This window comes from Streptomyces sp. NPDC001750 (genome assembly GCF_042892615.1).
GTDB lineage: Bacteria > Actinomycetota > Actinomycetes > Streptomycetales > Streptomycetaceae > Streptomyces.
In genome coordinates this window covers 115,343-173,013 of record NZ_JBIAUE010000011.1, presented here as the reverse complement: position 1 = coordinate 173,013, position 57,671 = coordinate 115,343, and the positions used below count along the sequence as shown (strand labels likewise).

General features: G+C 71.0%; 45 protein-coding genes and 1 pseudogene (1 of these 46 cut by a window edge). 24 read left to right on the top strand and 22 right to left on the bottom strand.

Annotated features, from left to right (window positions below; all coding sequences use genetic code 11):
- The 4 genes from ACFYY6_RS19195 to ACFYY6_RS19180 form a co-directional block, all read right to left on the bottom strand.
- Positions 1–774: the 5' end (the start) of an amidohydrolase gene (locus ACFYY6_RS19195; RefSeq protein ID WP_351517018.1), read on the bottom strand. It extends 939 nt beyond the left edge of the window; only the first 774 of its 1,713 coding nucleotides appear in the window; it begins with the start codon at positions 772–774; the stop codon falls past the left edge of the window.
- Positions 775–968: 194 nt separating this feature from the next.
- On the bottom strand, positions 969–1,487 hold the full coding sequence (locus ACFYY6_RS19190; protein WP_351517017.1) for a DUF3592 domain-containing protein: 519 nt from the start codon (positions 1,485–1,487) through the stop codon (positions 969–971).
- Positions 1,488–1,712: 225 nt separating this feature from the next.
- Positions 1,713–2,267, bottom strand: coding sequence for a TetR/AcrR family transcriptional regulator (locus tag ACFYY6_RS19185; protein ID WP_389194316.1), 555 nt, complete (start codon positions 2,265–2,267; stop codon positions 1,713–1,715).
- Positions 2,260–3,096, bottom strand: a complete 837-nt coding sequence (locus ACFYY6_RS19180) for an alpha/beta fold hydrolase (protein WP_389194313.1) — start codon at positions 3,094–3,096, stop codon at positions 2,260–2,262. Before ACFYY6_RS19180 ends, ACFYY6_RS19185 begins: the two co-directional genes overlap by 8 nt.
- 795 nt (positions 3,097–3,891) lie before the next feature.
- Between ACFYY6_RS19180 and ACFYY6_RS19175 the strand changes: the two genes are divergently transcribed.
- Together ACFYY6_RS19175 and ACFYY6_RS19170 are read left to right on the top strand one after the other, a co-directional pair.
- Positions 3,892–5,340, top strand: coding sequence for an MFS transporter (locus ACFYY6_RS19175; RefSeq protein ID WP_389194310.1), 1,449 nt, complete (start codon positions 3,892–3,894; stop codon positions 5,338–5,340).
- Positions 5,337–5,741, top strand: coding sequence for a cupin (locus ACFYY6_RS19170; protein WP_389194307.1), 405 nt, complete (start codon positions 5,337–5,339; stop codon positions 5,739–5,741). Before ACFYY6_RS19175 ends, ACFYY6_RS19170 begins: the two co-directional genes overlap by 4 nt.
- Before the next feature lie 63 nt (positions 5,742–5,804).
- Here ACFYY6_RS19170 and ACFYY6_RS19165 read toward each other — a convergent pair whose 3' ends face one another.
- Positions 5,805–6,794: a helix-turn-helix domain-containing protein gene (locus ACFYY6_RS19165; RefSeq protein WP_351517010.1), complete on the bottom strand. Its 990-nt coding sequence runs from the start codon at positions 6,792–6,794 to the stop codon at positions 5,805–5,807.
- Between the two features lie 172 nt (positions 6,795–6,966).
- Here ACFYY6_RS19165 and ACFYY6_RS19160 point away from each other — a divergent pair, with 172 nt between their 5' ends.
- Entirely contained in the window at positions 6,967–7,359 is a 393-nt protein-coding gene (locus ACFYY6_RS19160) for a hypothetical protein (protein WP_389194304.1), read from the top strand.
- Between the two features lie 273 nt (positions 7,360–7,632).
- Positions 7,633–7,770 (top strand): hypothetical protein, encoded by a 138-nt coding sequence (locus tag ACFYY6_RS19155; protein ID WP_351517008.1) that lies wholly within the window; start codon positions 7,633–7,635, stop codon positions 7,768–7,770.
- 258 nt (positions 7,771–8,028) lie between these two features.
- On the opposite strand, the gene ACFYY6_RS19150 is transcribed toward ACFYY6_RS19155, so the two are convergent.
- Positions 8,029–11,469 carry a S8 family serine peptidase gene (locus ACFYY6_RS19150; RefSeq protein WP_389194301.1) on the bottom strand — a complete coding sequence of 1,147 codons (3,441 nt, stop codon included), beginning with the start codon at positions 11,467–11,469 and terminating at the stop codon, positions 8,029–8,031.
- Between the two features lie 234 nt (positions 11,470–11,703).
- Here ACFYY6_RS19150 and ACFYY6_RS19145 point away from each other — a divergent pair, with 234 nt between their 5' ends.
- Positions 11,704–12,255: a SigE family RNA polymerase sigma factor gene (locus ACFYY6_RS19145; protein WP_360108349.1), complete on the top strand. Its 552-nt coding sequence runs from the start codon at positions 11,704–11,706 to the stop codon at positions 12,253–12,255.
- Positions 12,252–13,061 (top strand): hypothetical protein, encoded by an 810-nt coding sequence (locus ACFYY6_RS19140; protein WP_351517002.1) that lies wholly within the window; start codon positions 12,252–12,254, stop codon positions 13,059–13,061. Before ACFYY6_RS19145 ends, ACFYY6_RS19140 begins: the two co-directional genes overlap by 4 nt.
- 145 nt (positions 13,062–13,206) lie before the next feature.
- Here ACFYY6_RS19140 and ACFYY6_RS19135 read toward each other — a convergent pair whose 3' ends face one another.
- A complete protein-coding gene (locus ACFYY6_RS19135; RefSeq protein ID WP_351624446.1) occupies positions 13,207–13,767 on the bottom strand; it encodes a hypothetical protein in 561 nt (186 codons plus the stop codon).
- Positions 13,768–13,850: 83 nt separating this feature from the next.
- On the opposite strand from ACFYY6_RS19135, the gene ACFYY6_RS19130 reads away from it, so the two are divergent.
- Both ACFYY6_RS19130 and ACFYY6_RS19125 read left to right on the top strand, forming a co-directional pair.
- Positions 13,851–14,492: a nucleotidyltransferase domain-containing protein gene (locus ACFYY6_RS19130; RefSeq protein ID WP_389194298.1), complete on the top strand. Its 642-nt coding sequence runs from the start codon at positions 13,851–13,853 to the stop codon at positions 14,490–14,492.
- Between the two features lie 852 nt (positions 14,493–15,344).
- Positions 15,345–15,974, top strand: coding sequence for a LysE family translocator (locus ACFYY6_RS19125; RefSeq protein WP_389194295.1), 630 nt, complete (start codon positions 15,345–15,347; stop codon positions 15,972–15,974).
- A 134-nt stretch (positions 15,975–16,108) separates the two neighbouring features.
- Here the strand turns inward: ACFYY6_RS19125 and ACFYY6_RS19120 are convergent, their stop codons facing one another.
- A complete protein-coding gene (locus ACFYY6_RS19120) occupies positions 16,109–17,101 on the bottom strand; it encodes a LacI family DNA-binding transcriptional regulator (protein WP_389194292.1) in 993 nt (330 codons plus the stop codon).
- A 126-nt stretch (positions 17,102–17,227) separates the two neighbouring features.
- Here ACFYY6_RS19120 and ACFYY6_RS19115 point away from each other — a divergent pair, with 126 nt between their 5' ends.
- Entirely contained in the window at positions 17,228–19,105 is a 1,878-nt protein-coding gene (locus ACFYY6_RS19115; protein ID WP_389194289.1) for an amidohydrolase, read from the top strand.
- 184 nt (positions 19,106–19,289) lie between these two features.
- On the opposite strand, the gene ACFYY6_RS19110 is transcribed toward ACFYY6_RS19115, so the two are convergent.
- The 3 genes from ACFYY6_RS19110 to ACFYY6_RS19100 form a co-directional block, all read right to left on the bottom strand.
- Complete coding sequence (locus ACFYY6_RS19110) at positions 19,290–19,946, bottom strand: HAD family hydrolase (RefSeq protein WP_351516996.1); 657 nt, start codon at positions 19,944–19,946, stop codon at positions 19,290–19,292.
- Positions 19,943–20,350, bottom strand: a complete 408-nt coding sequence (locus ACFYY6_RS19105; protein ID WP_389194286.1) for a hypothetical protein — start codon at positions 20,348–20,350, stop codon at positions 19,943–19,945. The genes ACFYY6_RS19110 and ACFYY6_RS19105 overlap by 4 nt, the downstream gene beginning before the upstream one ends.
- Positions 20,351–20,702: 352 nt before the next feature.
- The gene (locus ACFYY6_RS19100) at positions 20,703–21,464 is read right to left on the bottom strand and encodes a DeoR/GlpR family DNA-binding transcription regulator (protein WP_351516993.1); all 762 of its coding nucleotides are present in this window, start codon (positions 21,462–21,464) and stop codon (positions 20,703–20,705) included.
- Between the two features lie 409 nt (positions 21,465–21,873).
- Here ACFYY6_RS19100 and ACFYY6_RS19095 point away from each other — a divergent pair, with 409 nt between their 5' ends.
- The 7 genes from ACFYY6_RS19095 (at position 21,874) to ACFYY6_RS19065 (ending at position 34,043) form a co-directional block, all read left to right on the top strand.
- A complete protein-coding gene (locus ACFYY6_RS19095; RefSeq protein WP_351516992.1) occupies positions 21,874–23,406 on the top strand; it encodes an amino acid permease in 1,533 nt (510 codons plus the stop codon).
- Positions 23,403–24,836, top strand: coding sequence for an FGGY family carbohydrate kinase (locus tag ACFYY6_RS19090; protein WP_389194283.1), 1,434 nt, complete (start codon positions 23,403–23,405; stop codon positions 24,834–24,836). The genes ACFYY6_RS19095 and ACFYY6_RS19090 overlap by 4 nt, the downstream gene beginning before the upstream one ends.
- Positions 24,833–26,269, top strand: a complete 1,437-nt coding sequence (locus tag ACFYY6_RS19085) for an NAD(P)/FAD-dependent oxidoreductase (protein WP_389194280.1) — start codon at positions 24,833–24,835, stop codon at positions 26,267–26,269. The genes ACFYY6_RS19090 and ACFYY6_RS19085 overlap by 4 nt, the downstream gene beginning before the upstream one ends.
- A complete protein-coding gene (locus ACFYY6_RS19080; protein ID WP_351516987.1) occupies positions 26,266–27,516 on the top strand; it encodes an FAD-dependent oxidoreductase in 1,251 nt (416 codons plus the stop codon). Before ACFYY6_RS19085 ends, ACFYY6_RS19080 begins: the two co-directional genes overlap by 4 nt.
- Positions 27,517–28,351: 835 nt before the next feature.
- The gene (locus tag ACFYY6_RS19075) at positions 28,352–32,674 is read left to right on the top strand and encodes a hypothetical protein (RefSeq protein WP_389194278.1); all 4,323 of its coding nucleotides are present in this window, start codon (positions 28,352–28,354) and stop codon (positions 32,672–32,674) included.
- A complete protein-coding gene (locus ACFYY6_RS19070) occupies positions 32,675–33,592 on the top strand; it encodes a hypothetical protein (RefSeq protein ID WP_389194276.1) in 918 nt (305 codons plus the stop codon).
- A gap of 1 nt (position 33,593) precedes the next feature.
- Positions 33,594–34,043, top strand: coding sequence for a hypothetical protein (locus tag ACFYY6_RS19065; RefSeq protein WP_389194273.1), 450 nt, complete (start codon positions 33,594–33,596; stop codon positions 34,041–34,043).
- A 299-nt stretch (positions 34,044–34,342) separates the two neighbouring features.
- Here ACFYY6_RS19065 and ACFYY6_RS19060 read toward each other — a convergent pair whose 3' ends face one another.
- The 3 genes from ACFYY6_RS19060 to ACFYY6_RS19050 all read right to left on the bottom strand — a co-directional run bounded on the left by ACFYY6_RS19060 (position 34,343) and on the right by ACFYY6_RS19050 (position 37,451).
- Entirely contained in the window at positions 34,343–35,980 is a 1,638-nt protein-coding gene (locus ACFYY6_RS19060; protein WP_351521839.1) for an alpha/beta hydrolase, read from the bottom strand.
- A gap of 294 nt (positions 35,981–36,274) precedes the next feature.
- Positions 36,275–36,838: a DUF6985 domain-containing protein gene (locus tag ACFYY6_RS19055; RefSeq protein WP_389194270.1), complete on the bottom strand. Its 564-nt coding sequence runs from the start codon at positions 36,836–36,838 to the stop codon at positions 36,275–36,277.
- Positions 36,839–36,908: 70 nt separating this feature from the next.
- Positions 36,909–37,451 carry a GNAT family protein gene (locus ACFYY6_RS19050; RefSeq protein ID WP_351521842.1) on the bottom strand — a complete coding sequence of 181 codons (543 nt, stop codon included), beginning with the start codon at positions 37,449–37,451 and terminating at the stop codon, positions 36,909–36,911.
- Positions 37,452–38,170: 719 nt separating this feature from the next.
- Here ACFYY6_RS19050 and ACFYY6_RS19045 point away from each other — a divergent pair.
- Positions 38,171–39,145 (top strand): LuxR C-terminal-related transcriptional regulator, encoded by a 975-nt coding sequence (locus ACFYY6_RS19045; RefSeq protein ID WP_351521844.1) that lies wholly within the window; start codon positions 38,171–38,173, stop codon positions 39,143–39,145.
- 331 nt (positions 39,146–39,476) lie between these two features.
- Here the strand turns inward: ACFYY6_RS19045 and ACFYY6_RS19040 are convergent, their stop codons facing one another.
- From ACFYY6_RS19040 to ACFYY6_RS19030, 3 genes and pseudogenes are all read right to left on the bottom strand, one after another.
- Entirely contained in the window at positions 39,477–40,697 is a 1,221-nt protein-coding gene (locus ACFYY6_RS19040; protein ID WP_351521845.1) for a hypothetical protein, read from the bottom strand.
- Positions 40,698–41,083: 386 nt separating this feature from the next.
- Positions 41,084–41,318: pseudogene (locus ACFYY6_RS19035) on the bottom strand (NUDIX domain-containing protein); the annotation flags it as partial.
- Positions 41,319–41,383: 65 nt separating this feature from the next.
- Positions 41,384–42,253: an endonuclease/exonuclease/phosphatase family protein gene (locus ACFYY6_RS19030; protein WP_351624532.1), complete on the bottom strand. Its 870-nt coding sequence runs from the start codon at positions 42,251–42,253 to the stop codon at positions 41,384–41,386.
- Between the two features lie 402 nt (positions 42,254–42,655).
- Here ACFYY6_RS19030 and ACFYY6_RS19025 point away from each other — a divergent pair, with 402 nt between their 5' ends.
- From ACFYY6_RS19025 to ACFYY6_RS19010, 4 genes are all read left to right on the top strand, one after another.
- Positions 42,656–43,162, top strand: coding sequence for a hypothetical protein (locus ACFYY6_RS19025; RefSeq protein WP_351521847.1), 507 nt, complete (start codon positions 42,656–42,658; stop codon positions 43,160–43,162).
- Positions 43,163–43,665: 503 nt separating this feature from the next.
- Positions 43,666–44,229, top strand: a complete 564-nt coding sequence (locus tag ACFYY6_RS19020) for a sigma-70 family RNA polymerase sigma factor (protein WP_351624421.1) — start codon at positions 43,666–43,668, stop codon at positions 44,227–44,229.
- The gene (locus ACFYY6_RS19015; RefSeq protein WP_351521850.1) at positions 44,226–45,374 is read left to right on the top strand and encodes a CU044_5270 family protein; all 1,149 of its coding nucleotides are present in this window, start codon (positions 44,226–44,228) and stop codon (positions 45,372–45,374) included. Before ACFYY6_RS19020 ends, ACFYY6_RS19015 begins: the two co-directional genes overlap by 4 nt.
- A 208-nt stretch (positions 45,375–45,582) precedes the next feature.
- On the top strand, positions 45,583–46,020 hold the full coding sequence (locus ACFYY6_RS19010; protein ID WP_351521851.1) for a hypothetical protein: 438 nt from the start codon (positions 45,583–45,585) through the stop codon (positions 46,018–46,020).
- Between the two features lie 433 nt (positions 46,021–46,453).
- Here ACFYY6_RS19010 and ACFYY6_RS19005 read toward each other — a convergent pair whose 3' ends face one another.
- The 3 genes from ACFYY6_RS19005 to rhaI are packed head-to-tail and all read right to left on the bottom strand — an operon-like array spanning position 46,454 to position 51,076.
- Positions 46,454–47,878, bottom strand: coding sequence for a rhamnulokinase family protein (locus tag ACFYY6_RS19005; protein ID WP_386607804.1), 1,425 nt, complete (start codon positions 47,876–47,878; stop codon positions 46,454–46,456).
- On the bottom strand, positions 47,875–49,911 hold the full coding sequence (locus ACFYY6_RS19000) for a bifunctional aldolase/short-chain dehydrogenase (RefSeq protein ID WP_389194265.1): 2,037 nt from the start codon (positions 49,909–49,911) through the stop codon (positions 47,875–47,877). Before ACFYY6_RS19000 ends, ACFYY6_RS19005 begins: the two co-directional genes overlap by 4 nt.
- A 1-nt stretch (position 49,912) precedes the next feature.
- Positions 49,913–51,076, bottom strand: a complete 1,164-nt coding sequence (gene rhaI, locus ACFYY6_RS18995; RefSeq protein ID WP_388651842.1) for an L-rhamnose isomerase — start codon at positions 51,074–51,076, stop codon at positions 49,913–49,915.
- A gap of 81 nt (positions 51,077–51,157) precedes the next feature.
- Between rhaI and ACFYY6_RS18990 the strand changes: the two genes are divergently transcribed.
- The 3 genes from ACFYY6_RS18990 (at position 51,158) to ACFYY6_RS18980 (ending at position 56,662) form a co-directional block, all read left to right on the top strand.
- Complete coding sequence (locus ACFYY6_RS18990) at positions 51,158–52,198, top strand: LacI family DNA-binding transcriptional regulator (protein ID WP_351521856.1); 1,041 nt, start codon at positions 51,158–51,160, stop codon at positions 52,196–52,198.
- Between the two features lie 734 nt (positions 52,199–52,932).
- A complete protein-coding gene (locus ACFYY6_RS18985; protein WP_351624411.1) occupies positions 52,933–54,273 on the top strand; it encodes an MFS transporter in 1,341 nt (446 codons plus the stop codon).
- Positions 54,274–54,331: 58 nt separating this feature from the next.
- Complete coding sequence (locus ACFYY6_RS18980; protein WP_389194261.1) at positions 54,332–56,662, top strand: family 78 glycoside hydrolase catalytic domain; 2,331 nt, start codon at positions 54,332–54,334, stop codon at positions 56,660–56,662.
- A gap of 38 nt (positions 56,663–56,700) precedes the next feature.
- Here the strand turns inward: ACFYY6_RS18980 and ACFYY6_RS18975 are convergent, their stop codons facing one another.
- The gene (locus ACFYY6_RS18975; RefSeq protein ID WP_351521859.1) at positions 56,701–57,189 is read right to left on the bottom strand and encodes a hypothetical protein; all 489 of its coding nucleotides are present in this window, start codon (positions 57,187–57,189) and stop codon (positions 56,701–56,703) included.
- A gap of 57 nt (positions 57,190–57,246) precedes the next feature.
- Positions 57,247–57,636: a hypothetical protein gene (locus ACFYY6_RS18970; protein WP_351521860.1), complete on the bottom strand. Its 390-nt coding sequence runs from the start codon at positions 57,634–57,636 to the stop codon at positions 57,247–57,249.
- Positions 57,637–57,671: the final 35 nt, after the last annotated feature.

The following is a 57,671-nucleotide window of genomic DNA, read 5'->3' as shown; positions in this document are numbered from 1 at the left end:
GACGTCCAGGGTCTCCGCGCCGAGCGCGCCCCGCATGATGCCGTCGCCGCCGGGGCCGAGCCCGGGCTCGGTGAAGCTGGTCACGCCGAGCCGGGCCAGCGTGGCGAGTGCCGACCTGACCGCGTCGGTCCGCTCCTGCCGGCTGAGCGGCGGCAGCGCGTTCTGGACAAGGGCCTGGGCCCCCTCGTGCAGCATCCCGGTCGGCTCCCCGGACTCGTCCACGACGATGGCCCCGCCGGGCGGTGCGACGGTGTGCCGGTCGATCCCGATGAGCTCCAGAGCCTTGGAGTTGACCCAGGTGGCGTGCCCGGAGAAGGAGTACAGGACGACCGGGTGGTCCGGGCTCACGGCGTCGAGGTCGCGTCGCGAGGGCTGCCGCGACGGATCGGCGACGCACTCGTCGAGGTAGCCGGTGTCCCAGCCGTGCCCCGTGATCCACTGCCCGTCCGGCACTCGCCCGACGGCCTCCCGCACCGCCCCGGCCACGTCCGCGAGCGAGGACACGGCGGGATGGCCGAGGTCGAGCGAGAGCGGGGGCGTCGCCATGCCGAACGCGCACGCGTGCAGATGGGAATCGTTGATGCCGGGAAGCAGCGTCGCCCCCCGGAGGTCGACGACGCGGGTGCCGGGCCCGACGAGCGGCGCGACATCGTCCCGCCCACCGACGGCGGTGATGATTCCACCGGTCACAGCCAGGGCCGAGGCGACGGAGAACTCCGCATCGACCGTGACCACCCGCCCGCCGAGAAACACCAGGTCCGCATACGTGCCCACAGAAGGTCCTTTCGAAGAACGGGCGCCCCACGGCTGCCCGCGAACGGTCTCCCGAGGACTATGACCGCGTGCCCGCCCCCCGCACATCGGTCATCCCACCGATACGCGCTCTCGCGGGGGCGGGCCGACGGCCGGCCTTCGTACGGCCGCCTTCGTGGACGGTCCGACGGCACCGCTCGGGGCAGGCGGCAGCGTCAGCCCATCGACGACCGCTCGCGCACCGCCCGCCTCATGGCGCGAAGCCCTTCCCGGCCGAGCACGAACACCAGCAGCGGCATGAGGATCACGAGCGCGAGCCCGAGCAAAGTCAGCATGCCGTACCCCACCCTGTCGCTCGTCACGGAGTGGGTGCTCGCCGTCTCGGGACGTCCAGGCTCGTAGTGGACACGGACCGTGTCACCGACGTCCGCGTCGCCGCCTTCCCAGAACCGATAGGACGTCCCGTCGGCCGTGGTGAAACGAACCTCGATCCTCTTGGCGCGGCCCCCCTGGGGCTCGGCCACATGATCCGTGGCCAGGACGACCCCGTCGACCGACCGCCCACGCGCGGCGACCGCGGAGGCGTCGTCCAGCCCGTCGAGTCCTCCGCGGACGAACCCGTACCCGAGAACGGTGAACAACACCGCCAGCATCGTCACGGCCACCCCGACCGCGACCTTCCCGGCGACGCGCGCCCCCGCGCCGAACCGGCGTGGCCACCACTGCCTGTTCACCGTCTCCCACCCGTCCCACGAGCCATGGTCTCCCCCTGTCGGACCTCGTACCGGGCGGCCTGCGCCGCGCGTCCCTCTGAGGTGTCCTCCCCGCCGAACAGAGCTCTACCCGGGAAATCTCGTGCTCCCGGAGACCGGCTGTCCCGACGTGACCTCAAGGGGACGCCTTCGGCGTCGAGGAAGGCCGGGACCCGTCCGAGGCCGCGACGATCGAGGCCGAGGGGGTCAACGAGGCGAGCGCAGGCCCGTGATGACCATGTGGATCAGCAGGTCGTAACTCTCGTCCAGCTTCTCGGGGAGCCCGAAGGCGCCTTCGCTCTCCAGGGTCGCGAAGCCGTGAACGACGGCGCGCAGGCACCGGGTCGCGTGGATCGCCGCGGAGTCCTCCATGCCGTAGGCCCGCAGGGTGGCCAGCACGATCTTGATCAGCCGTGTGCCGGCCTCGGCGGTCCGTGGCTCGGGGCTCTGGACGAGTGCCGCGTACCGGTGCGGGTGCGCCGAAGCGTAGTCGCGCCAGGCCGACATGAGTGCGCGGATCGCCTCGTCGGCGGAGCGTCCGAGCACGGCTTCGCCGACCTGGTCGGCGATCTCGTTGATGATGCGTGCCGACAGGAGGTCACGCAGCTCGGCGAGGTTGCGTACGTGCTTGTAGAGAGACGGGGTGGCCACACCCGTCCGGCCGGCGACCGCCGACAGGGTCAGGGCCGTGGGAGAGCCCTCGTCGATGATCCGTAGCGCGACATCGACCACTGCGTCCGCGGAGAGCGCGGCCCTAGCCACGGGCGCCGACCTTGAGGAAGGCCAGGACGGCCGCGGCGACTTCGGCGGGGAACTGGACGTGGGCGTAGTGGCCCGCGCCCTCGATCATTTCGAGGCGGCCGAGTCCCGCGGGCATCCCCGCCACGATGCCTTCGCCCTCGGCCCGGGGGTCGGCCCAGTCGGGGTCGAGCGTGCCACCGATGACCAGAGCGGGGCACTGGATGTCGGCGAGCACCGCACCCGCGTCCGCGGGTGCGGACATCCCCATCCTGCTGACGACCGCCATCCGGCCCGGCCTGCGCAGGTCGGCGTCGAGCGCGGCGACATGGTCCGCGAAGCCGGCGGGCCGGAGGCCCGGACAGGCATGGTCGAGGTAGCGCTTCCACAGCCCGACGCTGCGCAGGAGCCCGGTACCCATGAGCAGCGCCATGCCCTTGCGGTAGCGGGCGTGGGACACCAGAGCACCCAGGTCGATCTTCTGCGCGCGGGTGAACGGGCTGATCTCGACGATGGCGCTGACCAGTTCGGGCTCCCGCGCCGCCGCGATGGTGGCGGCGCCACCGGCGAACGAGTGGCCCACGATGACGGCGGGGCCGCCCAGGTGCCGGACGAGAGCGAGCAGGTCGCCCGCCACATCGGTGCGGGTGTAGGAGGTCCAGCCGGTGCTGGACTCGCCGTGTCCGCGCAGGTCGGTGTTGGCGACGCGGAATCCGGCGTCGGCGAGACGCGCGGCCACCTCGCGGTAGGCCGCCCTGTTGTCACCCATGCCGTGGGCGAGCACGATCAACGGGCCCTCGCCCGTCACGTCGTACGCGATCTGTCCGTCGCCGGTCTTCAGGAATTCAGTCATGCCGTCCTCCACAGGAGCTAATGCCTATAACCAGAAAGCTAATGTCATTAGCCTCCTCTGTCAAACATCGATCCCGCGCTCGCGGGGAGCCGCCCCCTGGCGGGCGGGTCTGGCTGTGTGCAGCGGGCCGCCCGCGCGGGGGCAACGGCCCTTGCCGAGGCGCCCGCTTGTGTTCCGTTGGCGTCGAAGTGGCCTTCTTCGGACCGTCGTCGGGAGAGGGATTCCCGACTTGTGCCGCCGTCGTGGCCCGTTCGGTGGGCGGCGGATCGGGCCGGGCCTGCGCGGGTCGGGCGGGTCCCGGCCGGGGTATTCCGTCGCCTGATGCCTGATGCCTGATGCCTGATGCCTGATGCCTGATGCCCGGTGTCGGGTGTGCCGGGCGTGCGGGCTCCGCCGGTCGCCGATTCGGCGGTGAGTATCGCCGATCCTTTCGGTCCGGCAGGCATGACATACCCCACACCTTAGGAAGTCCAATTTTCAACATGTTTGCCAGTAGCGTCTTTCATGTCCCATTTGCGGCCGGGTATATCGCCGGGTCGCTGTCGCACGATTTGCGGGCGACCGGGACGAAGCAGGCGGGCGGCGGCACCTTCGTCCCCGTTCCGGCCGGCAGCGCCCGCTGCCATTCCTGGGTCGCGGGCGTGTCGGCCTCGAAGTTCCTTACGCGGTCGGCGGGTCGTGGTCGATGGGTGTAGGAGTCCAGTCCCCCGCCGGGCGCGACGTGATCTGGTGCCGACCGCCGCGAACTGCCCTCCGGGGGTCGACAGGAGAAGCCTCTGACGCTATTTTCCTTACATGTATAAAAATCCGAGAGGGGGCCCAGGAGCAGTGCTCGCGGCAGCAGCCGTGGGTCAGTTCGTCGTCGCCCTGGACATGTCGGTGGTCAACGTCGCATTGCCCGCGATCCGCTCCGGGCTGGGATTCGCACCGCTCGACCTGTCGTGGGTCGTGCACGTGTACGCGCTCACGTTCGGCGGGTTTCTGCTGCTGGGGGGCCGCGCCTGCGACCTGTACGGCCGACGCCGCCTGTTCGTCCTGGGCCTGGCCGTCTTCGGGCTGTGCTCGCTGGCGGGCGGGCTGGCCCAGGAGCCCTGGCATCTGATCAGCGCCCGTGCCGGGCAGGGTCTGGGCGCCGCCGCGGCCGCGCCCGCCGGGCTGGCGATGCTCACCAACGCCTTCTCCGAGGGCCCCCGGCGCGTTCGCGCGCTCGGAGTGTGGAGCGCGGTGAACGCCGCGGGTGGCGCGCTCGGTGTACTGGCGGGCGGGCTGCTGACCCAGTACGCGGGTTGGCGCTGGGTCATGCTGATCAACCTGCCCATCGTGGCGGCGGCTCTCGCGCTGGTCTCCGTGGGTATGCCCGCCGGAACACAACAGGTTCGGCGCGAGCGGTTGGACGCATGGGGCGCCGTCCTGGCGACCGGCGGAGCAGGGCTGCTGGTGTTCGGTGTCGTCCGCACCGACACCCTGGGGTGGGGCTCCCCGTCCACGGTGGTGACCCTCGCTGCCGCGGCCGTGCTGCTGGCCGCCTTCGTCCTCGCCGAGACCCGGACCCCGGCACCGCTGTTGCGTCTCGGTCTGCTGCGCAGCCGGTGGGTCGCCGGTGCGAACGTGCTGGTGTTCCTGGCCGCCGCCGGACAGTTCACGGCCTTCTATTTCGTGTCCCTCTATATGCAGCAGGTCCTGAGCATGAGCGCCGCAGCCACCGGCGCCGCTTTCCTGCCCTTCTCCATCGGCCTGATCGCGGGCACCGTCGTCGCGACCCGCGTCACCGCGAGACGCACCCCCCGCGCACCCCTGGTGCCCGGTGCCCTGCTGGCCGCGACGGGCCTGGCCTGGTTCGCCCTCATCAGCCCTGACGGCAACTTCCTCACCGACGTGCTCGGCCCGTCCCTCGTCACCAGCATCGGGGCCGGACTGGTCCTGGCCCCGGTCGCTGCCGCCGCCACCAGCGGCGTCGCCCCGCGCGAGGCCGGCATGGCCTCCGGACTCATGAACAGCTCCCGCCAACTCGGCGGCTGCATCGGCTTGGCCGCCCTGGCCACCGTCGCCGCACACCGCACCGGTACGGCAACCGCCCCCGCGGCGCTCAACGACGGCTACGCGCTGGGCCTGGCCGTCGCCGCCGCCCTCTTCGTCCTCGCGGCGGTCGTGGCGATCGGCGTACTGCCCCGCCACCGCACCGAGACGTCCGACCCGCGCACCACCGCACCCGCAGAGAATCAGCTGGAAGGAACACCTTCATGACGACGACACCCATCTCATTCGTCGACCTGTTCGCCTCGGCGCTGCACATCCACCCCGACGGCGAAGTCCGAGCCGCCGAACGGCGGATGACGGGCAGCGACTCCGGCGCCTGGCAGATCGCGACGTTCCACGTGGAGACTGACGCCGACGTCCACGCCGACCACTGGGAGATGCACCCGCAGGCCGAGGAGGCGGTGTGCTGTCTGACCGGCGGCGTCCGCGTCCACTTCCGCCCCGACGGGCCCGACGGCATCGGGGACATGGCGCAGTTGCGGGCAGGCACCGCCGTGATCGTCCCCCGCGGCCGTTGGCACCGTCTGGAACTGGACGCCCCCAGCGACCTGATGTCGATCACCCTTCGCCACGGCACCCGCCTCGAAAAGCGCACCGACACCCGCTGAGCGGGGTGTGGCCCGGCGGCTCCGCCGTCGGGCCACCACACCACGACGGCGCTCGGACAGCCCTCAGCGCGCGGGCCGCTGCCGTCCGAGCAGTGTGTCGCCTTCCGCGCTGCGCCGGTAGCGGACGACATGCCGGTCGCGTTCACGCAGTACCAGGCCGGATCGGTGCAGCACTCCCAGATGGTACGAGACCGTGGCGGGGGCCAGGTTGTTCCGTGCCGCCAGTTCGCCGGTGGTGCGTGCGGCGTCCAGGTCGTTCAGAAGGGCGGCCCGGCTCTGTCCGAGCAGCCGCCCCATCGCAGGGGTGCGGGGGCGGTCGAGCACGGAGCCCAGGCCGGCCGCAGGGTAGAGCAGGACGAAGTCGCCGGTGGTTTCCAACTGCACGCCGATGTCCGAGCCGTGCGCGGTCGGCGTCAGCACCAACTCCTTGTCGGTCAGCTGGATCGTCTCCTCGTACGCTCCTTTGCGTACGTCGAGCCGACAGCCCGACCAACCGGCGTGCGGATGCAGCGTGTCGAGGAGATGCCCGATCCCGTGTCCGGCCATCTCGCGGGAACGCGCGGCGATGTCCGCCTCCAGGACGGTGCGCATCCCGGTCCACTCGTCGGCGACGACGTCCTTCCAGAACTGCCGCATGCCGTTGGCGACCCGTCGGCCGAACTCTCCCGCATCGAGCGCCGACCGCAGGGACGCGGGCATCCGGCCGTTGCCGAAACGTACCGTGGCGACCTGGTGGACGGCGGCCTCCTGAGGCGTCGCGTCCATCATGGCCAACTGCTCGGCGAACGTATGCCCCGCAGGCCCGAAGGACGGCTTCGGCGTGAGCAGGTCCGGCATGTAGGTGAGCCCGCCCGCCCCGTCGGGCTGGCACTGTGCGATGAGGGCGACGTCGGGGTTGCGCAGCGCCCACCGTGCCGCGGCCCCCGGATCACCGAGGAGCGGATGACGGCGCCCGGCCGCCGTGAGCCGCAGCCACATCACCACTTCGTACGCGGGAGACGGCGAGAGCCGGACCCTGCTCAGACTTCCCGCGTCGAGAAGCACAGAGATCACACCTTCGGAGCGTAGGTGCGCCCGCCTCATTCGAAGCGGTTCGAATCACTAACAGGCTTGCTTTGAACGGTAGTTGTCTTGATGCAAGGCGCCCGTGAACGGCGGGCGCACGGACCGTCCGGCCGAGACCACTCGTGCCGTCCGACGAAGCAGGGGGAATTCAGTGAAGCGCTTGCAGCAACTCTCCGTGGTCCTGGCAGGCGGTGTCGCGGCACTGGCCACCACAGTGATCCCCGCGCACGCCTCCGACCAGTGGCATCAGATCCCCGGCCGCACGGGCCTGCCGTACCACCAGGCGACCGGCTACATGTACGACAGGGACAATCGGGTCGAGGGATGGGGTCGCGTCGACTGGAACGGAACCACGGTCGAGGTCCACGCCGGAGCCAAGCTCCTGGCAGGCAGTCAGGGGGAGTGCGCCGTCACGGTCATCTACTACGACGTCCAGATCAACGGCACCTGGAAGTCGGACACCCGCTCTCCCGCCGACGTGAGGTTCCGAACCTGCGTCGGCGACAAGGCCGGAGGGGTCAACACCCTCCTCTGCTCTCCGTGGTCCTGGTAGCGGACCGGCAGGCCGGCCGGGTCGGGCAGATCTGATCACGGTGTCGACGCCGACATCGAAGATCCCTTCCGGCCGGTACGAGGATCCGCACGTCCCCGGAGTCAGGGGCCACCACGTCGGCTGTTCGGTACCGCGCCCATCCACCGGGGGCGCGGTGCCGCGGAGCCGGGAGCAGAACCGCCGAAACCCGCCCTGCGCCTGCCACGCCATCGATCCCGTAGCCTGACCGGAACGGCACGGCAGCGTGACCACCGATAGGAGGGGAGCACCACGATGGACCCCCTGCTCGCATGTATCGGCTCTGTCGTGAAGGCGGTCGGCTCGCTGGCCCGGAACCTGCTCGTCCTCTTCGGCCGGCCCGTCGGTGCGAAGAAGGCCGACGAGCGGGACGGGATCAAGGCCGGTTCCTGACCCGGTCCCGTACCAGGCCCCAACGCGTCCGCGGGAGCCCGCCCCGGCATGGTCCGGTGCGGGCTCCCGGGCGTCCGCCGCCCTCGGCCTCGGACGAGGTCACGCACGGCCGCCCCGCGCTGCTCGGGCAGCCCGAGCGGACGAGCAGCACGTCGCCGGACGGTTCGCGGTTCCCGGGAAGCCGCCCCGGCGGCATCAGGTGCCCGCCGGGGCGGCTCGGGGAGCGGAAGGAACGCGGTCCGGGGCGTTCCGCCGCGGTCAGGGGGCCAGACGGTAGGCGCGCAGGACGGTCTGTTCCACGGTGCCGCCGTCGGCGTCCCGCGCCTTGGCCCTCAGGGAGACGAAGGAACCGGAGCCCGGGGTGATGGTGACGCGATGACCGGTGGCGCCGTCCGAGGTGACCGGGGCGTCCTGCCACGTCACGCCGTCGTCGAAGGAGACCTGCACGGTGAGGCGCTCGGTCCTGGGCGCCGCGGCGCCGGCCTGCCGTTCCACCCGCGCGGTCAGCGTGTGCTTGACGCGGGCGGTCCGGTTGCCGGCGTCGACGGGGGCGATGAAACGTACGACGTCCAGCGGCAGTGCCTCGGTGCGCACCGCACCGCCGGGGCCGGGTGCGACCGCAGCGGAGCGGAAGGTCCACACCGTCTTCACCGTCGTCGACAGTGACGCCCACGGCTCCTTGCGGGTGGCGCGGGCGGTCAGCCGGTAGGTGGCCGCGTCCCGGGGGACGGCGAAGGTGGCCCTGGGGGAATTGCTGGAGCCGAGCCTCTGTCCGTCCTTCGTCAGGGTGATGTCCACGGTGTCCTCCAGCCAGTCGGGCATCGGGCCGCCGTAGTGCCCGGGGGCCGCGTCGCTGAACAGCTGCGGTTCCGCGCCGATGGTGCCGTCACTGGCGCGGCCGATCGACGGCGCGCCGTTCTTGACGGGAGCCAGGCCCGGGCCGATGACGGCGGCGTTCCACCGGTCGACGCAGGTGCTGCCGGCGGTGCACGAGACGGTGCCGACCTGTGTGACGGGCAGTGGCAGGTACTCGCCGCCCTCGCCGACCTGCTGGCTGAAGTACGTCTCGCGCTGCTGGCCGCGCACGGTCATGTACTCGGTGCGTACCGCGGGCAGCGCGAAGTCCGGTTCGACGATGCTCATCCCGCCCAGACCGGATTCGGTGGGCCAGCTGGACGTGCTGCCGGCGGTACCGGGACCCTGCGCGTAGTAGTCGTTCCTGACGGCGGCCAGATCCTCGCGGGCGAGGCGGAACGCCGGGTCGGGGAGCGAGCCCGTGGTGAGCAGCAGCAGGTCGTAACGGTCGGGCAGACGTCCCTTCGGGGCCTGCGCGCCGTGCTGGATGCTGCGGACGGAGAAGCCGAGCGTGCCGCCGGAAACCCGTTCGCCCGGTATGACGTAGAGCCGTCCGGGCCTGCCGAGCAGGGCGCTCTGGTCCGCGCACGTGCTGTCCCCGGGGAGGCGGTAGCAGTATCCGGCCGACAGCGAGTAGGGCTGTGCGCCGGGGTCCGGGACGGCGACGGTGATCGGCTTGCCCTGCCGGGCGTCCACCGTGAACGCGGCGTCGCCGCGTACGTCCAGCTCGGGCTGGAGGAACAAGGTCGACGTCGGTGCGGCTTCCCCGGCTCCCGGGGTGACCAGGGTGCCGCCGAGGTTGTAGCGGCCCTCCGGCACGCGGGCGGTGACCGTGCCGCCGTCGAAGGTGAGGCCGAACGTCCGGCCGTCGGCGAGGTTCGTCAACCGTACGGAGGAGAAGCCCTGTTCGCGTGAGCCCGGGCCGAGGGGCGCGCCGTCGCGGTCGACGGCCTTCACCGTGACCTGGCGGTGGACGGCCTCCTTGGTGACCGCGAAGGCCGGTCCGGTCACGACGGTGCCGCTCCCGGCGGTCGCGGTCAGCCGCCCGCTGAAGGAGGTCCCGGCCGCCGCGGCGCCCGGGTCGATGGTGACCGTGGTCCGGGCGGTGCCCCCGGCAGGCACGGTCAGAACGGCCGGCGACACGGTGAACAGACCCTTGGGCCCCGGCTCGCCGGCCCGGCCGGTGGTGCCGGCGGACACCGTGAGGGAGACCTCCGCCGTGCCGGTGTTGTGGTACGTGACGGTTCGGGTGACCGGTTCGGTGGCCTCGGGGTCGGTGAAGTACACGCCGGTGTCCTCGGCCGCGGCGAACACGCTCTGGGCGGTGGCCCGCGCCACGTCCAGGCGTCCGGCACCCTGCTCGTACGCGCCCTGCCCGGCGATCGGCTTCGCCGAGGAGGTCAGTGCGGCCTTGAGCTGCGGTCCCTTCCAGTCCGGGTGGGCCTGGGCGAGCAGCGCGGCGGCGCCGGCGACGTGCGGCGCGGCCATCGAGGTGCCCGACAGGGCGGTGTAGTGGTCGTTGACCGGGTTGTCGCCGTCGGTGCCTGCCGCGCGGGCCGCCACGATGCCGATGCCCGGCGCCGTCAGATCGGGCTTGACCGCGTGATCGCCCAGGCGCGGTCCCTGGCTCGACAGGTCGGCGAGCGCGTCGTCGCGGTCGACGGCGCCCACGGTCAGCGCGGCGTCGGCCGTACCGGGCGTGCCGACCGTGCCGGGGCGTCCGCGGTTGCCGGCCGCCGCGACGAACAGCGTGCCGTGGTCGGCGGAGAGTTTGTCGACGGCCTGCGAGAGGGGGTCGGTCCCGTCGGTGGCGGCGCCGGACAGGCTGATGTTGACGATGGGCGCCCGCGCCGCGGCCCACTCCATGCCCTGGAGGACCCACGATTCCTGCCCGCCGCCGTTGTCGTCCAGCACCTTGCCGACCAGCAGTTCGGCGTCGGGGGCCATGCCCCGGTAGCGGCCGTCGGACGCGGCGCCGTCCCCGGCGACCGTGGAGGCCACGTGCGTGCCGTGACCGTCACCGTCGCCGACCGCGCCGCCGACGGCACCGTCGCCCCGCGTGAAGTCCGCCGACTCGGCGATCGAGCCGGAGAAGTCGGGGTGCGTCGAGTCGATGCCGGTGTCCAGCACCGCGACCTTCACGCCCTTTCCGGTCCAGCCGGACTTCCACGCCTGCACCGCACCGACCTGGGCCGTGCTGCGATCCAGGGCGGCGCCGACCTTGCCGTCGAGCCACACCTTGGCCACGCCCGGGGCGAGGGCGGCCGCCGACCGGCGCTTCCACGCGGCGGGTCCCCACTGCTCCCAGAGCTGCGACACCCGCTTCTTGTCGGCCCGCAGCGCGGTGCCGTGCACGCTCGCCAGGGCGCGTACGGCCGCTGCCCCGGCCGGTGGCCGCGGAGCCGCCTTCCCGGCGACCGCCTCGTCGTACATGACGATCAGCGGCAACCGGGGGCTGTGGGCGTCGTCGTACCCCTGGGCCACGAGTCCCGTGATGTCGAACAGCCGCGGGTCCAGGAACCCGGCGCGCAGCGGCGCCACCGCGTCCTGCGGCACCAGCGACACCGAACCCCCGGCGCCCCGCTGGGTGAACGTCATCTCCTCGCGCCCGGGGCCGGGCCGTACGGCGACCACGGACACCGTGCCGTCGGCGCCGACCCGGGCGGTGACCTCGTCGCCCGTGATGAGCGTCGTCCTCACCACGGAGCCCGCCCCGGAGCCCGCCCCGGACGCCGCGGCCGTGCGCGGCGGGGCCGCCCCGGCGGGCGGCACGGCCGCCGTACCGATCAGCAGTGCGCCCAGCACGACGGCGGTCGGCGGGCCTGCTGTACGTATGCCTCGCATACGTGTCCTCTCGATCGCGCGGCCCCGCGGGAGCGTCCGCCCGCATCGCACGGATGGACGCTCCGGACGCGGGCGCCGCCTTCTCCCATGTCTCGACAGGAACGACGGAGCGGACGGAGCGTGGGGATGTCACGGATCGTCAGAAAAAATAATCCGGAGAGATCTCACGGCCCGTGACATCCCCGGGCCCGGTCCGCTCCGTCGAAGGGGACAGAGACGAACGGAGGGCACGCATTGCGTACCGGTGACCTGGAGGAATTCCGCGGCTTCGCCCAGGAGCAGCTGGTGCACCTGCGCCGCACCGCTTACCTGATGTGCGGTGACTGGCACCACGCCGAGGACATCACGCAGACAGCACTGGCGAAGCTGTACTCGGTGTGGGGACGGCGGCGCCAGATACGGAACCTGGAGGCGTACGCCCATCGCGTACTGACCCGGTCCTGCGTCGACCACATGCGGCGGCGCTGGCGTCGCGAACAGCCCTCCTGCGTACTGCCCGACCGCGCCGAGCCCTGCGCGGACCCGGCGCTGGGACTTCAGGTACGCGCCGCACTGGCCGTCCTGCCGCCGCGGCAGCGGGCGGTGGTGGTGCTGCGTTACTGGGCCGATCTGGACATCGCCGCGACCGCCGCGGCGATGGGCTGCTCCGTCGGCACGGTCAAGAGCCACACCGCGCGGGCGCTGGACCGCCTGCGTTCCCTCCTGGGGGACGACGCGGACGCCGACACGTTCGGGGTGTTCGCCCCTCCAGCCGATTCCATCCGAAGGAAGGCCGCACTGCGATGAACAACCACGATGTCAAGACCCTTCTGGAGGCCGGGCTCCGTGACGAGCCGCCACTGCGGACCAGCGTGGACGCGGTGGTCGCGGCCGGACGGCGCGGCCGTGCCCGCCGCCGCGGAGCACTGGCCGGGGCCGGTCTGACCGCAGGGGCGGCCGTGGCCGCCCTGGCCCTGGTCACGCCCGGCGCGGACCCGGGCACGACCCCGTCGGCCGCCGACCCGCTCGTCGGCCCGCTGGTGCCCGCCGCGGCCGACAGCGCGGCGCCGCAGACCGTGCGGCCCGACTCCTTCGGGTCGGGAACCGAGCACACGACCCGGTGGAGCAGCGAGCGGCTCGCCGGCACCCTGGTCAAGCTGCTCCCGCCGGGGAAGGCGACCGTCCAGGAGGGAGACTTCCCCGGCCGGACCTACCGTGTGCGGTGGGACAGTGGCACCGGCCCGGTGGAGTTCGTCGGCGGAGCGGAATACACGGCCAAGGCCCCGCAGGTGCCGCTCTGCGCGAGCATCACGATGCCGAAGGTGGCACCGCGGCCCGGCGCACCGGCTCCGCGCGACACCGCCCCGGCGAGCGACTGCCAGGTGGTCCGACTCGCCGACGGCGCACGGGCGGAGACCGTGACGCTGCGGTTGCCCGGGGACGGGCGGCAGTCCTGGTACGTCCGGGTGCTCCGCAAGGACGGCCGGACGGTGACCCTTCAGCAGTGGGCCGGCCGGACGGACACGAAGGACGCGAGCGGCACGCGGTCCCAGCCGCGGCCGGACACCGCCGCGATGCTGAGGATCGCGAACGATCCCGCCTGGAAGTTCTGACCCGCGGCGGTCCCCGCCCCGGCCGCCCGACGCGGACCGGGGCCGGGCGGGACTCGCGGCCGGTGTCCGCTCATCACTCCGGGCACGGCCACCTCCGCGTCCCGGCCCGCCTACGGCCATCGGCCCGGCCTCGCAGGCGGGGCCGCTACCCCGGGAACGGGGCGACCGCCCGCCCGCCGGCCAGCGCGTCGAGCCGTCCGGCCGCGTCGTCGTCGAGGAAGAAGAGCGTCATGGCCTGGCCGTTGGGCCGGACGTGGAAGCGCCGGCCCCCGTGTTCCAGTTCGTCCATGAGGTAGCCGACCACCATCAGGTCGGCCCAGTCGTCCCTGACCTCGATGGGCCAGTTGACCCGCCGGTCGCCGGACGTGTACTCGATCCACGCCTCCTTTGCGCCGAGGTCGACATGGTCCCGCAGGTCGGACAGGGCGTCCGGCCGGCCGGCCATCCGGCACAGCTGCCGGGCGATCGCCACGTACGAGCCCCGGCCGCGCACGCACTCGGTGTCGAAGTGCCACGCCCGGTCGCAGAACCACCGCCCCCACGGTTCGGCCTCGACCTCGCAGCCCAGTGCGAACAGCACCAGGTCGAACGGCTTGCGCTCGTACTCCTCCCGCGGCCACGAGTACAGCAACTCGTCCACGGTCCGGTCGGCCGCGAGCGGCAGCCCCAGTTCCGCCAGTCTGTCCAGCTGTTCTTCAAGACGCATGGCCGGGATCGTAACCGCCCCCTCGGACAACGCCCCCAACGCCGGGGGACCGGCTGCGCACCCGTGCTCAGTATGTTGGTCCCATGACTGATTCCGTACCGCCCGGCGGCGTTGCTCCTGATGCGGACGAACTGGATGCCCGGTGGGCGGATGCCTGGCGGCCGGAGCAGGTCGCGGAGCGGTTGGGCGGGATGGGTACGCCTTGGTGCGTCGTGGCGGGGTGGGCGTTGGATCTGTTCCGCGGAGAGCAGTCCCGGCCCCATGGCGATCTGGAGATCGCGGTGCCCGAGGCGGGGTTCGCGGAGGTTCGGGACCGCTTCCCCGAGTACGTGTTCGACGCGGTGGGCTCGGGACGGGTCTGGGCGGGAGCAGGCGCCGAGGCGCTCGCGGCCACGCACCAGACCTGGCTTCGGGATCCGGAGAGCGGTCAGTTCCTGCTCGATGTCTTCCGCGAGCCGCACGAGGGCGGCACGTGGATCTGCCGGCGGGACGAGAGCCTGCGGCTGCCGTACGACGCGATCACCGAGTGGTCCGCGGACGGCATCCCCTACCTGGTACCGGAGCTGGTGCTGTTGTTCAAGGCGAAGCAGGCACGGCCCAAGGACCATGAGGACTTCGACGGGGTCCTGCCGCTGTTGAGCCGGGCGCGGCGCGACGCTCTCGGCGGGTGGCTGACGCGCGTGCATCCCGGACATCCCTGGCTGGCGGAACTGGCGAGGCGGTGACGCGTGACCGGAGCGCGGTTCGCCGCGAAGCCACCGCCCTCGTCGCCGACATCGACGAACGAGGGTGAACGACCGCGCCGTCGGCAGGTGAGCCGTCTTCAGGCGAAGTGTTCCGCTGCCGGCCAAAACCGTCGCGGCTCCGAGGACATGGGCGACCGGATCGTCGGATGCAGCCGACGACCTCGCCGCCGAGGCACGCGAACGCGGCCGGCGGGTGGCCCACCTGCCCGGCGCACACCTCCACCAGATCATCGATCCCGCCGGCACGGCCCGGCACCTCGTCGAACTCGCCGCTACGCCCTGACGCACCGTCGACGCGCGGTCCAAGGGCTGTCCCGTCATGACTGACGGGCGCCCGGACGAGGGCCGCGGCACCTCGCGACGTCGTCGGGACGCCCGCATGCGTCTCGTACACGGGCGTCTCTCCGTCTTGCGGTGCACCACGTCCGGCGCCGCGCGCCGATCCGTCACGGAGCACGGGACGGCTCTCAGGCCGTTTCCGACGATCGATCCTGTGGCGGGTCGGGGTGCGTCGACGGTTGCGGTGCGGGAACGGGTGGCGCTGCCTCCACCGGGTGCTCCGGGCCGGGGATCGCCGCCGCGGCGTGCCGCAGGTCGAGTGTCGCCACGGCGCCGTGCGGGGCGGCGTTCGCGAGGGTGAGCCGTGCGCTCGGACGCTCCCGGCCCGCGCCGGCACGGGCCCGCCGTGTCGCGTCGACCCCCGTGGCCCTCCTGAACCGGTCGTGCAACGGCACGGTGTTGTCACAGTGCGATGTCCGATTTCCGCCAGCTCGAGCGGCGGCGGTTTTGAAAGCTCGGTGCGTGAATCCTTCAACCGGCCTGATATCAGTGGTGAGCGCGGACATGCTCGTCGCGCTCGTCGTCTTCCTGTTCCCGCTTGCGTACAGTCCGGGCCCCGGAAATGCGTTCTTCGCGGCGATCGGAGCGTCGCAGGGGCTGCGCGCCGCCGTTCCGGCGCTCGCCGGGTACCACGTCGCGACGTTCGCTGTGACCACGTTGATCGGGATCGGGATGGGGGTCACCGTCCTTGAGCATCCCGTGCTCGCGAAGGTGTTGAGCGCGGTCGGGAGCCTCTACGTGCTGTGGTTGGCGGTGGCGTTCATTCGTGCTGCCCGGGCGAAGGGAGGGGAGGCGGCGGATGCCGCACCTGCCGGGAAGCAGCGGATCGGGTTCTGGGCCGGTGCGATCGTCCTGCTGCTGAACCCCAAGGCGTACTACATCATCGCGGTGATGTTCGCGCAGTTCCTCACGCCGTCCGCCAACGAGGACGTCACCGCGGTGCTGGTGATCACGGCCGTCTTCACCGTGAACAACCTCGTCGCCTTCATGGTCTGGGCACTCGGCGGCCGAGTGCTCACCACCCTGTTCCGCAGTGAGCGATCGAAGAGATGGATCGATTACCTGTTCGCTTCGACTTTGATCGGAGTTGCCGTCTGGATGGCGGCACCGCTGGTCACTTGATCGGGAACACATGCCTCACCGCAGCGTGCGACCGCCCGGTCCGCCGGTCGGCCGGACGGGGATCGCGCGGATGCGGGCCCGTCCGCCCGGGGCCCGGAGCTCTCTCCGTGATCAACGACCGGCAGGGACGTGTGTCAACCTCCCGGCCGGGTGCGGCTGGACCGGACCCGGCGGCGAGAGGAGTGGCGGGGGTGGAGGACCGCCGGGACCGTCAGGGCACCGAGGGGTGGCGGGGCGACGGGAGACAGGCGGGAGACCAGGGCCGTCACCGCGGTCTCGGCGATCGTCGCGGGGCGCAGGGTCACGGTGCTCACCGGTGGATCGCTCTCGGCGTAGGCCTGGTCCTCGCTGGCGCAGACGAGGAGGAGGTCGTCGGGGATCCGCAGGCCGTGGCGAGCCGCTGCGGCCAGGACCTGGCGACCGCCGGGGTCGTAGACCGTGTAGACCGCGTCGCAGGCGCGGGCGGCGAAGACGGCGTCGAAGCCGTGGCCCGTGGTGTCGGACGGGTCGAAGGTGAGGACCAGCGGAGTCCGGGCGTTTTCGTGGCACCACTGCTGGTAGGAGCGGGTCACGGTCCGGGTGTAGTGCTCGTCGCCGTATCCGGCGTGCAGGGCGATCCGTCGGGCGCCCGAGGCGGTCAGGTGGCCGAGGACCTCGCGGGTGGTGGCGACGTGGTCGTTGTCGACCCAGATGTCCCCGGGCCTCGGATCGACGGGTCGGCCGTCGAAGACGAGCGGGATGCCCCGGGCGCGCAGCGCACGCAGTACCGGGTCGTCCGTGGGGCTGTCGAGGAGCAGCATGCCGTCCACGGTGAGGGTGTGCCAGGGCGTCTCGGCCCCGCAGGTGGCGGGGAGGATGGTCAGGGCGTAGCCGTGGGCGTGCGCGGTGGCCGTGGCAACAGTGAGGAGTTGGGCGAAGTACGGGACATCGAGGAAGTTCCAGGCCGATCCGGCATAGGTGGTGACGGCCACGCCCAGGGTTTTCCCGGCCCGTGGGGCTCGCTGTGCGCCGTAGCCGAGCGCGATGGCCACCTCGCGGACCCGGCGGCGCGTGGAGTCGGCGAGCCGGCCTGTTCCGTTGAGAGCGTGCGAGACGGTGGCGGTGGAGACCTCTGCGGCGCGTGCCACATCTGCGAGAGTAGGCCCTGACATGGCGTCATCCTACGGATTCAGTCGTTCCGAACGGGTTCTGGTTACGGCGTTAATCAAAGAGGGTCCGGCCACAGCGAATGCAGCCCGACCCTTGGAGTGGCCATGACTTCTTCTCTCGCCCGGCGGACCGTGCTCGCCGCGGGTGCGGCCGGACTGGTGGGTGCGGCGGCCGGCCCCGCGGCCGCCGCACAGCGGAGCGCCGCCGCCCTGATCGTCCACAACGCACAGGTGTTCACCGGACTTCCCGGTGCCCGCCGCGTCGAGGCCGTGGCCGTCGGGCACGACGGCCGGATTCTCGCCACCGGCCGGGGCCGCGACCTGCGCCGCCTCGCCGGACGTGGCACCGAGATCGTCGACGCGCGCGGGGCGACCGTGATGAGCGGCATCCACGACGGCCATGTGCATCCGCTCTCCGCGGGCGACCGCTCACTGCGCCCCTCCCTGGAGGGCGCCGAGACGACCGTCGAGGAACTCCTGGCGATCCTCACCGGTTTTCTCCAGGACACGCCGGGCCAGGAACCCGAGGGCTGGCTGGTGGTCTCGGACTGGAACCCGATCGGTCTGCTGCCGCACGGCACCCTTCCTCACCACTCGCTGCTCGACGCCCTTCCCACGCGCCGCCCGGTCGCGCTCATCGGCGGCGACGGCCACAACATCTGGGTCAACGCCCGTGCCCTGGAGATCGCCGGTATCACGGCGGCGACCCCCGATCCTGTGGGCGGAAAGATCGTGAAGGGGCCGGACGGGCAGCCCAGCGGAGTACTCAAGGACGACGCCCAGCCGCTGGTGACCCGTCACATTCCGGAGCCCGGCAAGGCCGAACTGGTCGCCGCCTGCGCCCGGGTCCTCGCCCAGGCAGCGGCTTGCGGCGTGACAACCATGATGGACGCGCTGGTCGGGCAGAACGAGCTGGCGCTCTATCGGGCTCTGGCGGACGCGGGGTCGTTGCCGCAGCGGATCGTCCCCGCGATCAGGATCGACGCGGACCTGGTGAAGGATCCGAAAGCCGCCCTTGCCCATGCGCGCGGGCTGCGGCACTCCTTCCGTGACGTACCCGGGCTGCGGTTCGGGACGATCAAGGTGTTCCTCGACGGGGTGATCGAGTACCCGGCGCAGACGGCGGCGCTGTTGGCACCCTATCTGGACGGTTCCGGACACCCGACCGACAACCGCGGTGAGCTGTACGCCACCGGAGAGGAATACGGGCGGCTGACCGAGGTCTTCAACCGGGCCGGCTGGCAGATGCACGCTCATGGGCTCGGCGATCGCGCGGTGCGTACGGCGCTCGACGGGTACGCGTACGCCCGGCGCACGACCGGGCTGCGTGGTGCCCGGAACACCGTCGCTCACCTCCAACTGGTGGACCCGGCGGATCTGAGGCGGTTCGCCGCACTGGACGTGGTGGCCTGCATGCAGCTCCAGTGGGCCGCACAGGACACGTGGACGATGGAGGCACTGCTGCCGTACATCGGGCCCGAGCGGCACCGATGGATGTACCCCGCCCGCTCCCTGGAGCGGCACGGGGCCCGGCTCTCGGGCGGTTCGGACTGGCCGGTGGACCCGCTCCAGGTGTGGAACCAGATCCGTACGGCGATCGACCGCACAGGCGCGGAGGGGGAGGGGCCGCTCTACCGGGAGCTGGAGGGGCTGAGCCGTACGTCGACGCTGCGGATGCACACGCACGGCACGGCATGGCAGCTGCGCATGGACCGGCTCACGGGAACCGTCCGTCCCGGGCTGGCGGCGGATCTGATCGTGCTCGACCGCGATGTGACGAAATGCCCTGTGGCCGACATCAGCGACACCCGTGTCGAGCTGACCCTGGTGGGCGGCAGGGTCGTCCACGATGCGCACTCGTCGGCGGGACGGGCCGCGGCCGCGCGACTCGACCGGGCCACCGCCGCACCGCGCCCGTCGGCGCGCGCGGCGGTGCACGGCGGACGGCACCGGGCCTGCGGCCATGGCGACGACCGGCCGTAGCGGTCCGACCCCGCGTCCCTGACCGGACGTGCCGGTGGGGCGGTGCCCCTTGCGTACCGCCCCACCGGATGACCTGGGCGTTTCGGACCGCGGCCCCGGTCGCCGCGGAGTCCGGTGACCGGCTGCGCCACGCCTGGGTGCTCGTCCGTCGTGGAAGGGGACCCCCGGGGCAGCTCGTGCCGCCTCAGCGCCAGCGCTCGTGACGGATGTCCGCGGAGGCGTCGGCGAGCTTCGCGATCGAGCGACGGGCGGCGTTGACGGTGACGGTCCGGCGGGCGACACGGGCGAGCGGGAGGTCGCTGGCCGAGTCGGTGTACAGGACCGCTTCCTCGGGGGCGAACCCCAGCGCTCGTACGGCATCGACCTTTGCTTCGCCCACGTTGTGCGCGACGAGTCGAGGCCCTCGTGGGGTGAAGTCGAGCCGGGAGGCGGCCAAGGGGATGCCGTGCAAGCCGACCCCGTCCAGAAACGCACGCGCGAGGTTCTCCTCCGAGGCTGTCGCCACGACTGTCGGACCCTCGGCGAGGGCGCATCGGCACCTTGTCACGGCCTGCCGGACCGCTGTCCGGGCCGCCATGGTCCGGCCCGTCGTGGCGGCCAGTTCCTCGTACTGGCCGCGGGTCATTCCGCGCAGCGCCAAGGCTACGATCGCCCGGTTCATCGCGGGCCTCAGCGCGCCGTCCGGTGGTGCGGCCGAGGCGATCAAGAACGGTGGGATCGCGGCGGCGAACCGGGTAGGACGAGCTGCCAGACGGGCTCTGACCAGTGACGACAATGTGTCGTCGCTGGTCAGGACGCCGTCGAGGTCGAAGATCGAGGTGATGTTCTCGGTCGGGTTCACTGTGGGAGGGTGTCGGCTTTCGTCTCGACAAGAGGGTCTGCGGCAGCGAGCACGCCCACCTCGGCGACCGTCGCAACGGGCAGGACATCGCGGAAGCCGTCGCCGTGGACAGCGCTCATCGGGTCGAAGCCGGCATCGATGCGGCCGAAGAACTCGCGCGCCCGCGCCGCTGCGTCGGCACTTTCGGCGGTTCCGTCGGCGGTTCCGTCGGCGGATCCGGCCGTCGTGCCGGCGGCGAAGACCTGGTTCCCGACGCGGACGGCCCTGGAGCACCCGAGCACGGGCTCGCGGGAGGCCCCCGAGAGATGTTCCCGCGCCGGGACATGGGGCCCCTCGGTTCCGGTGGAGAGCTGGAGCCGTCCCTCACTCCGGCACGGGGCGGCTGCAGTGGTTCGTCCGCTCATGGAAGGCCGATTGCGGCGTCTCGATCTTGTCATGACGCGTCGCCGCCCCGATGCCCGAACATGTGGAAAGTTGACTGTTTCTGTCTGTGATTGTGAACGCGGTGGCAGGAGGGAGTCAAGAGGGTCAAGAGGGCGTCCGGGCGGGGGCGTCGGTGGATTCATCTGCACGACCGCGGCGGAACGGCTGGATTCCTCGCGCTGCTCCTCGGGTGGGTGCGTCCCCCGGCCGCGCCGGAGGCGAGGTGTCTGCCGACGCTGGGGCATATGCCGACGCTGAAGGAAGCGGTCGGCTGCCCTGTCCTCGGGCCGCGACGGTTCTTCGGGCCACGACGGTCCGTCGGGCCACGACTCCTCAGGCCACGACGATGTTGTCGCCCGCCGCGTCGAGGGCGTCGCTCAGGTCGTCCGGGCAGGGAGTGTCGGTGATGAGGGTGTCGAAGCCGTCGAGTTCGCAGACGCGGTGGGCGGCCGTGCGTCCGAACTTGCTGGAATCGGCGAGTACGTAGCGGTGGGACGCGTTGGCGAGCATGGCGCGCTTCGTCGCGACTTCATCGAGGTGGAAGTCGGTCAGGCCGTAGGAGGCGATGCCTCCGGAGCCCAGGAAGACCGCGTCCGCGCGCAGGTTGTCGAAGAACTCGACAGTCTGGGCGTTGGAGCAGGCCAGGTCGCCTCCGCGCAGCCGCCCGCCGCTGACCAGGACCTCGACGCGCGGGCGGGAGCTGACTTCGGCGGCCACGAGCAGGGACGGGGTGGCGATGACGCCGACGTGGTCGGCGGGCAGGGCGCGGGCCACCTCCAGAGCCGTGGTGCCGACATCGATGACGACCGTCTGGTTGGGTTCGATCAGGGCCGCTGCGGCTCGGCCGATGGCCTGCTTCTCGGCGAGGAAGGCGCCCCTGCGTTCGTTGAAGGATGCCTCCTCCCCGACGGGGGACTGGACGGCGGTAGCCCCTCCGTGGACGCGTGCCAGCTCGCCGCGGCGCTCGAGGAGGGCGAGGTCCCTGCGGATCGTCTCGTGGGAGACGCTCAGCAGGCTGGTCAGGTCGTCCGTCGTGATGAATCTGAGCCGGGCGATCTCGGCGACGATCCTGCGGTGACGCTCGGCTGCTAGCACGTCCGACCCTCTCTGATTGACTGTTTCTGTGGAACCCTGACTGCATTCTAGGGCGCGTGTGATGTCCGGAACGCATCGCCGACGAACTCAAAATTCGGTTTTCTCTGCAGCTCAGGGCGGTTTCTGCTAAGTGATCAGCGGCGGCTCCCCGGGTCGGGAACGTGAACCCTTGACGGCAAACGGGCAAGGGTCCACACTCTCAGCAGTCATTAGTCCACACAAACGGTCACGTGCGACTGTTGACAGGCATCGAGGTGGCGCGGACCGCGCGCCCTTGCAGCCGTCCCCGCGGACGGACTCCAGCGCATCCCTGTGGGGCGCGCGCCTTGATACCGACCCCATCCGGTTCTTCCATCACCCACTGGCTTCCGCGGCGACGGCGGGGCACTCTGAAGCAGGGAACGAGGTCATGGCCAAAACAGAAGCAGGTGCTCAGGCGCCAAGAACGGCTGAGGTGCAGCAGGGCGAGCCGAACCAGGTGATGGCGCGGGAGCTGGGCTGGTACGCCTCGTTCTCCGTGGCGTTCGGGTTCGTGTCGATCGCGACAGGGATCTTCACGGCCTATGGCTCGGTGCTCGCCACCTCCGGCCCGCGCGGCATCTGGGCCTGGCCGATCTCCGTGGTCGGCCAGCTCTGCATCGCCCTCGTCTTCGGAGCGCTGGCGGCGCGCATCCCGATCAGCGGCTACTCCTACCAGTGGGTGTCGCGGATCGTCGGGCCCGTGTGGGGCTGGATCATGGGCTGGATCTCGTTCGCCTTCCTCGGGGTCGTCGTGGTCGCCGTGGACTACACGATCGCCTCCACGATCCTCCCGGAGCTGTTCCAGTACATCGGCACGACGCAGAACGCCTGGGTCATCACGGCCGGCGTGGTGCTGCTGCAGGCCATGCTGGTCGCCGCGTCCACGCGTATCACGCACAAGGTCAACAGCGCGGCGGTGACGGCGCAGCTCATCGGCATGATCGCGCTGACTGTGCTGCTGTTCGCGGTGGGCTACTTCACCGGCAAGCTCGACTTCGCCACCCTGTTCGACACCGGGACGATTCCGGAGAGCGGCTACTACGGTCTGGGCGACGCAACCCATGCCGGCCCCTTCGCCATGGCGTTCCTGCTCGGCGCGTTCACCATCGTCGGATTCGAGTCCGCGGCGAACCTGGCCGAGGAGACCAAGAACCCCGCCCGCGTCATCCCCAAGGCGATGGTCCAGGCCGTCCTCTCCCTGGGCGTCCTCGGCTTCCTCTTCCTGGTCGCAGTGACCGCCGCCGTCGGCCAGGTCGACGGCGCCGCCGAGTCGGCCACCCCGGTGGCCACCGTGATCACCGCCGTGCTCGGGTCCGTGGTGGGTAAGGCCCTCCTGGTCCTCGTCGTGGTCTCGATCTTCTCCTGCGGGCTGGTGATCACCCTCAGCGGAACCCGCCTCGTCTACGCGATGTCCAGGGACGAGCGCTTCCCCGGATGGCGCCTGCTCAAGCGCATCCACCCCCGGACGGCGACGCCGCTGAACGCCACCGTGTTCATGATGCTCATCGCGCAGATCGTCCTCGCGGTCTTCTCCCGCTCCACCGACGCCCTGTTCCAGCTCTTCTCCGCCGCCACCCTGCTGCCCGCCGTCATCTACGCCGGCACGGTCGCGATGTACGCGGCCAAGCGCTCCTCCCTGCCGCCGTCGCGCGGCTTCTCCCTGGGGCGGTGGGAGGTCCCGGTCCTGCTTCTGGCCGCGGTCTGGCTGGTGTACGAGCTGCTCATCTTCCGGGACGCCTCTTTCCGCGGCCCCTGGGCCTACGTCCTGGTGCTGTGCGGGATCGGCGCCGTCTACCTGGTGGCGCTCATCGCCCGGCGCGGACGCGCAGCCCTGACGATGCCGGACATGGCCGACGTCGACCGCGCCCTGGACAGCGTCGGCGCACCCTCCGCGGCCGACACGGAAGGGGCCCTGCGATGACCGCGATCCTCGCCATCGACCAGGGCACCTCGGGCACCAAAGCCATCGTCGTCGACGCCGAGGACGGAACGGTCGCCATAGCCGAGGAGACCATCCGCCCCGCCTACCTGCCCGGGGGAGGCGTCGAACAGAATCCGTACGAACTGCTCGACTCCGTCCTCACCGCCGGCCGCCGGGCCGTGAGCATGGCCGGCCGGCCCATCGACGGCGTGGCCCTGGCCAACCAGGGAGAGACCGTCCTGGCCTGGGACGAGGCCACGGGAACGCCGCTGTCCCCGGCGATCGTCTGGCAGGACAGCCGTGCGGAGAGCATCTGCGCCGAGCTGGCCGAGCACCGCGAGGACATCGCGCGGCGCACCGGTCTCGTGCTCGACCCCTATTTCTCCGCGCCCAAGATGGCGTGGCTGCGCCGCAACCTCACCCGTGACGGGGTGGTGACCACCACCGACACCTGGCTCGTGCACCACCTGACGGGCGAGTTCGTCACCGACGCCTCCACCGCCAGCCGTTCGCTGATCTTCGACCTGGACGGCGCGGCGTGGGACGGGCATCTCGCCGATCTGTTCTCCCTCGGCGACGAGCGGCTGCCGCGGATCGTCGGCAGCGACGAGGTGGTCGGCACCACGCGCGCCTTCGGGCAGGAGACGCCGGTGGCCGGCCTGATCGTCGACCAGCAGGCCGCCCTGGTCGCCGAGGCATGCCTGGAGCAGGGCACGGCCAAGTGCACCTACGGCACGGGCGCGTTCCTGCTGGCGAACACGGGACCGGTCCCCGTGCGCTCCAGCGCGGGCCTGACGACGTCGGTCGCCTGGCAGGCCGCGGGGCGGACCCGCTACTGCCTGGACGGTCAGGTCTACACCGTGGCCTCGGCCGTGCGCTGGCTGCAGGACCTCGGTCTTCTCCAGTCCGCCACCGAGCTCGACGCGCTGGTGGCGGAGGACAGCGAGGGCGTCCTGTGCGTCCCGGCGTTCGCCGGACTCGCCGCTCCATGGTGGGCTTCCGAGGCCACGGCCTCCCTCACCGGTCTGACGCTGGCCACCCGCCGCGAGCACCTCGTCCTGGCCGTGCTCCAGGGCATAGCCGCCCAGGTCACCGAGCTGACGGCCCTCGTCGGCCGCGACCTCGGCCGGCCCCTGGACCGGCTGCGCGCCGACGGCGGACTGACCAACTCCGCCGCCCTCATGCAGGCCCAGGCCGACATCGCCCAGCTCCCCGTCGACATCTACCCCAACGCGCACGCCACCCCCCTCGGCGCCGCCGCGCTCGCCCGCTGCGCGCTCGACCCCGCCGTCAGCCTCGAAGAGGCCGTCGGCGACTGGCAGCCGGCGGCCGTCTACGAACCCCGCTGGTCCGAGGACCGGGCCGAGGAGTTCCGCACCACATGGGCGCAGGCCGCCGCGGCCTGCGCCACCAAGGGAGACCACTCATGACCCCCACCCCCCACCGTTCTCACCCCGAAGTCTTCGACATCGTGGTGATCGGAGGAGGCATCGTCGGCTCGGCCATCGCACGCGAGCTGTCGGGCCACGATGTCTCCGTGGCGCTGCTCGAAGCCCGCGACGACGTCGGAGACGGAACCAGCAAGGCCAACACCGCCATCCTGCACACGGGCTTCGACGCCAAACCGGGCACGCTGGAGTCCCGGCTCGTGGCTCGCGGCTACCACCTGCTGAGCGATTACGCCAAGGCCACCGGAATCCCCGTCGAGCACACCGGCGCCGTGCTGGTGGCCTGGAACCAGGAAGAGCTCGACGCCCTGCCCGCCCTGAAGGAGAAGGCCGAGGCCAACGGATACGAGCACTGCCGCATCGTCGACGCGGACGAGGTGTACCAGGTCCTGCCGGATCTCGGCGAGGGGGTGCTCGGCGGCCTGACCGTTCCCGACGAGTCCATCATCTGCACCTGGACCACCAACCTCGCCCTGGCCACGGACGCCAGGCAACGCGGGGCGACGATCCTGCTCGAACATGCCGTGACCGGCATCGACGTCGGCGCCGACACGACGACGCTGCACACCGCCCAGGGCGATGTGCGAGCCCGCTGGGTCGTCAACGCGGCAGGTCTCGGCGCCGACACGATCGACCGGTTCTTCGGCCACGACCGCTTCACCGTCACCCCCCGCCGCGGCGAACTGTTCGTGTTCGACAAGCTGGCACGGCCCAAGGCCGGCAAGATCGTCCTGCCGGTGCCCTCCTCCCGCGGCAAGGGCGTGCTCATTTCCCCGACGATCTACGGCAACGTCATGCTCGGCCCCACCGCCGAGGACCTCACCGACCGCACCGACACCGCCACGTCCGAGGACGGCTACGACTTCCTCCTCGGCAAGGGCGCGCGGCTCATGCCGAGCCTGCTCGACGAGGAGGTCACCGCCAGCTACGCCGGACTGCGCGCCGCGATCGACCGCGACGACTACCTCATCGAAGCGACCCCCGAACAGCGATACCTCCTTGTGGGTGGCATCCGCTCCACCGGCCTGACGGCCGGCATCGCCATCGCCGAGCACGTCACCGGGCTCCTGACGGAAGCCGGACTCGGGCTCCGCGGCCGCAGCGACCTGCCTGCCCCGCCCCGGATGCCGAACATCGGCGAAGCCACCACACGCCCCTACCAGGACGCCGACCTCATCGCCGAGGACGCCGCCTACGGCACCATCGTCTGCTTCTGCGAACGGGTCACCGAGGGCGAGATCCGAGACGCCTGCCACGCCCCGGTGCCCGCGCGCAGTCTGGAAGGGCTGCGCCGACGCACCCGGGCCATGAACGGCCGCTGCCAGGGCTTCTTCTGCGGCGCGGCCGTCGCCGCCCTGCGCACCCGGCACCAGACCAACGACGGCTGCTGCAGCCAGCACAAGGACAACCGATGACCCACCAGCTGCCCCTCATCGAGCCCGATGTCCTCATCATCGGAGGCGGTCCCGCAGGGCTCACCGCCGCCGCCGAACTCGTCGACCGCGGTGCCGGGCGGGTCCTGGTCGTCGACCGGGAGAAGCAGGCCGGCGGCATTCCCCGGCACAGCGACCACACCGGATACGGTCTGCGAGACCTGCGTCGCGTGATGACCGGCCCCGCCTACGCCCGTCACCTGACCGACCGGGCCGCACGGTCCGGAGCGGAGATCCGCACCAGCACCATGGTCACCGGCTGGTCCGACCAGCGCACCGTCGACGTCACCAGCCCCGAGGGCCGCTACCAGATCCGTGCCCGGGCCATCGTCCTGGCGACCGGCGCCCGCGAACGGCCCCGCACCGCACGCCGCATCCCCGGAGACCGCCCCCACGGGGTCTACACCACCGGCCAACTCCAGAACCTCGTCCACCTCCACCACCAGCCCGTCGGCAAGCGGGCCGTCATCGTCGGTGGCGAACTGGTCAGCTGGTCCGCGGCCATGACCCTCCGTGAAGCCGGCTGCACCCCCGCGCTCATGATCAGCAAGTACCCGAAGGCGGAGTCCTACGGCGCCTTCAACGCCGCCGGCCGCACCGTTCTCCGCGTTCCGGTCGCCACCCGCTGCCGGGTCACCCGGGTCCTGGGCAAGGGCCGCTGCGAGGCCGTCGAGATCGAGCACCTCGACACGGGCAGACGCCGAACCGTCGAATGCGACACCGTCGTCTTCACCGGCGACTGGATCCCCGACCACGAACTCGTGCGTTCCGCGGGCATCACCCTCGACGAAAGCACCCTCGGCCCCCTCACGGACACCGCGCTGCGCACCAGCCGGCCCGGAGTCTTCGCCGTCGGCAACATGCTCCACCCCGTCGACACCGCCGACGTGGCCGCCCTCGACGGCAAGCACGTCGCCCAGCAGGTCATCGACCACCTGGACGGAAGGCGCGAGCCGACCGAGGGGGTCCGCCTGATCGCCGACGCCCCGTTCCGCTGGATCGCACCGCAGATCCTCCGCCCCGGCGATCCGGCTCCGGCCCGCGACCGGCTCCTGCTCTGGACGGACGAGTTCGTCCGCTTCCCCAAGGTGACGGTCCGTCAGGACGGCCGCGTCGTCACCCGCCGCACCCTCGCCTGGCCCGCGGCCCCCGGCCGGGTCTTCCGTATCCCGTCCTCGGTCCTCGACGGGATCTCGCACGCCGGAGGCCCCGTCCACATCACCATGTAGCCTCTCGCGCCACGCGTTCGCGGTGGTGTCCCGCACCCGTCGGCCACCATCGCGGACTCGCTCCGCCTTCAGGAGCGTGAGACCTTTCCGGGCACCTTTCCGGGCACCCTGCGGAGGTGTGCCTCCCGGCCGATCCGTTCGCCGACCTGTTCGCCGCGACCGCTGACGACGCCGGCACCGGCTCTCGTCCCGTTGCCCGTCCGGCTCGGTGAGTCGGCGGTCCTTCCACACGCCCCGGCACACGCGGCCTGTGGTTCGCACACGCGGCTCTCCGTCGACGACGCCCGGAAGGGCGGCAAGGGCAGCCGGGATTGCCCGTGATGCTGCCTCGACGGCTCTCTCGTGGGCGCGCTGCCCGATGGAGGCTCGGACGCGACGTCCGAACCACCGGTGAAGGGCCACCGCCGTGCACGCTCGTGACAGCGCGCCCGAGAACGACGAGGCCAGGACCCCGGAGCAACAGGTGGAGCGGGGCGGGGAGCGGCGGACTCCGCAGCCCGCGGGGCGTGGCGGCCGTACGCTCGACGCTCGATCCGTTCAGCGGTTGCAGCGCGGGGCGGGCAATGCCGCCGTGTCACGGCTGCTGGCTGCGCAGCGTCCGTCGCGGCCACCGGTACGCCAGGGGCCGGCGGGCCCGCAGGGCCTCGGGGGCCCGGGGAATCAGGCGCCGGGTGGCCCCCCTGCTCAAGGGCTTGCGTACGGCGGGTCGGCGCCGGACCGGCAGGGAGCCGTTCCCGCGGCCGCGCCCGGCGCCTCCCCGGGGGTGGGCGATTTCGGCTCGGAGGAGGGGGCGGCCCACGCCTCCGAAGCGCGCCCCGCCGCCCCTCGTGCCGTCATGAGGCCGCCGACCGACGAGAAGGCGGCGCGGCCGGACCGGCCGCGGACGGCCGAGGAGCCCGTCCTGCCCGCACGGCTCCCGGACGGTGGTGCCGCGGCCGCCTCGGCCACCGCGGACGCGCGCAAGGGCGAACTGGAGTCGGCCCGTAAGGGGAAGCGGCCGGGCTCGTCGCTGCTGAAGGAACGTCGCGCGGCGGACACGAAGGCCACGGAGAGGGGCCGGGGACGGCGGGAGGTGTCGGGGCCGGACCCGGAAGGCGTACCGACGCCCGGCAGATCCCAAGGACAGCAGCAGGAAGGGCAGTCGGGGCAGGACCCCGGCAGGCCGGACAGGGGTGGCCAGGAAGGCGGAGACGGCGACGGGGGCGGGTTCGGCTTCGTGGAGCTGGACGTGGAGCCGCTGCTGCCACCGCTGTGGGGACAGTCACCGCAGGAGCACGAGGCGGAGGTACAGGACTACAAGCAGGGGCTGGCGCGGGACCGGAGGGCCGGGAAGGAGAAGGTTGCCGCGTTCGTCGGCGGTCGCCGGGCGAAATCGGGCCAGCTGGCGGCGCTCGGCCCCCAGCTGACCGGGCAGGTCAACGGTGCCAGAGCGACGGCGCTGGCGGACATCAGGTCCGCCGAGACCTCCGGTGCGGAGGCGGTGCGGGCGGCCGTGCGCGGTGCCAGGGCGAGCGTGCAGGCGCAGGCGCGGGCAGCCCGTGGCCAGGTGGAGGCCCGTCACGCGGCGACGGTCGCGGCGATGGGGACAGCGGCCTCGGGCGCGCGGACCGCGATGGACGGCGGAGCCCGTACGGCGGACCAGGCCGTCACCGGCAAGCAGAACGACCAGCTGTCGGCGCTCGGAGACCTCTACGCCCGTACGGAACAACGGATCCGGGACGCCGCCACGCACGCCGGGGACCTGGCGGTCGGCGAGGCCAGGAAACGGGCCGAGCAGTACCGCGCCAAGATGATCCACCGGGACGACAATTTCTGGGACGGTCCGCTGACCGACAACCGCTGCAAGGCAAGGGCGGATGCCGCCAAGGCGGTCGGCGACGGGTACAAGGAGCAACTGCCCAAGGCCGCGGACGAGCCCATCGGCGACATACGAAAAGGCCGGCCGGACGCCGAGAACACGGTCCGCAAGATCTCCGACGACGTCCGCAAGAGTCTGGACTCGGTGCTGAAGCAATGTCAGCAGGGCCTGGCCGATGCGCACCGACAGTCGGCCGGGAGTGCCGACGACGCCAGGGCGGGTGCGCTCCAGGCGATCGGCCGGGCGGCGAGTTCCGCCGAGGCGGGTCTGGCCCGGTTGGAGACGTCGCAACTGGCGGCGATCCGTGCGCAGGCGGCGCAGCAGCGGCAGGCCGCCGAACGCCAGGCCGCCGGTGTCAACGCCGCGATCGGCCAGAGCCTGGCCGCGGCGCGGGCAGGGCTGGACCGGAGCCTGCGGGAGTTCGTACGGATCCTCGGCACGGACGAGGCGCCCGATCCCGACCAGCTCGAGGAGGTGTTACGGGACACCGGCGACCGGTTCGACGAGCGGCTGGAGGCGACGGCCGACGGGCTGCGGGCGCGGGCCGCGCAGGCCGGGCGGTCGCTGGCGGCGCTGGGGGAGCGTACGGCGTCGGGGATTTCGCAGACCTCCTCCGCCGCGGCGCGGTCCGCGCAGCAGACCGCGACATCCACCGGGCAGACGCTGACCACCACCGCCACGCGGACGGCGAGTGGGCTGCGGCAGGTCCAGCAGTACTTCGCCGAGACCGCCAGGACCATGCGGAGCGGTCACGAGGACGCCAACAAGCAGGTACTGCAGGGGCTCGACAAGGCGTACACCGAACTCTCCGGCAAGTTCAAGGAGGGGGCGGACGGGCAGGTCGAGGCCGTCGCGGAAGGCCTGGAAAAGGCGGCCACGGGGGCGGGGAAGGACGAGATCCACCCGAAGATCACCGAGGAGGCGGACAAGGCAGCCGCCAAGGTCAAGCCGCGCTGGGTGTCCGTCCTCGTCGTCGTCCTGGTCATCGTCGTCGTCATCGCGCTGACGCTGGTGCTCGGGCCCTTGATCATCGGGCCGATCGGGGCGCTGGCCGGGGCGATGGGGGCGAGCGCCGCCGCCGCGGGGGTGATCGGAACGGTCGTCGGCGGAGCCATCGTGGGGGCGGTGGCGGGGGCCGTGGGCCAAGTGGTGAGCAACGTCTGTTACGGCCTGCCGCCGCTGGAGGGGGTCGGGAAGGCGGCCCTCTTCGGGGCGATCGGCGGGGCGATCGGCGGCGGAGTGTCGGCGGCCGTCGCCAGGACCGCACTGAGTACGGGGGTCCGCGTCGGTATCGAGATGACGGTCGAGGCGGGGGTCGAGGTCGGCCTCGGCGCAGCGGACGCCGCCATCACCGGCCGGAGCTACACCTTGCAGGACGCGCTGATCGGCGTGGCCACGTCGGTGGCGGTCACCGGTGTGATGGCCCATCCGCGCGTGCACGCCATGACCGAACGGGTCTCCACGAGCGTGACGGCCGGCCTGGGAAAGCTCGGCATCAAAGTCCCCGAGCTCCCCACGGATGTCAAAACCCCCGACGCGCCCGACGCCCCTGACGTCAACGTCCCCAAGGCGCCCGACGTCGACGTGCCCGACGCCCCGGCCGGGCCCAGGCCGGACGGCTCGGGCCCGGCACCCGGCGGCACCCCCGGAGCCAAGCCCGATGTCGACGGTCCCGGTCCCAGGCCCGGCGGTGACGCCGGCGGCAGCCCGCAGCCGGGCCGCGGCCCCGACGGTGCCACCTCCTGGGGCGGCTCCAGCCTCGACCCCACCGGGGGCAAGGGCAGCGCGGACGGCCCCGTGCGCCCTCGCGACCAGGCCGACATCGAAGCGGAACTCCGCAGCGTGCTCGGCCCGTTGGGCGACCGGGTCGACGTCAGGATCGACCCCGAACTCCCCGGCCGCACCGTCCGCGTCCACTACGACATCGATGACAACGGCCTGATCAGCAACGTGCGCATGGCTGTCGGCCCCTCCGCCACCCCCACCGACATCCGCCTCCACGCCCCCACCGCCCGCACGATGATGCGCTACGGCGGCCTCTCCGGCCGCGTGCGCCAACTCCTGCGCCAGGTGACCGAATGGGTCGGCATCCACGGCTCCCCGCCCGTCGGCTCGATGGCCTGGGAGGCCCGCCTCGAACTCCGCAAGCTCCCCGCCGTCATCGCCGACCGCGCCCGCACCTATGCCGATGCCGACCCCGCCGCCCGCGCCGAACTCGAAGCCGAACTGAGCTTCCTCGTCCAGCAGGTCAACACCCACGCCAACACCCTCAAGGAATGGAATCTGGACCCCGGGCGAGGCTATGTCGCCGCGGACAGCGAGGGGCTGAAGGCAGCAAGGAACCTGGGCTACACCGAAGCGGACCTGCCGGACGGTCATGTCTGGCGCCAGCCCAAGGACAGACCGCTGGAGCTCGTCCAGAACGATCCCTCGACGAAGAAGCACTGGTTCATCCCGCCCACCGACGAGAATCCGCTCGGCAGCATCGTCGACCAGAAGCCGGAGACCGCCGCCAACCCCAAGCCGCGATTCGATGCCGACCCGTCCATCACGCGGGAGGAGGCGTTCGACAAGCTGGGCGGCAATGATGAGAGCAAGCCGTTGGGAAAGTTCATCAAGGTACTCAAGGACAATGGAGTCATCGGCTCGGAGGCCGATTTCATCGCGAAGATGCCGGACCCGGCGGGTCGCCTCTACGACGACGTGCGGCATGTCGCGAAAATAGACTTCGCGAAACAGCTGGCCGAAAAGGTCGGAAGTCACGCCGATCTTCTGCGTATCAGCAAGGAGCTGCACGGGTCCGACCGCGGACCCCTGGGTGAGGCCTGGTACGAGAAGAATCACGCGCCCGACGGAAACTCCCAGGTCGTGATCCCCAAGGACGCCGTCGACGGTGTCACCCTGGAAAAGCCTCGACGGCTCGACCTCGTCGAGGACGACACCATCGTGGAGATCAAGAACATCTCCAAGTACGACAAGGAAATAGAAGGTCAGCTCAATGACCTGATCAAGATACCCGGGAAAGACATATCGGTGGGTGGAGAAAGGCGGCCGATCAATCTCGTACGGGTGGCTTTCCTGGATCCGCAGGGAGTGCACAGCAACGCATCCTGGCTCTTCAAGTTCCTCAAGGCCAACGGAGAAGCGGATCTCGAACTCCAAGTGTTCAACACCCGCGGGGATCCCAGAGTGCTCACCCCGGAGGACTGGAGTTCCTTGGACTTCAGTACTGCGGCGGGGCGTGACTTCAAGGCATGGTTGGACGGCACGACGGCCGAGGCAACGGGAGGCGGACAGTAGATGCTGGGACGGATCACGGTGGCGCTGGAGACCCCGGACGCGACCGCGGCGGCTCACGCCCTGTGGGAGCACCGGCTGTGGGGAGACGCACGGGCACCGCGTGAGGTCGACGTCGACTCCCGCGGCGCACGCCCCTCGCCGGACTGGATCGAGCGCTTCGCGGGCACGGGGGACACCGTCGCCGCGTACTTCGACGAGGCCGCCGAGCACCGCCTCGTCATGCGCGCCGACGGATACGTCGACGCCGCCTTCGACTTCGAGGGCGGCCCGGCCGAGGTGGTCGGGCTGCTGAGCGAGCTGCCCTTCCGCGTCGCGTCGTTCAAGACGCTCCATGCGCAATGGCGTACTCGTGGCCCGCTGTTCTACCGGGCACCCAGTTTCGGCGGACATCACCTCCGGCACGGCTGGGCCTGTGCCTTCCAGGGCTCCGGGCACCGCTTTCTGGTCTCCCGCCGCTGGCTGGACCAGGACTGCTGGCGGCTGCACCACGGACCGAACGACACCACCCTCGTGCAGTTCCACGATCTGGACCTCGATGCGTCGACCGCACTCCAGCAGGCGAAACCGGCACACCTGCGTATGGGCATCACGGACGAGGGGGGGTACCTGCAGGAGCCGTACGTCTACGACAAGGACATCCGTGGCTTCTACGACGCGGAACGCCGGGTGCTGGAAGTCGTCGTCCTCGGGCGGACCGTGTCGCCGGTCGAGATGCGCGACGCCTGCGCGGTGCGACGTGATCAGGCGCTCGGTCCTGACCAACCGGTCGACAACGTGGCCTTCGTCTTCATGGACCCCGACGAGGCACGCGCCCATCTGCCCCGGCTCTGGCCGTACGAGTTGGAGTGCTGGACCATCGTCGACGAGGTCAAGACCCGACTGGACACCGAAGAGCCGCCCGAAGGAGTGAGTGCCTGAGATGAGTTCCGACACGGATGGTGCGGAGACGGCGGATCGCTTTCTGAAGTCGTTGCGCGCGCTGATGGTCGCATCCGCGGCCCAGGGGAGTGACGCCCGGCACGTACGGGAGGAGGCGCTCGCCGCCATCGGTGAGTGGTCGGGCACGGCCGGTGCGGCGGGAGGGAATGTCGAGGTCTCGCACATCCTGCGGGGGATCACCGCCGGGGACCGGGAACTGCTCGGGAACGCCCTGCGGGTGATCGAAGCGTGGGTGCGGGAGCCGGGGGAGGAGAGCGGGAAGCGGGTGGACGATGTGATCGCGCGGGTGCGGCGGGAGTTGGGTCCGTTGATTGCGCGGGACCGGGAGGCGGAGGAGGCGGCGGAGCGGGAACGGCTGGGGAACGAGATACGGGGGGCCATTTCCCGGCGGCTCCGGAAGGCCGGGGCCGTGCGGTCGGATGATGAGTAGCTGACGGCTCGCCTCCCGGAACTCATGGGACGGTGGTCGCGGAGGGCGGTGGCCAGGGCGAGTCCGTCCGCGAGGCTCGTTCCGCGGGTTCCACGCCCGCCACGGGGCGACTCCTCGACGGGGAGCAGGCACCTGTGGCCGGCTGTCGGACGGCCCAAGACCGCTCGACTCGGGCGGCTGCCACGTCCACGCCGTCGTCGGCGCCCGGTCGCGCCGGCGACGCGCGATGGGGGCGGGACCCCAGGGAGGTCCCGCCCCGTCTTCACCGGGTCATGCGGCGACGAGCCGTGCGACCGGGCTCAGAAACGGTCCGGGGCACGCTCCGGGAGCGGAGACCCGGGGAGCGCGTCCCGCTTCTGGTTCTTCCGGCCCTCCGCGTTCGAGTCGGCGGTCGCCTCGCAGGTCACGTCCTTCGCCGGGAGCTTGCCGTTGAGCAGGTAGCCGGTGACCGTACCGTCCGTGCACGCGTTGCCGTTCGGGTAGACGCCATGGCCCTCGCCACCGAGGACGGTGACCATTTTCGAGCCCTTCAGGGTGGCGTGCAGGGCCTGACCGCTGGGCAGCGGGGTCTGCGAGTCCCACTCGTTCTGGACGACCAGGGAGCCGACCTTGTTGTTCACCCTGGTCGCCGGTTCCACGGACTTGTCCCAGAACGCACAGGGCTTGATGCTGGACGCGAAGTCACCGAAGAGCGGGTAGCGGCCCTTGTCCTCGATGGCGTCCTGCCGGTAGCTCTCGGGATCGCGGGACCACGCGGCCGAGTTGTCGCCGCACACCACGGCCCAGAAGCTCGCCGTCATGTTGTCGGACGGCACCTCGGCGGCATCGGCGGCGGCGCCCGCGGTTCCGGCCTGCTCGGATCCGGTGAACGCCGCGAGCTTCTTCGCGGAGGCGGGCCGGCCGGCCGCGGCCTTCTTCAGCTCCACGACCGCCTCGGTGGCGTACTCCGGGCTGAAGACCGCCCCCCGCATACCGCTGCGGATGTCATCACCGGTGGTCGGCTGCCCGTCCACCTCGATGGGCTCCTCGTCGGCCTGCGCGACCAGGTCCCAGAAGGTCCGGTCGACCTCCTTCGGGGTGTCACCGAGGCCGTACTTCTCCGAACGCGCGGCGGCCCACTCGGTCCACCGGTCGAACGCGGGCTCGGCGCCTTCCGCCCACCACTGGATCATCCCTCGCCAGGCGCGCGCCGGATCGACCGCGCTGTCCAGCACGAACCGGTCGGCCCGGCCCGGGAAGAGCTGGGTGTAGACGGCGCCCAGGTAGGTGCCGTACGAGTAGCCCACGTACGAGATCTTCTTCTCACCGAGGATCGCCCGGAGCAGATCCATGTCGCGCGCGGTGTTGCGCGTGGTGATGTGAGGGAGCGTGTCGCCCGCCTTCTCCCTGCACTTGTCCGCGACCTCGCGCGCCCAGGCGACGTCCTTGTCGAACAGCTCCTTCTTGTACGGCCGCAGCCAGTTCTCCTCCTCCGGCTCCAGATCGCAGGAGACCGGGCTGCTCCGTCCCACACCGCGCGGGTCGAAGCCGATGAGGTCGTACTTCTGCTGTGCCGATTCGGGGAGGCTCTCCCGCATCCCCAGCGGCATGTAGAGCCCCTGTCCCCCCGGGCCGCCAGGGTTGGAGAACAGGACACCGTGCCGCTTGTCGGGCGCGGTGCTCCTGATCCGGGATATGGCTAAGTCGATCCGCTTGCCGCCGGGAACCCGGTAATCCAGTGGGACCTTGATCGTGGCGCACTCGAACTCCGCCGGAGCGTCGGCTTCGCACCGCTTCCACCGCGGCTTCTGCTTCACATACTGGTCCAGCGCGCCCGTGGCCGCGGACGATGAGGCGGTCGACGGAGTGGCGGCCGTGGCCGTCGAGGTGGCGAGCACGGGAGCCAGCGTGGCCGTGACACTCACGGCCAACAGCGGCGCGAGACGTCGTCTGCGCACGATATCGATCCTTCCGGTCGTATGTTCGGACAGGAAAGATCCTTCAGGAACCGGCCACGCATGCGGATCCCCCGCCGGGCTGCACCTCCCCTCCACCCTGGGAATGACACAACAGCCTTGGTTGGTACTCGAGTTGTAGGGGACGGACCGCCTTCGGCGACGTGGCGGACAGCGCCGCCCGTCGAGAACGAACCTGGGATTCGCCGCCTGCCCCCCGGGCCCGGTCCGCCACCCCGAGCCCATCGCCAGGGGCGGCGGACCGGGGGCGGGCGGCGCGCTGGGTCGGCGGCCGCATCAGAGTGCCGGCGGGCCCGGCGACTCGTCCGTCACGGCTCGGCGGCGGTGGTAGACGACGTCCGCGAGCTCGTCACGGCCGTAGGCGGACGCATTGCTCAGGTGCCCGTCGAACGGGCCGACCTTCGTCACCGTGCGGCCGCCGCGAAAGACGATCTGGAGACCGTGCTCCCGCTCCCAGGCACAGGACGACCCGATCGAGAGGCAAACCTGCCGATCGCCGGACCAGTCCCGTTCGATCGTCACCTCCCAGCCGAACTCGACGTGGTCCCATACGTCGTCGGGTCCGTCGATGGCCACGACGCGATCGATGCCGACCCCGGCCAGTCTTGACCGGACGTCCTGGTAGTAGGCGAAGACGGATGGCGCCGCAGCGCGCAACGTCGAGGCGTCGAGGGCGAGGAACGCGTCGATCGCGGTGTGGAAGTCCTCCTGCGCGTCATCGTCGTCGTAACCGACCACGATGAACTGGCACTCCGCGTCGCCCAGTACCGGCACGGTGACCGGGTCGCTCACATAGGAATCGTCATCGTCCTCGACGATCCCGAGACCGGGTATCTCCATGGAGGTCACACTATGGGCCGACCCGTAATCCCTGACGGGCGCCCGGCGACAACCGCGGCACCTCGCCGCCCTAGCCCTTCGAGTCCGGCTTCCAGTCCTGGACGAGGAGCCCGAGCAGCACCTCGTCCAGGAACTCGCCCATCACCCAGGCCGAGGAGCGCAGCACGCCCTCGCGGACGAAGCCGTTGCGCTCGGCGGAGCGCAGCATCGCGGCGTTGTCCGACAGCGTCTCGATCTGCAGCCGCTGCAGGCCGCGCACGACGAAACCGTAGTGGCACAGCACTGCGACCACGTCGGTGCCGTAGCCCTTGCCGCGGGAGGACGGCAGCAGCCCCACTCCGATGTGCGCGGACCGGTTGTGGTTGTCGATGCCCCACAGCGTCGCGGCACCGACCAGCGTGCCGCCGTCCAGCTCCACCACGGAGAACGGGACCTGCCGCTGGTCCTTGTCGTCCACCACGAGCCGCGGGTCCGTCGAGCCAGGCGTGATCGGCCGCCACGGCTGGCCTTCGGACCGCGAGGAGTTGACCACGTCGTCGTAGAGCTCGGCCCGCAGGATCGGGATGTCGTCGTCGTGCCGGGCCCTGAGCCCGATCTTGCTGCCCTTCAGCATGCAAGCTTCCTATCCGACCGGACCGGTCGGCGGCAAACCGATTAGGAGGTCGGCATCCCTCGGGCACCGCAACAAGCAGCGCCGCGCTGGGCCTTGGCCTGACGGGGCCGGAGTGATCCCTGACGGCCTGCCCGGGCTCGCCGCGGCCGGCGGTGACCACCCTCGCTCGTCATCGAACTCACCCTGGATGAGGCGCCGGTACTGTCGGGCCGGCTGGAGCGGGTGCGGCGTCGAACACGCGGGCCAGTGCCCGCAGGACCGGGCCCCGGGTGCCGAAAGGGGAGCAGTGCCCCGGCTTCAGCGACCCGACGAAGGGCCCGGGCGGCCCGGGGCGGTATGGACCTCAAGTGATCACGCTTCGTACCGCCCAGATCGACCCCGCCCGCGAAGGTGCGAGGAGCGCCGTCCCTGATCGATGCCTCAGCGGTCTTCGCCCACCTGCGGCCGGGCGTCCAGGAACGGGCCGGCGCGCACGGGCCGCCGCCCCGGGAGCCGATCCGAAGACGGTCACGGACACCGAAGCCGAGAACGCAGAAGAAGCAGAAAGCAGAAAGCAGGAACTGCGCAAGCGGCGCAGGCGGCTCCAGGGCACCGGCCGACGTCGCCGACCGGTCTGCGTGATCATGCCGGTGCTAGGGTGACGATCTTTAGCGGAATGGAAGCCACCGGATATGTGGGGTCGGTGGTGGTGCCGTGTGGCGCCGCCGGGTTGGGGGGACATGCACACGCTGCGCCCGTTGCAGGATCTCGGTCTCTCCGCGACAGCGGAGGCCGCCTACCTCGCGCTCGTGGAACGGGGTCCGCAGACCCTGGCCGAGCTCACCGACCGGCCGACGCTGGCCGGGTCACCGCTCGACGGCCTCAAGGACGCCGTCGCCGAACTCGGCGACATCGGCCTGGTGTCCCGTACGGACGGGAGGCTGATCGCCCAGCCGCCCCGCGCGGCGCTGGAGGCGGTAGCCGAGCGGCGCGCGCGCCAGGCCCGGATCGCCTACGAGAGCGCCACAGCCCTGTCGCAGTACTGGCTCGACCACACCGCCGGAGTGACCTACGTCGAGGTCGTCGACACCTCCGAGCGGCGCGGGGAGATCCAGTCGCGGGTGCACAACGGGGCCGTGTCCCAGGTGCGCGCGCTGTCGATAGGGCCGGTGGGCGGGGGCGACCGGATGCCGGAGGTCGGCCCCGGCACACTGGACGCGCTGGACCGCGGGATCGCCTACCGGGTGGTGTACAGCGCCAACATCCTGCAGGACCCCAAGGCGCTGGAAGTGGCGCACGAGTGCGTTGCCCGGGGGGAACAGGCCCGGGTCTTCCCCGATGTCGCGCTGAACGTGCTGGTCTGCGACGACCGTTTCGCCGTGGTGTCCGTCGCCGCCCCGAACCGTACGGGACACCACAGTGTCGTCGTGCGGCCGTCGGGGCTCCTGGACGGACTGATCGGCGTCTTCGAGTCGTACTGGCAGATCGCCGTTCCGCTCCCACCGGTCGGTGAGGCGGTCAAGAGCGAGGCGACCCCCGAGGGGCGGCGGCTCCTGAGCTACCTCAGCACCGGACTGACCGACGAGTCGATCGCCAGAGAGCTCGGGGTGAGCGAGCGCACCGTCGCCCGGCGCATCGCCCGACTCCAGGAGATGCTCGGTGCCAAGACCCGGTTCCAGCTCGGCGTCCAGGCCAGCCGTCGCGGCTGGCTGTGACCCCGGTCCGCGGCCGGCTCGTGGCACGGGAGCGTGGGCGCGCGGGGCGGGCCGGTGCGTGATCCGGCCCGCCCCGCGCGGGTCCTCAGCCGCTCAGGCGTTCATCGCCCCGCGGTGTGGTGGTGATCCTTACGACCTCGCCCACGATTGGCGGTGGGAGAAGGAGCGGTGTCTGGGGCCTTCGAATCCAAGGCGGAGGAGGGAGTCGGATGGGGTCTCCCCTGCTCGAAAGCAGCTGAGAGCTCGGGGAAGGAGCGTCGGCGACTGACGACAACGCCGGAGGCGGAGGTCCCAGACGCTGCGACGCCGCTGACAATCGTGGGCGAGGTCGTTACTTGCTGTCCGGCTTGACCAGGTCGGGCAGCTTGGCCTCGAAGAGCTTGTCGAACGCGAGGGCGGGCAGGATGTGGCCCTGGTTCGGCGCCTCGTTGGCCACGCCCGCCGCCCAAGTCGCCGAGTTGAGCCGCTGGTCGGGCGTGCCGTGGTGGCCGGAGCTGGTGAAGCTGCAGTCGCCGACCTGGTAGAACGACTTCTCGGACTTGAGGACGCGGGCGGCGTTCAGCGACTCGCCGCGGGCGTGGGTCAGGTAGTACGTGCCGAACGCGTCCGCCATGAGCTCGGTGCGGCGGGTGGCCTCCGGGCCGGTCAGATCGCTCTCGAAGAGGTTCTTCTGGTACTGGACGTGGTGACCGAACTCGTGGCCCAGGATGCCGCGCGGCGCGACGTCGCCCAGGCTCACCGCGTTCATGCCCTGCAGGATGCCGTCACCCATGATGATCCGGTCCGTGATGCCGAGCGGCTCCGGATCGTCCTTCTCGCTGTAGGCGAAGGCGTTGAAGCTGAAGATCGGGTTGGCGCCGCCCTGGAGGACCGGCTCCGAGTCGACCAGCTCGATGAGCATGCCGGCCAGGCCGAGGTTCCCCTCGGGCGTGCCTCCGTACAGCACGGAGAGCGTGCGGGCGAGCCGGTCCGGGCTGGCGAAGACGTCCGCGCCGTGCATGGGGATCAGCTCGATGCGCGCCGAGTCGATGTCCCAGAAGCGCTTGAGGTTCTTCATCTCGGAGTTGAGCTGCTGGGTGTACTCACCCTTGACGCCGAACGTGTTCGACGACGACTCCTTGCCGTAGATCAGCGCGTCGTAGGTGGGCATGTCGAAGCCGCCGAAGAGCGAAAGGATGAAGATGGTCCACGGGTCTTGGGCGCCATCGAGGAGGGAGTTGGCGTACTTCGAAAGATCGGTCGTCTGGCACTGGTAGTCGCCGGGGTTGATCGCGCTGTCGCGGATCTGCTGCCACTCCTCGCCCTTCAGGCCGTACTTGGCCTTGGCCGCGTGGAGGCGGGCCTCCCAGTCGGCGGGCAGCTCGGCCAGGATCCGGTCGACGATGGCCTGATGCTGCGGGTCCATGGAGGAGGTGTCGATGGAGGACTGCAGCGACCGGCTCGCCGCAGTCGTGAGGCCGGTCGCGTCAGCGGCGTGCGCGGGAAGCGCCACGCCAAGGCCACAGGTCGCGGCGATCGCCAGGCTCGCTGCCACAGACAGGGTCTTCTTCACGAGGTCTCCTTTCGAGGGTGCCCCGGTGGGGCATCCAAGGGCGACGCCCAGTCTGTAAGGCCAACTACCGACTCCAGAACGGTCGTTCACTGTCTGAAACCGGCATGTCTGGAACCTGACATCCTCGTGGATCCGGTCACGCGTCCGCTGCCGACGGCCCGCTCCACGCGCTTCCGACCGCTTCGACCGCCCTGCCCTCGTCCGCGATGTGCGGGGGCGGCGGCCAGGCGGCGGCGGGCAAACCGCGGTCGGCAGGATTCGGGGACGAAGCCGGGACGAACTTTCCGGCCGCCCGCTTCGCCGGCTGGTCCTTCCAGGACGGCGCTCCTCGACCGGCAGCGGCTTGAGCCGGCCGGAACCGACGGGCTCACCTGTCGGGTTGGTCGTGTTCGGCGCGCGTCACTGGTGGTTCGAGGTTTGTCCTCCACCGCAATCCGCCTCACCACCGTTGCTGTCAGCAGGCCGGTTTCCTCGGCGACCTCCCGAAGAGCCGCGTCTGACCCCTCCCGCGGGGACCTGGGTTCCTGCCTCCGGTATGCCTACGTGGTCGAACACCAGTAGTTCGGGGGCGGCACGATGCCGGATCACGTACGCGGCGACACGGATTCTGGGTTGAGGCATCCCGGCATTCTCCGTCATGAACGCCGATCGTGGTCCTCGGGGCTGTCGGCATCGAGATCATTCCTTCAGCCCGGTGCGACCCGAGCGATGACCGGCAGGTGGTCGCTGTCCGTGGGCGACAAGGTGCGGATCTGACGGACCGTCGCTGAGCGGGCCATGACCTGGTCGATACGCGCCATGGGGAAGGCGGCGGGGAAGCTGAAGGCGAAACCTCGCTCCGCTGTGTTCATCCGTGAGGTCAGCGGGGCCAGCCCACGGTCTTCGACGGTGCCGTTGAGATCGCCGAGCAGGAGGACCGTCTCCAGCTTCTCGGCGGCGATGGCCCCGCCCAGCAGACCGGCGCTCTCGTCCCGCCGGGAGGACGCGAGACCGCTCGCGCGGACCCGGACCGAGGGCAGGTGCGCGACGTACGCCGCGATGTCGCCGTGCGGGGTGTGGACCACGGTCCGCAGCCCGCGACTCCACGTCTCCGTGATCCCCTGGGGTTTGATGTCCACCAGCCGGGTACCGGTCAGCGGATGCTTCGACCAGAGTCCGACGGTGCCCCGGACCGCGTGGTACGGGTAGTTCGGGGCGAGGGTCCGCGCGTACACCGCCAGCGCCGGGGGCACCAGCTCCTCCAACCCGATGAGATCGGGCCCGGCGCCGGCCAGGGCGCGTGCCGTGCCCGCCGGGTCGGTGTTCTCGTCGCTGACGTTGTGCTGCACCACGACCAGGTCGTGCGGGCCGGGAGCCGCCGCGGGCAGCAGCAGCCCGCCGAAGAGGTGCGTCCAGGCAACCGTCGGCAACAGCAGTGCCACCAGCGTGGTCGCTGAACGGCGCAGCAGGGCCAGGACGAGCAGCACCACGACCACCAGGCCGAGCCACGGAAGGAATGCCTCCAGCAGACTGCCCAGGTGGCCCACGGAGTTGGGCACCGCCCGGTGGAAGGCCATGAGCCCGGCCGTCAGCACCGCGAACACCGCGGGTACCCGCCCCCGTCTCCGGGCCGACCGGCACCCTGGATCCCGCTTCGTACTCCCACCCGCGGCCCGCGGCCCGGACCGGCATCGTGTCCACCGGGCCACTGCTCCCTGCTGCTCCACCATGGCGTCCCATCCGCTCGACCTCGCTGTTCAAGACGAGGCATGAGGGAAATCAGTTTCGGCAGCCCCGCTCCCGCCGCGCCGGAAGCCGCAAGGGGGAGGTGTCTTCGGAGCGCCGCACGGCAGGCGGCACGTCGACGACACGGCTCAGTGCAGCATCGGGCAACGCTCGCTGTGTCAGCGGGGAGGGGGAGGGGAGGGCTATCCTCTGCCGGTCGATCGCGTTCCATCAGCAGGAGGTCTGAGAGCCTGATGACTGTGTCGTCCCATGACCCGATGCTGGAGCTGCTCTCGGCCGACGGCCCGGATCCGGACCATGCCGAGGCGATGATGCTCTACGGCAGGCTGGTCGGAACCTGGAACATCAGCAACCGATACCGGTACCCCGACGGGCAGTGGCGTACCGCAGCGGGTGAGTGGCGTTTCGGCTGGGCCTTGGGCGGCCGGGTGGTGCAGGACGTGCTCTTCTGCCCGGAGTTCCACGGTCGGTATCCCGGCACCACCATCCGCATGTACGACATCACGACCGGGTTGTGGCAGATCACGTGGATCTCACCGAAGCTTCCGTCGTACTTTTCCCAGATCGGCCGGCCTGACGGCGCTGGCGGGATGATCCAGGAGGGTACCGACTCCGAGGGCGGTCGCTCGCGGTGGACGTTCACCGACGTCACGGCGACCTCGTTCCGCTGGCAAGGGTTCAGTGCCGCCCCCGACGGCGAGTTCGAGTTGTTCCAGGAGATGCACGCGACACGCGGGTAGCGCAGTATCCGCGACGGCGCCGGCCACCGCAGCATCTTCGACCTCCACCTCGCCGCCAAGTCCGCACCCACCTCCGCCAGTGCCGCCCGGCTCGTCGCAGCCGCTGCTCGCCGTACCACCGGCGGACCGGGTGTGCGAGGAATGCGGAGCCCGCCCCATCAGCCCTGCAGCATGTGGGGCGACACCTGCCGCACCCCGTGTCCCAGACCTGCGTGCATGTCGAGCGGCTCCCGCCGCCCAGCGCCGGGTCGCCGAGGACCGCGCCCACGTCCAGCGCCGGATCGCCGAGCGCACGGACGAGAACCTCGCCCGTCCTCCACGTCACCTGCACCCCCGCGGCATCCCACTTCCGGCCGCCGCGCCCTGCGCGGCACCGTTGCCGACCCTGATGTGACGTACGCCTCGTTCCACGGGCGTGTTCTCCGGCATGCCGCTGTAACGATCGCCCCGTTCGGCCCACTACTCAACGACAGAGCACACCAGGAGGGACAGGAGGTGCGGCAGTGCCCGACAACGACGCGGATCGTTTCACCGCCATCTATGACGGCTGTCGGCAACGCGTGTGGGCCTACGTGGTCAGCCGTGCGGGACGGCAGGTCGCCGACGAGGTGGTGAACGAGACGTTCACCGTGGCCTGGCGCAAGCTGGACGACGTCCCCGAGCCGCCGCTGCCATGGCTGCTCGGAGTCGCCCGCAACATCCTGCGGGACAGTATCCGGGCGGAGGCCAGGCGCGCGTCGTTCGCCGCCGAACTGCGCTCCTGGACGGAACCCGTCGAGGCGGACATCGCCGAGGAGGTGTCCGAGCGAAGCGCGCTGCTCAAGGCGCTGGCCACGCTGCCGGAGGACGATCGGGAACTACTGATCCTCTCCGGGTGGCAGGGCCTGACCCCGGCCCAGGCGGCCGCGGTGGTCGGCTGCTCACCCATCACCCTGCGGGTCCGTCTGCACCGGGCGCGCAAACGTCTCACCCAGGCCGCTTCCGCCCACCCGCCCACGGAGGAGGCCGCAGACATGCCGCGCGTGTCCACCCGAGTCCGGATCGCCGTAGGAAAGGAAGCCCGGTGAAGAACGACATCCTGCACCGCCTGACAGCCGTCCGCCCCGCCCACCTCGACACCGACCGCCCCACGCCGACGCCGGTCCGGGAAGAGGAGCTCGCAACGGTCATGAGCCGTCCGCGGGCGACGCGCACGGCTCGCGCCACCGCCCGGCCGCGGAGGGTGGGCCGCCCTCTCGTCTCGGGTCTCGCCCTGGCCACGGCGACGGCGGTGGCGGCCGTGGTGATCACCGACACCGCGCCGGAGAAGCCAGGACCCGCGCCCTCCGCGGCATCGGGCTCCGGCAGCCGGGTCCTTCTCGCTGCCGCCTCCCACGTCAGTCGGCAACCGGCGGGCTCCGGCACGTACTGGTACGTGGAGGAACACTTCGGTTCCCTCCACAAGGTCTCCGGCAAGAACTACACCGTCGCCACCCGCATGGAGCAGCGGTACTGGACGGCCGCAGCCAAGAACAAGCAGTGGTCGCAGCTCCTGGACCTGGGGGCACGTCCGGCCACGAAGGCCGACGAGGCGGCGTGGAAGGCGGACGGTTCCCCCACGTCGTGGAACGTGGAGGGTGGTGAGACCTTCACCTACGCCGGCAAGGGCGAGATCCAGCACGACGCCCCCGGCGGAGACGGGGACATCGTCCCGATGGGCGACCTCCCCCTCCGCCTGCTGGCCACGCTCCCCACCGATGAAAAGGCCCTCCGCAAGCGCCTGTTCGCCCTCGTCGACAAGGACTACAACGCCCCTGAGAAAATCCTCGACGGGATCGTCGTCGACACGGCCATCCGACTCGCCACGACCCTCCCGTCCACCCCGGCCCTGCGCGCCGCCGCCTACCGCCTCCTCGCCGCCGAACCCGGCGTGCGCTCCCTCGGCGACATCAAGGACCACACCGGCCGCACCGGCTACGCCGTCGGCCTCCCCAGTCCCCACGGACCTGTCGAACTCCGCCTGATCTTCGACAAGTCCACGGGCATGCCGCTCGGCACCGAGACGGTCGCCACCCGGAGCGGTGACGGCGTGAGCAAGGGCGAGCTGCAGAGCTACACGACGATCACCTCGATGAAGTGGACCGAAAAAGCGCCACCGTTCGACACCGACACCGAGGACCCGGGCCCGAGTTCCGTTCGGGGCGAGGAGCCGGACCCCAAACCGGCCCGCTGAGGCCGTTCTCGCCTTTTGAAGGTGTGTGTGATCAAATTGATCAACACGCCATATTTTAGGGCTAGTTCGGCCCGTGACTGGAGATTTTGCTGTGAACAGGCGAGTGTGGAGAACTATTTTGCTGCCGACAGTGGCATGTCTGCTGCTGACCGGCTGCGGGGGAGAGGACACTACGGGTACGTTCCCCGCCGGGGCCGGAGAGGGGCCCTTGGACGGAGACGTTGCTGCCGACGCCCCGAAGCCTCCCCAAAGTCCGGAGGAGTCCTACCGGGCCTTCGTCCGGGGGCTGTACGCGGGAGACGGCGCGGCTGTGTGCCGGCTGGCCGATTCCGCTCCCTCGGCGCAAGGCGAGCTCCTGCGATCGTTCTACAGGGCACTTGACCTGAGATCTGAGGGCAGATCACCGCTCTGCGAAGATGCCGTCGCCTACTACGTGCAGGAGAAGAAGCTCACTCCGATTCCGGAAGGCAAGGACATCCCGATCTACGGGAAGGTGCAGCACATCGACGGCAAGGCCAAGCTGGACCCCTGCTATAAGAGGCCCGACGGAGAATACGACAGGAACGTGGGCCGCTTCGAGTGGACGAAGGAGCCGACCGGCTGGGTCATCGACTGGATGTCATTCACGACCGGCTGCGGCGGTTGAGCCGGTCCCGTCGTGGTCCGAGGAGCACTGTCGCGTCGGGCGGCTTCGAGTACGCGCTCCTTCGGCAACCCCGGCGGATGGTTCGACCACGTTCGCGAGACCACCGAAGCCCTGGTCCGGGCACCGAGGGAGTCGTCGTTGCGCCCCCGGACCCGCGGTGTGCCACGCGGCTCGCTGCGGCGGGGGCCGGATGGGTGTGGTGCGGGTGATCAGGTGTTGTTCGGTGCGGGGTGCGTGTCCGGTGCGGGGGCGGGAGCGGGGCACACAGGGGCGCCCCGCTCCCGCCCCCGCGAACCGGATGTTCCGGGCGGCCGGCGTGAAGTGGTACGACGGGCGCCCCGCGCGCACCCGCGAAGCCGGACCTGAGCACACCGGGCGAGGCCCGGGCACACCGTGCGTCGGGCCAGGCCGTCGGCGCGGAGGCGCCCCCGGATCAGCCGGCCCGACGCGGGCGCGGAGTGAAGACGACCGGGGCGTGGGTCCGGGCCACCAGGTCACGGAGGTCCTCGAGCGTGCCGGTGAGGGCGCCCGCCGTCCGCGCCTGCACCAGCACGTTGCCGAGCGCGGTGGCCTCGACGGGACCGGCCAGCACCTTGCGGCCCGACCGGTCGGCCAGACGTTGGCACAGCAGCACGTTGAGCGAGCCACCGCCGACGACATGGATCCGGTCGATCCGCTCACCGGACAGCTCCTGGGTGCGCTCGACGGCGTCGGTGAACGCCTGCGCGAGACTCTCCAGGACAGCACGGACCAGGGACGGCCGGTCCGTGGGCGCCGGCAGCCCGCGCTCGTCGTACCACTGCGCGATGCGCCCCGGCAGGTCGCCGGGGGCAAGGAACCGCGGGTCCTGGACGTCGAACAGCTCGACATCCCCGGGGAGCCGGGCGGCCGCGGCCAGCAGATCGGTGAGCGACACCGGTTCGCCGTCCCGCGCCCACCAGCGCATGCTCTCGCTGAGCAGCCACAGACCCATGACGTTGGTGAGGAAGCGGATCCGGCCGTCCACACCGCCCTCGTTGGTGAAGTTCGCCGCGCGCGCGGCCTCGGTGAGCACCGGCTCGGCGAGCTCCGCGCCGACCAGTCCCCAGGTGCCGCAGGAGATGTACGCCGCGCCGGGCCCGGTCATCGGCACACCCACCACGGCCGAGGCCGTGTCATGGGAGCCCACCGTCGTGACCGGCAGCTCGGGCAGGTCGAGCGCGCGGGCGAGGTCACCCCTCAGCGCGCCGATCCTCGTGCCCGGGTCGACGAGTTCGCCGAGCACCCGCTGCGGCAGCCCGAGCCGGCCGGCCAGCTCGCGGTCCCACTCCCCGGTGCGGACATCGAGCAGCCCGGTGGTGGACGCGTTGGTCCGCTCGGTCGCCTCCGTATCGGTCAGCCATCGGCCGAGCAGGTCCGGCACCAGCAGCATGCGGTCGGCGAGTTCGGCCCACGGGTCGGCGGCCAGCTGGTACACCGTGTTGAACGGCAGGAACTGCAGGCCGTTGCGGGCGAACAACTCGGCGTGCGGCAGCGCCGCGTGCACCCGCTCGACACCCGCCGCCCCGCGGACCTCGTCGCGGTAGTGGAACGGAACACCGAGCAGCCGGCCGTCCCGGAACAGGCCGTAGTCCACCGCCCAGGAGTCGATGGCGACACCGGCCAGGGGGCCGCCGGTCCGATGCGCCCGCTGGAGGCCGGCCAGCGCCTGGCGGTACAGCTCCAGCAGATTCCAGTGCAGCCCGTCGGGGGTGCGCACCGGATCGTTGGGGAACCGGTGCACCTCATCGAGGCGGAGCAGGCCGGGGCCCGCCTCGGCGGCGATCACCCGTCCGGAGGTCGCGCCGAGGTCGACCGCCGCGACCCGCACCGAGGTCATCGGAGGAAGCCCGCTGCCACGCCCGCGTCGACGGGCACGTGCAGACCGGTGGTGTGGGTCATGTCCGGACCGCAGAGCACGAAGACCGCGTTGGCGACGTGCTCCGGCAGGACCTCCCGCTTGAGCAGCGTGCGCTGGGCGTAGAACTTGCCCAGGTCCTGCTCCTCCACGCCGTACACCGCCGCCCGCTTGGCGCCCCAGCCCCCGGCGAAGATGCCGGAGCCCTGGACCACGCCGTCGGGGTTGACGCCGTTGACCCGGACGCCGTGCTGCCCGAGCTCGGCCGCCAGCAGCCGGACCTGGTGCGCCTGGTCGGCCTTGGCCGCGGAGTAGGCGATGTTGTTCGGCCCGGCGAAGACCGAGTTCTTCGAGGAGATGTAGACGATGTCTCCGCCCATCCCCTGGTCGATCAGCACCTTCGCGGCCGCCTTCGAGACCAGGAACGAGCCCTTGGCCATCACGTCGTGCTGAAGGTCCCAGTCCCGCTCGGTGGTTTCCAGCAGCGACTTCGACAGCGACAGACCCGCGTTGTTCACGACCAGATCGAGGCCGCCGAAGGCGAGTACCGCCGCGTCGGTCATCGCCCGCACGGCCGCCTCGTCGGAGACGTCCGCGGCCACCCCGACGGCGACGTCCGGGCCGCCGATTTCCGCGGCGGCGGCCTCGGCCTTCGCCAGGTCGAGGTCGGCGATCACCACGCAGGCGCCCTCGGCGGCGAGTCGCTTCGCGGTCGCCCTGCCGATGCCGGAGGCGGCGCCGGTGACCAGCGCGATCCTGGTGGCGAGCGGCTTGGGCTCCGGCATGCGCCGGAGCTTCGCCTCCTCCAGCGCCCAGTACTCGATGCGGAACTTCTCGGACTCGTCGATGGGGGAGTACGTCGACAGGCCCTCGGCACCGCGCATGACGTTGATCGCGTTCACATAGAACTCGCCGGCCACCCGGGCGGTCTGCTTGTCCTTGCCGAAGCTGAACATGCCGACGCCCGGTACGAGCACGATCAGCGGGTCCGCGCCGCGGATCGCGGGCGAGTCCTCGGTGGCGTGCCGCTCGTAGTAGGACTGGTAGTCCGCGCGGTAGGCGACATGCAGTTCCCTGAGCCGTGCGATCGACTCCTCCACCGAGGCGGTCGTCGGCAGGTCGAGGACCAGTGGCTCGACCTTGGTACGCAGGAAGTGGTCGGGGCAGCTGGTGCCCAGCTTCGCCAGTCGCGGGTGCTCCGCGTGGGCCAAAAAGTCGAGGACCACGTCGGAGTCGGTGAAGTGGCCGATCATCGGCCGGTCCTGCGAGGCGATTCCCCGGATGGTCGGGGCGAGCGCCGCGGCCTTCGCCCGGCGCTCCTCGTCCGGCAGGGCGCCGTACCCGTCCAGTGGCGGCCCGAAGGGCTCGGGCCGGCCGTGCTCGGCGATGTACGCGGCCGCGGTGTCGATGATCCACAGCGAGTTGCGCTCGGACTCCTCCGAACTGTCGCCCCAGGCGGTGATGCCGTGGCCACCGAGCACCACCCCGATCGCCTGCGGGTTGTCCCGCCGGACCCGGGCGATGTCGAGACCGAGTTGGAATCCGGGGCGACGCCAGGGCACCCAGACGACCCGGTCGCCGAAGATCTTCTCGGTGAGCTCCTCGCCGTCGGCGGCGGTGGCGATCGCGATGCCGGAGTCGGGGTGCAGGTGGTCGATGTGCGCCGCGTCGACGAGGCCGTGCATGGCGGTGTCGATCGACGGGGCAGCACCCCCCTTGCCGTGCAGGCAGTAGTCGAACGCGGCGACCATCTCGTCCTCGCGCTCGACACCGGGGTAGACGCCGACGAGTGCGCGCATCCGGTCCAGGCGCAGCACCGCCAGCCCGGATCCGGTCAGTGTGCCGAGGTCGCCGCCGGACCCCTTCACCCACAGCAGCTCGACCGGCTCGCCGGTCACGGGATCGTTCTCGGTGCCCTTGGCGGAGGTGTTGCCGCCGGCGTAATTGGTGTTCCTCGGGTCGCTGCCGAGCCGGTTCGAGCGGCTGATCAGCGCCTCGACGACGGTGTTGTTCACGTCAGTTCCATCCTGCCTGGCGACCGCCGACCCGGTCCGCCTCGATCTGCTTCTGGTAGCCGGAGGCGAGGTAGGCCCGCATCGGGTCGGCCGGGAGACCGCGGGACTCGCGCCAGTCGGCGAGGTCACGTCGTACGTCGGTGTAGAACGCGTCGGTGAAGATTTCGTGGGCGAGCAGGACGTCGCCCGCGGTGCGCGCCGCGTCGAGTGCCCCGGTGTCGAGGAGCAGCGCACGGGCGGTCATTTCCTGCACGTTGAGCACGGACCGGATCTGTCCCGGAATCCGCTGCTCGATGTTGTGACACTGGTCGAGCATGAGCGCGACGTCCGAGCCGGGCCCGTAGCCGCCGCCCCGGACGACCTCGACGAGGATCCGGAACAGCTGGAAGGGATCGGCTGCGCCGACGATCAGGTCGTCGTCGGCGTAGAAGCGGCTGTTGAAGTCGAACGAGCCGAGCTTCCCGAGCCGCAGGAGCTGCGCGACGATGAACTCGATGTTCGTGCCCGGCGCGTGATGCCCGGTGTCGAGGCAGACCACCGCCCGCTCGCCGAGGGCGACGCAGTGTGCGTACGACGTGCCCCAGTCCGGCACGTCGGTGTGGTAGAAGGCCGGCTCGAAGAACTTGTACTCCAGCACCAGCCGCTGATCGCCGGAGAGCTGGGCGCAGATCTCCGCCAGCCCTTCGGCCAGCCATTCCTGGCGTGCCCGGATGTCCCCCTGGCCGGGATAGTTGGTGCCGTCGGCGAGCCAGATCTTGAGGTCGCGGGAGCCGGTCTCGTTCATCACCTCGATACAGGCGAGGTGATGGTCGACCGCCTTGCGGCGCACCTTCGGGTCGGAGTGGGTGAGACTGCCGAGCTTGAAGTCGTCGTCCTGGAAGGTGTTGCTGTTGATCGTGCCGAGCACGACGCCCTGTTCCTCGGCGTGGGCGCGAAGCGCGCCGAAGTCGTCGACCGTGTCCCACGGGATGTGCAGTGCCACCGTGGGGGCGAGTCCGGTGAACCGGTGGACGGTCGCGGCGTCGGCGATCTTCTCCTGCACGGTGCGTGGCGTGCCGGGGGCGCCGAAGACCTTGAAGCGGGTGCCGGAGTTTCCGAAGGCCCAGGAGGGAAGCTCGATCGCGAGCTGGGACAGGCGCGGTGTGACGTCGGCGAAATCGACCATGTCATCTTCCTTGCGAGAGGTTATGAATCGATTCAAACACGCCCCCTATACTGATCGCAAGCGTTTGGTCAGGAGGGGGTCGTGACGGTTTCTGCCGAATCGGTGCGCATCGGCGATGTCGCGCGCCATGCGGGCGTGTCCGTCGGGACGGTGTCGAACGTCCTCAACCGGCCGCACATCGTCGCCGAACGGACGCGGTCCCGTGTGGAGGACGCCATCCGTCAGCTCGGCTTCGTCCCCAACGCATCCGCCCGCCAGCTGCGCGAGGGCGCCTCCCGGACGGCGGGTGTCCTCGTCCTCGACATCGCGAACCCCTTCTTCACCGAGATGGCGCGCGGCGCCGAGGACCGGCTCGTCGAGGCCGGGCTCACCATGGTCCTCAGCAGTTCGGACGCCGACCCGGCACGTGAGCGCAGGATCCTCGAACAGTTCGCGCAGCAGCGCCTCCAGGGCGTGATGCTCACCCCGTCACGAGGCACCCGCGACAACCTCGGCATCCTCGTCGACCACGGCACCCGTGTCGTGCTCCTCGACCACCGGCCCAAGGGCCGGGACCTCGACGCCGTGGCGGGGGACGACGTGGAGGGGGCACGCGCCGCGGTGGAGCATCTGCTCGGCCTCGGGCACACGCGGATCGGCTTCATCAACGGCTCGCCCGACATCCAGCAGTGCCGCGACCGGCGCGCCGGCGCCCGAGCGGCGGTCGAGGCCGCGGGCGGCGACCCGGAATCGGACCTCGTCGAGGTGCGGATCGAGTCGCTCGACTCGTCCCGCGGCCACGAGGCCATGCGTGAACTCCTCGCGACGGATGTGACGGCCGTCTTCTGCGTCAACGACCTCGTCGCGCTCGGCGCACTGCGCCAGGCCCGCGAATCCGGCATCGCCGTTCCCGGACGGCTGTCCGTCGTCGGCTACGACGACGTGTCCTTCGCCGGTGAACTCGCCGTACCGCTCACATCGGTCCGGCAGCCGATGTACCGGATGGGCTGGGAGGCGGCCGGTCTCCTGCTCGGGTCGGGCAAGCCCAGGCAGGTGGTCTTTTCGCCCGAACTGGTCGTGCGCGAGTCCACGGCCGCGGTTTCCCGGGACCGCGGGCCGAGCGCGGACACGGAGTCCAGGTAGCCGGTCTCCACGATGCCCCTCCGTACAGCCTGAGGGTGCGGCCGACGACGTCCGGCCGGTGTCGGCGTGCCGGTGCGCGGAGGGGGCCTGTTCACGCGCGGTGTACGTGGGTGGCCGCGGGTTCCCGGCGTACGCGGACGGCTCTGGCCGGGCGGTGCGTGGGCAGGTCGGGCGTCAAGAGCCGGGCGGCGTGCGGCAGGGCGCGGCCCGGGTCCCGTCCCGGGCTGACGCTCATTTACCACGGCTCCGCTCGCAGTGCCATGGCTGCTGCTCGCGAATCGAAGGTGGTGGCTGCTTCTGGCCACCGGAGCGGGGCCGGGCATGTGGCCGTACCCTCGTCATCGCCCGGTGGCTTCGCTGCGTGCCCGCGCGCTCAACGGTGCTGACGATGTCTCCGGTGCGTCCCCCCGCCCACCGTCTCCACCGGGCGCGCCGCACCCCACTCGGCGGCGAGCGGCGTCGATCAACTCAAAGTCGCAGGTGAGAGCGGTGTGGGGCGGTCGATCGCGAGGTGCCTCGACGGAGAGCCCGTCGCCGTGCGGCCCAGGGGAGCGCAGCGGCGCCAGGCGTCGCAGATGGCCGGAGCGCCGGTTTAATCACGACAGCCCCGAGGTTCGCCGGCCCGGAGAAATGTGGCCGAAACCTCTTGTGGATCGATTCATAGGCTGTTTACCTTTCGATTGAGTCGATTCAATCTGCGGATTCGACCGTCAACAGTTCGAAGGGGAACCGTTATGGCCCTGCCAGTCGCCGGTACCGCAAAGATGCCCAACCCGTGGTGGGTGGGCATCGTCTCGGGGATGGCCTCGTACATCGACGCCGCAGCAATCGTGTCGAACGGCATCGCGCTTGTCATCTACCAGGACTCGATCGGCCTGAGCGGCAGCGAGTTCGGCTGGCTCTCGGGAGTCCTCACCTTCTGCATCGCGATCGGTGCCCTCGTCGGTGGCAGGCTGGGTGATGCCATCGGCCGTCGGACCGTCTTCACCGCGACGATGGCGATGATCGCCGTCGGCTCCGCACTGATGGTCTTCGGAACGGCCTTCCCGGTCCTGCTGGCGGGGGTCGTGCTCGTGGGTCTCGGCACGGGTGCCGACCTGCCGGTCTCGCTCGCCACGATCTCCGAGGCGGCGACCGACAAGAACCGGGGTGCGCTTCTGGGCCTGTCCAATCTGCTCTGGGGAGTCGGCATCCTCGCGACAACCCTCATCGCGTCCTTCGCCGGCCACCTCGGTCGGCTCGGCGGGCAGATCATGTATGGCCACATCGTCGTCGTCGCCCTGGTCCTCCTGCTGCTCCGGATCGGGATTCCCGAGTCGCCGTACTGGTTGAAGGCCCGTGACGAGCGCCACCGTGGGATCGGGACGAACCGTGCCGAGCGTGTGCACTTCACCGACCTGTTCAAGTCCCCCTATGCCAAGCCGTTCATCGCGCTGCTCGTCTTCTACTGTCTGACCAACCTCGCGGCCAGCACGGGCGGGATGTTCGGCACGTACATAGCGGTCAACGTCGTCGGGATCAGCGTCGAACTCAACTCGCGGCTCGGGCTGCTGACCTTCCCGCTCGGCCTCATCGGCGGCGCGCTGTTCATGAAGCTGGTCGGGACCCGCCATCGGATGACCCTCTTCGGGGCCGGCGCGGTCCTGTTCGTCTCCGCATACGCCATCCCCGCCGTCTTCGGGTTCAGCCTGACCACCCTCGTGCTGACGATGCTGCTCAGCATCGTCGGCGGCGCGCTCGCCTTCGAGGGGATCATGAAGGTCTGGACGCAGGAGTCGTTCCCGACGATGCTGCGGTCCACCGCCCAGGGCAGCATCATCGCGGCCTCCCGGGTCTTCGCCGCCACCCTGGCGGTGTTCACGCCGACGCTCGTCGAGTACAACCCGCGCCTGACCTACACCGGCCTGTTCGTCACCGTCGCCGTCGGCCTCGGGGTCGCCTGGCTCACCTTCCGGAACCAAGCGCGCAACGAGTTCGACACCGAGGGCGAGACCGACGCGGACCGCGCCGCAGACCCCGGCCGCGCCGCAGACCCCGGCCGCGCCGACCGGCCGGTCAGCCCGCCGTACGTCTGACCGGACCAGCCCGCTCCGCCCCGCGACCACGCCAGCACCCCGAACCGGAGTCACCACCGTGCTCGACACCGCCATGATGATCAGCGCCGGCAGCGACCGCGTCGCCGCAGTCGTCCTGCACCGGACCGTCACTCTCGACGGTCCCCGTGCGCAGGTGACCGAGGCCCGCCTGTGGGCGACGGCCCACGGCGTCTACGAGGCGCGCGTCGACGGACGTCCGGTCTCCGACTCCGTTCTCGACCCGGGCTGGACGTCCTACGAGTGGCGGTTGCAGGTTCAGGAGTTCGACGTGACCCCCCTTCTGCGCGGTACGGACGGCGCCGCGCGGAAGGGGGAGCGGTCCCCGGCCGCCGAAGACCGGGTCGATCTCTCGGTGCTCCTCGGCAACGGCTGGTGGCGCGGCGATCTCTGCTTCGAGGGCGCGAACGCCAACTACGGCGAGGACATCGGCTTCGTCGGCGAGCTCAGGATCACCTTCGCCGACGGGCACGTCCAGTCGGTTCCGACGGATTCCTCCTGGTCGGCGCGCACGAGCGAGATCGTCGAGAACAGCCTCTACAACGGGGAGCGGATCGACGCGCGGCTCCGCGGCACCGGTGAACCGCTCCGGGTCCGTGAAGTCGGCTTCGACCGCTCGACCCTCGTCCCGCAGGTCGGCCCGCTCGCGACGCGGCACGAGGTGCTGCGGCCGCAGCGGGTGTGGACCTCACCGCGGGGCAGGACCCTCGTCGACTTCGGCCAGAACCTCGTCGGCTGGATCCGACTGCGCGCCGAGGGTCCGGCCGGCACGGAAATCGTGGTCCGGCACGCCGAGGTCCTCGAGAACGACGAACTCGGCACCCGGCCGCTTCGTGCCGCCAGAGCCACCGACACCTTCGTGCTCTCCGGCGGCGCCGACGAGTTCGAACCGGCCCTCACGTTCCACGGGTTCCGCTACGCCGAGGTCACCGGACATCCGGGGGAGCTCGCACCGGACGCCATCGAGGCGGTCGTCGTCCACTCGGACATGGCACGTATCGGCACCTTCGCGTGCTCGCACGACCTCGTCAACCGGCTTGTCGAGAACTCGGTGTGGGGCCAGAGGGGCAACTTCCTCCATGTCCCGACCGACTGTCCGCAATGGGACGAGCGGCTCGGCTGGACCGGAGACATCGCCGCCTATGCCGCCACGGCGTCCTTCCAGTTCGACACGTCCGGCTTCCTCCACCGATGGCTGCTCGACCTCGCCGAGGAGACCCGTCACTCCGGAGCCGACGGCGTCCCGCACGTCGTTCCCGACGCACTCAAGCACGCGCACTTCCCTCGGGCGGAGATGTTCGACCGCTGGAACGGGCCCACCGCCGTCTGGGGCGACGCTGCGGTCTGGGTCCCCCAGGCGCTCTGGGAAGCCTATGGAGACCGCGAGCGGCTCGCGGCGCACTATCCGGGCATGGTGCTCCACCTGGAGTCGGTTCTTCCGCACATCTCGGAGAACGGCCTGTGGGACGGGGGATTCCAGTTCGGCGACTGGCTCGACCCGGACGCCCCGCCGCACGAGCCGTGGGCCGCCAAGGCCGACGCCGGCGTCGTCGCCACCGCGTGTCTCCACCGCTCGGCGTCCTTCGCCGCCGAGACCGCGCGCGTCATCGGCGAGGAGTCCGACGCCGCCCGCTGGGAGGAGCTGGCCCGCCGCACCAAGGAGGCGTTCCGGCGGTACTACGTCGAGGAGACCGGCCGCATCCGCTCCGACTGCGCGACGGTCTACGCCCTGGCGATCTGCTTCGGCCTGCTCGACGGCGGGGCCCGAGCGGCCGCCGGTGACCGGCTCGCCGAGGTCGTCCGCGAGCGGGACTACCTCGTCACCACGGGGTTCGTCGGCACACCCTTCGTCACCTGGGCCCTGTCCGGGACGGGCCATGTCGACGACGCCTACCGGCTCCTGCTGGAGACGGGATGTCCGTCCTGGCTGTATCCCGTGACGATGGGTGCGACGACGATCTGGGAGCGGTGGGATTCGATGCTCGCCGACGGTTCGATCAACCCGGGGGAGATGACGAGCTTCAACCACTACGCCCTCGGTGCCGTCGCCGACTGGCTCTACAAGGTCGTCGCCGGGATCCAGCCCGCCGCGCCGGGATACGCGCGCGTCCGTCTCGCCCCGACGCCCGGAGCCGGACTCGACTGGGCGGGCGGCAGCCTGGAGACGCCGCACGGCCGGGTCGAGTCCCACTGGCGCCGCGTGCGGGACGAGGTCGAGGTCCGTGTCGTGGTTCCGGACGGCGTCGAGGCCGAGGTGATCCTCCCGGACGGTTCCACGACGACCGTCGTCGGCGGGGAGCACTCCTTCCGCTCGGGGCAGGCACGGGCGAGCTCGCCGATGTCGCCGGTCCGGACGGTACGTTCGTCTTGACCACCGAAGCGAGATGCGCGAAGGAGGGAAAGCGGTGGTCAGGCAGCGGGCCGCACGGGACAGGCCGTCTCGGCGGCCAGGCGCCGCAGGGCGGCTTCGGCCAGCAGGACGAGGGAGAGCACCGCGATCGCGGGCTGCAGGGGCGCCCAGTAACTCAGCGCGCCCGAGGCCCCCAACAGGAGCAGGACCACCTTGTTGCAGACAGGGCAGCCGACGGCGAGGAAGGACAGCACCGCGCCGACCGAGCCGAGCGAACGCCCGGTTGCGTCGTCACGGGGCGAGCCGGGCCGGGCTCGCACATAGGTGGCGAAGACGACGGCCGACAGCACGCCGGTGAGGACGAGCACCGGGTAGTTCCACCACACCGGCGGCACCGAGCGGGAGAACAGCGGGGTCGGGATGAGGGCGGTGGGCACGCCCAGGACCAGGACGGCCACTGGCGTGGCCGCCGCCAGAGCGGCATATCGGCGTCGGGGCCAGCAGCGCAGGGCGGCCCACGCCGCACGGGGGGAGCGGGAGACAGACAACGAACGACTCTTCCGGTTGAACGGGGTGACAGGGACGCGCGGGAACAACGCGCGGGTCTATACCCGCCGTACGGAGAGTTCGGTGAGGTCGGGAGGAGACGGTCTCGGCCCGAGATACCGGACACCCGCGTGCCCGGGGCCCCGCACCGGAGATGTCATGTCATCGGCCTGCGCCGGCAGAGCACGTTCGAGCGGCGCACCGAACCGCAGGTGCTCCTGCTTCGGCTGAACCTTCTTCAGGCACGACGCCTTTCCCGCGGAGACAGGTGCGTCGTGACTGGCGTCGTCCAGCGTCTCGTGACGCGGCGCCATGTGCGGGTCGGCGGCCGTCGAGGAAAGTGTCGCCCGGAACGCGGGCGGGGAGGCGGCCGTGGCGCAGAACAGCGCGGCCAGCAGCGTCAGCAGCGCGAGGGCGGCGCCCATGGCGCCGTGCCGCTTGCGATGCATCGCCGTTACCCCCGCCCCTCGGTCTCGACACCATA

What these genes read in the sequence shown, in the direction of transcription:
- ACFYY6_RS19180 (WP_389194313.1), bottom strand. Translation starts at nt 3,096, where the DNA reads ATGACTGAATTCCTGAAGACCGGCGACGGACAGATCGCGTACGACGTG.
- ACFYY6_RS19175 (WP_389194310.1), top strand. Translation starts at nt 3,892, where the DNA reads ATGTATAAAAATCCGAGAGGGGGCCCAGGAGCAGTGCTCGCGGCAGCA.
- ACFYY6_RS19170 (WP_389194307.1), top strand. Translation starts at nt 5,337, where the DNA reads ATGACGACGACACCCATCTCATTCGTCGACCTGTTCGCCTCGGCGCTG.
- ACFYY6_RS19155 (WP_351517008.1), top strand. Translation starts at nt 7,633, where the DNA reads ATGGACCCCCTGCTCGCATGTATCGGCTCTGTCGTGAAGGCGGTCGGC.
- ACFYY6_RS19150 (WP_389194301.1), bottom strand. Translation starts at nt 11,469, where the DNA reads ATGCGAGGCATACGTACAGCAGGCCCGCCGACCGCCGTCGTGCTGGGC.
- ACFYY6_RS19140 (WP_351517002.1), top strand. Translation starts at nt 12,252, where the DNA reads ATGAACAACCACGATGTCAAGACCCTTCTGGAGGCCGGGCTCCGTGAC.
- ACFYY6_RS19135 (WP_351624446.1), bottom strand. Translation starts at nt 13,767, where the DNA reads ATGCGTCTTGAAGAACAGCTGGACAGACTGGCGGAACTGGGGCTGCCG.
- ACFYY6_RS19130 (WP_389194298.1), top strand. Translation starts at nt 13,851, where the DNA reads ATGACTGATTCCGTACCGCCCGGCGGCGTTGCTCCTGATGCGGACGAA.
- ACFYY6_RS19115 (WP_389194289.1), top strand. Translation starts at nt 17,228, where the DNA reads ATGACTTCTTCTCTCGCCCGGCGGACCGTGCTCGCCGCGGGTGCGGCC.
- ACFYY6_RS19105 (WP_389194286.1), bottom strand. Translation starts at nt 20,350, where the DNA reads ATGAGCGGACGAACCACTGCAGCCGCCCCGTGCCGGAGTGAGGGACGG.
- ACFYY6_RS19095 (WP_351516992.1), top strand. Translation starts at nt 21,874, where the DNA reads ATGGCCAAAACAGAAGCAGGTGCTCAGGCGCCAAGAACGGCTGAGGTG.
- ACFYY6_RS19090 (WP_389194283.1), top strand. Translation starts at nt 23,403, where the DNA reads ATGACCGCGATCCTCGCCATCGACCAGGGCACCTCGGGCACCAAAGCC.
- ACFYY6_RS19085 (WP_389194280.1), top strand. Translation starts at nt 24,833, where the DNA reads ATGACCCCCACCCCCCACCGTTCTCACCCCGAAGTCTTCGACATCGTG.
- ACFYY6_RS19080 (WP_351516987.1), top strand. Translation starts at nt 26,266, where the DNA reads ATGACCCACCAGCTGCCCCTCATCGAGCCCGATGTCCTCATCATCGGA.
- ACFYY6_RS19075 (WP_389194278.1), top strand. Translation starts at nt 28,352, where the DNA reads ATGAGGCCGCCGACCGACGAGAAGGCGGCGCGGCCGGACCGGCCGCGG.
- ACFYY6_RS19070 (WP_389194276.1), top strand. Translation starts at nt 32,675, where the DNA reads ATGCTGGGACGGATCACGGTGGCGCTGGAGACCCCGGACGCGACCGCG.
- ACFYY6_RS19065 (WP_389194273.1), top strand. Translation starts at nt 33,594, where the DNA reads ATGAGTTCCGACACGGATGGTGCGGAGACGGCGGATCGCTTTCTGAAG.
- ACFYY6_RS19055 (WP_389194270.1), bottom strand. Translation starts at nt 36,838, where the DNA reads ATGGAGATACCCGGTCTCGGGATCGTCGAGGACGATGACGATTCCTAT.
- ACFYY6_RS19050 (WP_351521842.1), bottom strand. Translation starts at nt 37,451, where the DNA reads ATGCTGAAGGGCAGCAAGATCGGGCTCAGGGCCCGGCACGACGACGAC.
- ACFYY6_RS19045 (WP_351521844.1), top strand. Translation starts at nt 38,171, where the DNA reads ATGCACACGCTGCGCCCGTTGCAGGATCTCGGTCTCTCCGCGACAGCG.
- ACFYY6_RS19030 (WP_351624532.1), bottom strand. Translation starts at nt 42,253, where the DNA reads ATGGCCTTCCACCGGGCGGTGCCCAACTCCGTGGGCCACCTGGGCAGT.
- ACFYY6_RS19025 (WP_351521847.1), top strand. Translation starts at nt 42,656, where the DNA reads ATGACTGTGTCGTCCCATGACCCGATGCTGGAGCTGCTCTCGGCCGAC.
- ACFYY6_RS19005 (WP_386607804.1), bottom strand. Translation starts at nt 47,878, where the DNA reads ATGACCTCGGTGCGGGTCGCGGCGGTCGACCTCGGCGCGACCTCCGGA.
- rhaI (WP_388651842.1), bottom strand. Translation starts at nt 51,076, where the DNA reads ATGGTCGATTTCGCCGACGTCACACCGCGCCTGTCCCAGCTCGCGATC.
- ACFYY6_RS18985 (WP_351624411.1), top strand. Translation starts at nt 52,933, where the DNA reads ATGGCCCTGCCAGTCGCCGGTACCGCAAAGATGCCCAACCCGTGGTGG.
- ACFYY6_RS18970 (WP_351521860.1), bottom strand. Translation starts at nt 57,636, where the DNA reads ATGCATCGCAAGCGGCACGGCGCCATGGGCGCCGCCCTCGCGCTGCTG.